We start from the raw sequence: 57,671 nt of genomic DNA, 5'->3' as shown, positions 1-57,671 counted from the left end.
GTCGCCTGGCATTACCATCTCTACGCCTTCAGGTAGAGTGATGTCGCCTGTTACGTCAGTTGTACGGAAGTAGAACTGTGGACGGTAACCTTTGAAGAAAGGAGTGTGACGGCCGCCTTCATCTTTAGAAAGAACGTACACTTCTGACTCAAACTTAGTGTGTGGGTTGATAGAACCTTTAGCAGCAAGTACTTGGCCACGTTCAACGTCATCACGCTTAGTACCACGTAGTAGTGCACCAACGTTCTCACCTGCACGACCTTCGTCAAGCAGCTTACGGAACATTTCAACACCAGTACAAGTAGTAAGAGTAGTCTCTTTGATACCAACGATTTCTACTTCGTCACCTACACGTAGGATACCGCGCTCGATACGACCAGTAACAACAGTACCACGACCTTGAATTGAGAATACATCTTCAATAGGAAGTAGGAACGGTTGGTCAACAGCACGCTCTGGAAGTGGAATGTAAGAATCTAGTGCTTCTGCAAGCTCAACGATTTTGTCTTCCCACTGCTTTTCGCCGTTTAGAGCGCCAAGTGCAGAACCTTGGATTACTGGTAGATCATCACCTGGGTAATCGTACTCAGAAAGAAGTTCACGAACTTCCATTTCTACTAACTCAAGTAGTTCTTCATCATCAACCATGTCACATTTGTTCATGAATACGATGATGTAAGGGATACCAACCTGACGACCAAGTAGGATGTGCTCACGAGTTTGAGGCATAGGGCCATCAGTCGCAGCAACAACTAGGATACCGCCGTCCATTTGAGCAGCACCAGTGATCATGTTTTTAACATAATCGGCGTGTCCAGGACAATCTACGTGTGCGTAGTGACGTTCAGGAGTATCGTACTCAACGTGAGAAGTAGCGATTGTGATACCGCGCTCACGCTCTTCAGGAGCATTATCGATAGATGCGAAATCTTTAGCTTCACCACCGTATACTTTTGAAAGAGTAGTACAGATAGCTGCAGTTAGAGTTGTTTTACCGTGGTCAACGTGGCCGATAGTACCAACGTTTACGTGCGGTTTCGTACGTTCAAATTTTTCTTTAGACACGAGCGTGTTCCTCTAGGTACGGTTTATAAAGTGGCTTTGTAGACCACGCAACCAAATAAATTGGATGTAAAGTATATATCAAAAGGAAATATTTGCTTGAGAGCTGGTGCTGATAGGCGGATTTGAACCGCCGACCTCACCCTTACCAAGGGTGCGCTCTACCAACTGAGCTATATCAGCACACGATAGGTTGGAGCGGGCAGCGGGAATCGAACCCGCATCATCAGCTTGGAAGGCTGAGGTAATAGCCATTATACGATGCCCGCAACACGTAACTCTTCGAGCTATTTCCTTAAGAAACTGGTGGTGGGAGATGGATTCGAACCATCGAAGGCAGTGCCGTCAGATTTACAGTCTGATCCCTTTGGCCACTCGGGAACCCCACCAAATTGTGCTTTCATAAAGAAAGTGGTGCCGACTACCGGAATCGAACTGGTGACCTACTGATTACAAGTCAGTTGCTCTACCTACTGAGCTAAGTCGGCACATAAGTGGAGCGCATTCTATTGGATGATTTCGAACCTTGCAATAAGAAAATGCAAAAAATCATCAGTTTTTACGTTTACATTGAGCCACGGCTAATTTTTCAGCAGATGCAAGGAAAATCACCACAGCTTTGCCGTCGCACAATTGAAATATTTATCCCTTCATGTATGTTGAGGCGATGAAGAAAAGGAAGGCTCAAATCAATGAATCCACACATAAATTTCAACCGACACGAATGGGCAGAGCTAAGAGCATCTGTACCTATGGTGTTATCTGATTCGGACATTGTAGAGCTACGTGGTATCAATGAAAAATTGGATACTCGCGAAGTAGAAGAAATATACCTTCCCCTATCTCGACTTCTAAACCTGCATGCAGGCTCCCAGCAACGTCGTCAGCGTGTCTTAGACACTTTCTTGAATAAAGAGGACGGTCACAGCCCTTTCATTGTAGGAATCGCTGGTAGCGTCGCTGTAGGCAAGAGTACAACGGCTCGTGTAATGCAAGCTTTGCTCTCTCGCTGGGGAGATCACCCTAAGGTTGCTCTGATCACTACGGACGGCTTTCTCTACCCTAACGAAGTGTTAGAAGAAAGAGGGATCATGCACCGCAAGGGCTTCCCTGAGTCTTACGATATTCAAAAGCTCGTTGATTTCGTTTCGGATGTTAAGGCCGGCAAAGAAAAGGTAGAAGCTCCAATTTATTCTCACCTTACCTACAACATCACTGATGAGGTAGAAGTGGTTGATAGGCCGGATATTTTAATCTTAGAAGGGCTGAACGTACTTCAATCTGGAATGGACTATCCGGAGCAGCCGCATCGCGTATTCGTTTCTGACTTCCTTGATTTTTCCATTTATGTGGACGCCGATAGCACCTTGATTCAGCAGTGGTATGTAGAGCGTTTTTTAAAGTTTCGTTCTGGGGCATTCAAAAAGCCCAACTCATATTTTGGTCACTACACTAAATTGAGCGAAGAACAGGCCGTCGCTAAAGCCTGTTCCATATGGGCAGATATTAACGGAAAAAATCTAGTGTCCAATATACTGCCAACAAAAATTAGAGCGAACCTTATCCTAAGGAAAGGAATTGATCATAAAGTTGACCAAATCCTACTAAGAAGCTGATCTAACGGATATTTCTCCACCGATAAACGATTCAATCTGGTTACCAGTATCGAGTAGTAAGGCACCTTGTTGATCGATGCCTTTGCATATGCCGGTAACTTCTCGGTTACCCATAATCAGTTTAATCGGTTGCTCCAAAAAGTTATCGTACTGGTTCCATTGCTCTAGAAATGGCTTCAGCCCCTGATGCTCATAGATGTTGATCGCATCATGCAATTTCCTTGTCATCGCAATCACAATCTCATTTCGAGAGATGCCCTGATCGCCTGATATCTCTTTTAGGCTCGTCCAAGGCTGTCCAATTCCTTGTACATGCTCTGGCATTGATACATTGAGCCCAATACCTATCACTAAATTAGCAGCATCACCCGCCTGCCCTGACAACTCAACCAATATGCCGGCAAGCTTCTTATTGTCAAAATACACGTCGTTTGGCCATTTAAGCTTAAGACCTTGTATGCCTAACTCTTCAAGGGCATCGACAAGAGCGAGACCAATGACCAAGCTTATCCCCATAGCCGCAGGAAGACCCGCTTCAAGGCGCCAATACATCGAGTAGTAAATATTTGAACCAAACGGAGAGACCCACTCGCGTCCACGACGCCCCCGCCCTTGGGTTTGATATTCGGCGACGCAGACACTGCCAGATTGAAGCTCTTTTTGCCCCAACATATGTTGATTTGTCGAATCAATAACAGGAATGACTTCTATAGGTAGTCCTAGCTCTTTAACCAGCAACTGGTCATCTAATAGATCCAGAGGTTGCTCTAGCCTATATCCCTTTCCCTTGACACTATAGATATCAATACCAAGCTCTTGAATGGATTTAATGTGTCTCGCAATAGCCGCTCTAGAGACGCCAAAATGCTCGCCCAATTGCTCGCCTGAACAAAAATCGCCTTTGCTAAGCTCCTGAATTAATTTAAGTTTGAAGCTAAAGTCTTTCATTGTCTTTACCTTCAAAAATAGCGTCGAGGTTGGTTTCTTGCGTTCGCCCCATGAAACGGACTTCATGCTCCAAGGCAATTTGATACTTCTGCCATACTGTTTGCTTCACATGCCAAGCGACAGACAACACATCATCAGCCGTCGCATCATTGAAATTAACGATGACCAAGGCCTGCTGATCGTGAACTCGAGCACCTCCATGGGAGTACCCCTTGAGGTTGGCGTTATCTATAAGCCAACCGGCGGCAACCTTAATGCCATCTCCCGCAGGGTAACCAACGATGCTTGGATAGTGCAGTTTTAGCTCATCAAATTGAGTACTAGAGATAACTGGATTTTTGAAGAAACTGCCTGCATTACCCATGACTCTTGGGTCTGGAAGTTTTGACTGGCGAACCTGACAAACTGCATCAAAGATCTTTTGCGCGGTTGGTTCACCTTCAATTAACTGTTGCAGTGCGCCATAGGCAGTTCTAGGGCTCCAGTTTTTTGATAACTTAAAACCAACCTTAGTAATCAGTGCCTTACCAGATAACTGTTGTTTAAATATGGAGTCGCGATAGCCAAACTGGCATTGCTCCGAAGCCAGTCTTTTCACTGTGAATGACTGCAAGTCTAAATACTCTACAAAGTCACATACGTCTTTCAGTTCTAAGCCATAAGCTCCGATATTTTGGATAGGCGCCGTACCTGCACAGCCTGGAATCAAGGCCAAGTTTTCCAAGCCCGGCATTCCCTTTTCGACGGTCCATTGAACAAGCTCAGGCCAATCTTCTCCGGCCGCAACCTCAAGATAATAGAAGCTTTCATCTTCCGTAACGTGTTTACCCTTCAATCGATTCAGTACTGCTACTCCGGCAAAGTAATCAGTAAAGAGCATGTTACTCCCCGTGCCTAAAGGGAGCTTAGGCAGATCTTTCCAATCCGGATTACGATAGATCTCAATAAGATCGTTTACTGAACGTGCTTCTACAAGAAAGTCGCAGTCTGTTTGAATTGAAAATGTATGGTAGGGAGAGAGTTCCGCTTGAGGGGTAATATGCATCATAGAATTAATTGTTCCATTCCCTTGTCGGGATTCCAAAGGGTAGTATTTTCAACTTTCCCTTATAATACTGGAACAAACTCAATTCCGCAGTTAATTAATGAACAGTCTGATTATCAAAGATCTGGAGCCATTGCGTTTGCCGCTCCTAAAGAAGTTATACAAGTCTCACTACCCTTCTACCAAGATAAAGGCAGGAGAGAAGATCATTGTCGCCGAGCAAAACTCAAAAATTGTAGGTGTTGTACGGTACCGTGAGGTTGATAAATGGCAGTTGCTAACCGGTATGCTGGTTGTTCCAGAAGTGCGGAATCAAGGCATTGCCTCACAGCTTTTGCGCTTTAGCCAGAAAGACATTCTGCATGACCAGGTTTTCTGTTTTGCTTATGAACACCTAGAGGAACTGTACAGCGCTCACGGATTTACAACTATTCGAGTTGAACAGCTCCCTTCTGCCTTAGCCAAGCTATATTTGCGCTACACTCAGACGGGAAAGCCACTAATTATCATGAAATATCACAGTTAACTAATTTCAAGATAATTGTTTACCAATTCATCTAGGCACTAAAGCTGCAAATTTGGTAAAATAACAGGCTAAATCAGCCCTTTACAGGACTCAATATTCATAATGGTTTTAGCTAAGAATGTCATCGATGGACTAGAAGCAGTTCCCGTTGATCCAAAAGACTTTAGAACACTTTATTCGGCTAAAGAGTTCAAAGCTCAGCTATTAGAGCTTATCAAAACAGCCAAGAAGCGTATCTACATTGCCGCCTTGTATCTTGAGGACGACGAAGCAGGACGAGAGGTCTTTGGTGAGATCTACAAGGCAAAACAAGCTAATCCAGGATTAGATGTTCAGATCTGTGTAGATTGGCATAGAGCTCAACGCGGGCTGATAGGTGCTGAGTCATCTGATGGCAATGCTGCAATGTACACGAAGATGGCTGAATCTCACAAACACACAGTCCCCGTTTATGGTGTACCTGTTCGTGGTAAAGAAGTGTTCGGTGTACTGCACCTTAAAGGCTTTATCTTTGATGATACAGTTCTTTATAGTGGCGCAAGTATTAACAATATCTATCTGCACCAGCAAGAAAAGTATCGCTTTGATCGATACCACTTAATCAATAGCCCAGCAATTGCCGATGCTATGGCTAATTACATTATGGACGCACTCATTAAAAACCCTGCAGTGAACACACTGACAGAAAAAGAGCGTCCAGCAACCAAGTCATTGAAAGGTGCAATTCGTCAATTGCGAGCAAGTCTTGCAGTCACCAACTACCGCTTTGATTGTGCAGATGTTACCGAAGACAAAATCGCGATTACCCCGATTGTTGGTGTAGGTAAGCGTAGAAATCTTCTAAACATGGCGATCGTTCAATTACTACGTGATGCCAAAGATGAAATTACCATATGTACGCCTTACTTTAACTTCCCTAAAAGTGTCGCTAAGGAGCTAAAGAAAGCCCTTCGACGCGGCGTTAAAGTAACGGTTGTAGTGGGTGACAAAACTGCCAACGACTTCTTCATAGATCCCGAAGAAGAGTTTAAAACCGTTGGTGGATTACCTTATCTGTATGAGATGAATCTACGCCGTTTCTTGAAAGCGAATGAGGCGAATATTGCGTGTCGCAAGTTGGACATCCTTCTTTGGAAGCACGATGCCAATAGTTACCACTTGAAGGGGTTATGGGTCGATAAGCAAAACATGCTGCTCACCGGCAACAACCTAAACCCTAGAGCATGGAAACTGGACTTGGAAAACGCCTTATTGATCAGAGATCCACAAGGTTATTTAAAGTCGCAATTTGAGCAAGAGTTTGAAAATATCATCGAGAATACTCAGCGTATTGGAAGCTACAAACATATTGAAAAGATTGAACATTATCCTGAAGCCGTGCAGAAACTACTGCGTAAAATAACGCGCGTACAGGCTGATAGAGTCCTCAAGCAGTTGCTTTAGTACTGATGTGGCAGATATGTAGAATAAGAGGCTCCTATGGAAACATAGGGGCCTTTTTATTTGGTTCTAGGTTCTAGGTTCTAGGTTCTAGGTTCTAGGTTCTAGGTTCTAGGTTCTAGGTTCTAGGTTCTAGGTTCTAGGTTCTAGGTTCTAGGTTCTAGGTTCTAGGTTCTAGGTTCTAGCAGGTAGGAATAACGTACAGATATTTTTAAGCTAGTAAAAACAAAAAGGCCTTAGCATTTCTGCTAAGGCCTTCTATATGGCAGGGGTGGAGAGATTCGAACTCCCAACACGCGGATTTGGAATCCGCTGCTCTGCCAATTGGAGCTACACCCCTAAAATTTTTCGGTTTCTTAAATCTGAAAAAACCTCGCATAAAGCGAGGTCTTCAGAATAAGTGGCGGAGTGGACGGGACTCGAACCCGCGACCCCCGGCGTGACAGGCCGGTATTCTAACCAACTGAACTACCACTCCGCACCAATTTGTTATTGTCTTGAAGTCTTACTCGCGTTGCTTCAATACAATCTAATTTAAAGCCTGGCGATGTCCTACTCTCACATGGGGAAACCCCACACTACCATCGGCGCTATTATGTTTCACTTCTGAGTTCGGCATGGAATCAGGTGGGTCCACAATGCTATGGTCGCCAAGCAAATTTTAAAATTCGGAAAGCTATATTTAAAAGTTTGTATCACACATTCAAAGTTCTACTTTGAGTCCACAAAACCCCTTGGGTGTTGTATGGTTAAGCCTCACGGGCAATTAGTACAGGTTAGCTCAATGCCTCGCAGCACTTACACACCCTGCCTATCAACGTTCTAGTCTCGAACAACCCTTTAGGACACTTAAAGTGCCAGGGAAGACTCATCTCAGGGCTCGCTTCCCGCTTAGATGCTTTCAGCGGTTATCGATTCCGAACTTAGCTACCGGGCAATGCCATTGGCATGACAACCCGAACACCAGAGGTTCGTCCACTCCGGTCCTCTCGTACTAGGAGCAGCCCCCTTCAATCTTCCAACGCCCACGGCAGATAGGGACCGAACTGTCTCACGACGTTCTAAACCCAGCTCGCGTACCACTTTAAATGGCGAACAGCCATACCCTTGGGACCGACTTCAGCCCCAGGATGTGATGAGCCGACATCGAGGTGCCAAACACCGCCGTCGATATGAACTCTTGGGCGGTATCAGCCTGTTATCCCCGGAGTACCTTTTATCCGTTGAGCGATGGCCCTTCCATTCAGAACCACCGGATCACTATGACCTGCTTTCGCACCTGCTCGAATTGTCATTCTCGCAGTCAAGCGGGCTTATGCCATTGCACTAACCACACGATGTCCAACCGTGTTTAGCCCACCTTCGTGCTCCTCCGTTACTCTTTGGGAGGAGACCGCCCCAGTCAAACTACCCACCAGGCACTGTCCTCATCCCCGATAAGGGGACTAAGTTAGAACATCAACACTACAAGGGTGGTATTTCAAGGACGGCTCCAACGATACTGGCGTACCGTCTTCAAAGCCTCCCACCTATCCTACACATGTAGGGTCAATGTTCAGTGCCAAGCTGTAGTAAAGGTTCACGGGGTCTTTCCGTCTAGCCGCGGGTACACTGCATCTTCACAGCGATTTCAATTTCACTGAGTCTCGGGTGGAGACAGCGTGGCCATCATTACGCCATTCGTGCAGGTCGGAACTTACCCGACAAGGAATTTCGCTACCTTAGGACCGTTATAGTTACGGCCGCCGTTTACCGGGGCTTCGATCAAGAGCTTCGACCGAAGTCTAACCCCATCAATTAACCTTCCGGCACCGGGCAGGCGTCACACCGTATACGTCATCTTACGATTTTGCACAGTGCTGTGTTTTTAATAAACAGTTGCAGCCACCTGGTATCTGCGACTCCTAGTAGCTCCATCCGCAAGGGACTTCACCGCCAAGAGCGTACCTTCTCCCGAAGTTACGGTACCATTTTGCCTAGTTCCTTCACCCGAGTTCTCTCAAGCGCCTTGGTATTCTCTACCCGACCACCTGTGTCGGTTTGGGGTACGATTTCTTATAATCTGAAGCTTAGAGGCTTTTCCTGGAAGCATGGCATCAATGACTTCACTGCACGTAGCAGCTCGACATCGTATCTCAGCGTTAAGAAAGTCCGGATTTACCTAAACTTTCCGCCTACATACTTGAACCTGGACAACCATCGCCAGGCCCACCTAGCCTTCTCCGTCCCCCCATCGCAATTATAAGAAGTACGGGAATATTAACCCGTTTCCCATCGACTACGCCTTTCGGCCTCGCCTTAGGGGTCGACTTACCCTGCCCCGATTAACGTTGGACAGGAACCCTTGGTCTTCCGGCGAGGGGGTTTTTCACCCCCTTTATCGTTACTCATGTCAGCATTCGCACTTCTGATACGTCCAGCAGCCCTTACAGACCACCTTCAACCGCTTACAGAACGCTCCCCTACCCCGCATACAAAAGTATGCAGCCGCAGCTTCGGTGTATAGCTTAGCCCCGTTACATCTTCCGCGCAGGCCGACTCGACCAGTGAGCTATTACGCTTTCTTTAAATGATGGCTGCTTCTAAGCCAACATCCTGGCTGTCTGAGCCTTCCCACATCGTTTCCCACTTAGCTATACTTTGGGACCTTAGCTGGCGGTCTGGGTTGTTTCCCTCTCCACGACGGACGTTAGCACCCGCCGTGTGTCTCCCGGATAGTACTCAATGGTATTCGGAGTTTGCAAAGGGTTGGTAAGTCGGGATGACCCCCTAGCCTTAACAGTGCTCTACCCCCATTGGTATTCGTCCGAGGCGCTACCTAAATAGCTTTCGGGGAGAACCAGCTATCTCCAGGTTTGATTGGCCTTTCACCCCTAGCCACAAGTCATCCGCTAATTTTTCAACATTAGTCGGTTCGGTCCTCCAGTTGATGTTACTCAACCTTCAACCTGCCCATGGCTAGATCACCTGGTTTCGGGTCTAATTCTAGCAACTCGACGCCCAGTTAAGACTCGGTTTCCCTACGGCTCCCCTATACGGTTAACCTTGCTACTAAAATTAAGTCGCTGACCCATTATACAAAAGGTACGCAGTCACGCTTCGAGGCGCTCCTACTGCTTGTACGTACACGGTTTCAGGTTCTATTTCACTCCCCTCACAGGGGTTCTTTTCGCCTTTCCCTCACGGTACTGGTTCACTATCGGTCAGTCAGTAGTATTTAGCCTTGGAGGATGGTCCCCCCATGTTCAAACAGGATATCACGTGTCCCGCCTTACTCGTTTTCACTTAAAATGCGTTGTCGGTTACGGGGCTATCACCCTATACTGCGAGACTTTCCAGACTCTTCACCTGACGCATTAAAAGCTTAAGGGCTAATCCAATTTCGCTCGCCGCTACTTTCGGAATCTCGGTTGATTTCTCTTCCTTCGGGTACTTAGATGTTTCAGTTCCCCGAGTTTGCCTCATTAACCTATGTATTCAGTTAATGATACGTGCTTATGCACGTGGGTTTCCCCATTCAGAAATCCCAGACTCAAATGGTTATTACTACCTAATCTGGGCTTATCGCAAGTTATTACGTCTTTCATCGCCTCTGACTGCCAAGGCATCCACCGTGTACGCTTAGTCACTTAACCATACAACCCCAAAGGGTCTTGCTTAACGCAATGCAGTTGCTACGCTGCAGTATGACGTTTCCAAGGTGCGTTATCTCTTTATTATGAGCGAGATAACATTCGATTTTGCCGGACTCAAATTTGAATGCATCCTGGCAAGGATACATTCCCAAGAACACTTGAATGTGTGTTGGTACCTAAATCATAAAGACTTAGGATTTGAGAACTTTTAAATTTGATAAATAATGAAATCACATTATTTATCGTCAGCTTTCCAAATTGTTAAAGAGCATGAATTTCTAAGCAATAAAGCTTTCGAAACCATTTTTAAAGACACTTAATTCTTAATTTAATAAGAAGTGCACTTAAAGATGGTGGAGCTATGCGGGATCGAACCGCAGACCTCCTGCGTGCAAGGCAGGCGCTCTCCCAGCTGAGCTATAGCCCCATCTTGGTGTTTTTTCTTAGACTAGGCAGATTAAAAGGCCGTGTACATCAGTACACAACGAAGAATCTAACGCAGTATAAGGAAAAATTGGTGGGTCTGAGTGGACTTGAACCACCGACCTCCCGCTTATCAGGCGAGCGCTCTAACCAGCTGAGCTACAGACCCAATTTTTCACAAAACAGCACAAGTGCCATTTCGCAAAATACTCTCTTCACTTTCTAAACCATATCAATCTGTGTGGACACTCATCGTGAGTAATCATCGTATAAGGAGGTGATCCAGCCCCAGGTTCCCCTAGGGCTACCTTGTTACGACTTCACCCCAGTCATGAACCACAAAGTGGTGAGCGTCCTCCTCGAAAGGTTAAACTACCCACTTCTTTTGCAGCCCACTCCCATGGTGTGACGGGCGGTGTGTACAAGGCCCGGGAACGTATTCACCGTGACATTCTGATTCACGATTACTAGCGATTCCGACTTCATGGAGTCGAGTTGCAGACTCCAATCCGGACTACGACGCACTTTTTGGGATTCGCTCACCATCGCTGGTTGGCTGCCCTCTGTATGCGCCATTGTAGCACGTGTGTAGCCCTACTCGTAAGGGCCATGATGACTTGACGTCGTCCCCACCTTCCTCCGGTTTATCACCGGCAGTCTCCCTGGAGTTCCCACCATTACGTGCTGGCAAACAAGGATAAGGGTTGCGCTCGTTGCGGGACTTAACCCAACATTTCACAACACGAGCTGACGACAGCCATGCAGCACCTGTCTCAGAGTTCCCGAAGGCACCAAAGCATCTCTGCTAAGTTCTCTGGATGTCAAGAGTAGGTAAGGTTCTTCGCGTTGCATCGAATTAAACCACATGCTCCACCGCTTGTGCGGGCCCCCGTCAATTCATTTGAGTTTTAATCTTGCGACCGTACTCCCCAGGCGGTCTACTTAACGCGTTAGCTCCGAAAGCCACGGCTCAAGGCCACAACCTCCAAGTAGACATCGTTTACGGCGTGGACTACCAGGGTATCTAATCCTGTTTGCTCCCCACGCTTTCGCATCTGAGTGTCAGTATCTGTCCAGGGGGCCGCCTTCGCCACTGGTATTCCTTCAGATCTCTACGCATTTCACCGCTACACCTGAAATTCTACCCCCCTCTACAGTACTCTAGCCTGCCAGTTTCAAATGCGGTTCCGAGGTTGAGCCCCGGGCTTTCACATCTGACTTAACAAACCACCTGCATGCGCTTTACGCCCAGTAATTCCGATTAACGCTCGCACCCTCCGTATTACCGCGGCTGCTGGCACGGAGTTAGCCGGTGCTTCTTCTGTCGCTAACGTCAAACACTAAAGCTATTAACTCTAATGCCTTCCTCACGACTGAAAGTACTTTACAACCCGAAGGCCTTCTTCATACACGCGGCATGGCTGCATCAGGCTTGCGCCCATTGTGCAATATTCCCCACTGCTGCCTCCCGTAGGAGTCTGGACCGTGTCTCAGTTCCAGTGTGGCTGATCATCCTCTCAGACCAGCTAGGGATCGTCGCCTTGGTGAGCCATTACCTCACCAACTAGCTAATCCCACCTGGGCATATCCTGAAGCGAGAGGCCCGAAGGTCCCCCTCTTTGGTCCGTAGACGTTATGCGGTATTAGCCATCGTTTCCAATGGTTATCCCCCACATCAGGGCAATTTCCCAGGCATTACTCACCCGTCCGCCGCTCGACGCCCAACAAATCACCCGAAGGGTCAATGTTGTCGTTTCCGCTCGACTTGCATGTGTTAGGCCTGCCGCCAGCGTTCAATCTGAGCCATGATCAAACTCTTCAATTAAAGTTTTGTTGAAGCTTTCGCTTCGGCTCAATGAATACTGACTTCAAAACTGTTCCTTACTCGAAAGTAAGAAGTAATTTTAAAGCTATTATCGTTCCAACAGAACGATAATGAATTGACTGTGCCAATGACTAAAAGTCATCGTTTTGGTCACTCAGTTCATTGATAAATCTTTTCGATTATCATCAACGAGTGCCCACACAGATTGATAGGTTTAAATTGTTAAAGAGCGCTGCTTTGAATGCCTTAGCACTTAAGCAGGACGCGTATAATACGCGACTGACTGTTAAAGTCAACATAAAACTCTAAATAAATTAGAACTTTATGGTGACTCGCTTCATTAGAAGCAAGTCTAAAATCAAAGCCTGGCGATGTCCTACTCTCACATGGGGAAACCCCACACTACCATCGGCGCTATTATGTTTCACTTCTGAGTTCGGCATGGAATCAGGTGGGTCCACAATGCTATGGTCGCCAAGCAAATTTTAAAATTCGGAAAGCTATATTTAAAAGTTTGTATCACACATTCAAAGTTCTACTTTGAGTCCACAAAACCCCTTGGGTGTTGTATGGTTAAGCCTCACGGGCAATTAGTACAGGTTAGCTCAATGCCTCGCAGCACTTACACACCCTGCCTATCAACGTTCTAGTCTCGAACAACCCTTTAGGACACTTAAAGTGCCAGGGAAGACTCATCTCAGGGCTCGCTTCCCGCTTAGATGCTTTCAGCGGTTATCGATTCCGAACTTAGCTACCGGGCAATGCCATTGGCATGACAACCCGAACACCAGAGGTTCGTCCACTCCGGTCCTCTCGTACTAGGAGCAGCCCCCTTCAATCTTCCAACGCCCACGGCAGATAGGGACCGAACTGTCTCACGACGTTCTAAACCCAGCTCGCGTACCACTTTAAATGGCGAACAGCCATACCCTTGGGACCGACTTCAGCCCCAGGATGTGATGAGCCGACATCGAGGTGCCAAACACCGCCGTCGATATGAACTCTTGGGCGGTATCAGCCTGTTATCCCCGGAGTACCTTTTATCCGTTGAGCGATGGCCCTTCCATTCAGAACCACCGGATCACTATGACCTGCTTTCGCACCTGCTCGAATTGTCATTCTCGCAGTCAAGCGGGCTTATGCCATTGCACTAACCACACGATGTCCAACCGTGTTTAGCCCACCTTCGTGCTCCTCCGTTACTCTTTGGGAGGAGACCGCCCCAGTCAAACTACCCACCAGGCACTGTCCTCATCCCCGATAAGGGGACTAAGTTAGAACATCAACACTACAAGGGTGGTATTTCAAGGACGGCTCCAACGATACTGGCGTACCGTCTTCAAAGCCTCCCACCTATCCTACACATGTAGGGTCAATGTTCAGTGCCAAGCTGTAGTAAAGGTTCACGGGGTCTTTCCGTCTAGCCGCGGGTACACTGCATCTTCACAGCGATTTCAATTTCACTGAGTCTCGGGTGGAGACAGCGTGGCCATCATTACGCCATTCGTGCAGGTCGGAACTTACCCGACAAGGAATTTCGCTACCTTAGGACCGTTATAGTTACGGCCGCCGTTTACCGGGGCTTCGATCAAGAGCTTCGACCGAAGTCTAACCCCATCAATTAACCTTCCGGCACCGGGCAGGCGTCACACCGTATACGTCATCTTACGATTTTGCACAGTGCTGTGTTTTTAATAAACAGTTGCAGCCACCTGGTATCTGCGACTCCTAGTAGCTCCATCCGCAAGGGACTTCACCGCCAAGAGCGTACCTTCTCCCGAAGTTACGGTACCATTTTGCCTAGTTCCTTCACCCGAGTTCTCTCAAGCGCCTTGGTATTCTCTACCCGACCACCTGTGTCGGTTTGGGGTACGATTTCTTATAATCTGAAGCTTAGAGGCTTTTCCTGGAAGCATGGCATCAATGACTTCACTGCACGTAGCAGCTCGACATCGTATCTCAGCGTTAAGAAAGTCCGGATTTACCTAAACTTTCCGCCTACATACTTGAACCTGGACAACCATCGCCAGGCCCACCTAGCCTTCTCCGTCCCCCCATCGCAATTATAAGAAGTACGGGAATATTAACCCGTTTCCCATCGACTACGCCTTTCGGCCTCGCCTTAGGGGTCGACTTACCCTGCCCCGATTAACGTTGGACAGGAACCCTTGGTCTTCCGGCGAGGGGGTTTTTCACCCCCTTTATCGTTACTCATGTCAGCATTCGCACTTCTGATACGTCCAGCAGCCCTTACAGACCACCTTCAACCGCTTACAGAACGCTCCCCTACCCCGCATACAAAAGTATGCAGCCGCAGCTTCGGTGTATAGCTTAGCCCCGTTACATCTTCCGCGCAGGCCGACTCGACCAGTGAGCTATTACGCTTTCTTTAAATGATGGCTGCTTCTAAGCCAACATCCTGGCTGTCTGAGCCTTCCCACATCGTTTCCCACTTAGCTATACTTTGGGACCTTAGCTGGCGGTCTGGGTTGTTTCCCTCTCCACGACGGACGTTAGCACCCGCCGTGTGTCTCCCGGATAGTACTCAATGGTATTCGGAGTTTGCAAAGGGTTGGTAAGTCGGGATGACCCCCTAGCCTTAACAGTGCTCTACCCCCATTGGTATTCGTCCGAGGCGCTACCTAAATAGCTTTCGGGGAGAACCAGCTATCTCCAGGTTTGATTGGCCTTTCACCCCTAGCCACAAGTCATCCGCTAATTTTTCAACATTAGTCGGTTCGGTCCTCCAGTTGATGTTACTCAACCTTCAACCTGCCCATGGCTAGATCACCTGGTTTCGGGTCTAATTCTAGCAACTCGACGCCCAGTTAAGACTCGGTTTCCCTACGGCTCCCCTATACGGTTAACCTTGCTACTAAAATTAAGTCGCTGACCCATTATACAAAAGGTACGCAGTCACGCTTCGAGGCGCTCCTACTGCTTGTACGTACACGGTTTCAGGTTCTATTTCACTCCCCTCACAGGGGTTCTTTTCGCCTTTCCCTCACGGTACTGGTTCACTATCGGTCAGTCAGTAGTATTTAGCCTTGGAGGATGGTCCCCCCATGTTCAAACAGGATATCACGTGTCCCGCCTTACTCGTTTTCACTTAAAATGCGTTGTCGGTTACGGGGCTATCACCCTATACTGCGAGACTTTCCAGACTCTTCACCTGACGCATTAAAAGCTTAAGGGCTAATCCAATTTCGCTCGCCGCTACTTTCGGAATCTCGGTTGATTTCTCTTCCTTCGGGTACTTAGATGTTTCAGTTCCCCGAGTTTGCCTCATTAACCTATGTATTCAGTTAATGATACGTGCTTATGCACGTGGGTTTCCCCATTCAGAAATCCCAGACTCAAATGGTTATTACTACCTAATCTGGGCTTATCGCAAGTTATTACGTCTTTCATCGCCTCTGACTGCCAAGGCATCCACCGTGTACGCTTAGTCACTTAACCATACAACCCCAAAGGGTCTTGCTTACGCAATGCAGTTGCTACGCTGCAGTATGACGTTTCCAAGGTGCGTTATCTCTTTATTATGAGCGAGATAACATTCGATTTTGCCGGACTCAAATTTGAATGCATCCTGGCAAGGATACATTCCCAAGAACACTTGAATGTGTGTTGGTACCTAAATCAATAAAGACTTAGGATTTGAGAACTTTTAAATTTGAACAACAATGAAATCACATTGTTGTTCGTCAGCTTTCCAAATTGTTAAAGAGCATGTTTATTTCCTAAAAAGGAAAAAACCATTTTTAAAGACACTTATTTTCTTAAGAAGAAAATGCGTTTAAAGATGGTATCCCGTAGGGGAGTCGAACCCCTGTTACCGCCGTGAAAGGGCGGTGTCCTAGGCCTCTAGACGAACGGGACATAGGCATCTCTTAACTTTTTAAACCATATCAATCTGTGTGGACACTCATCGTGAGTAATCATCGTATAAGGAGGTGATCCAGCCCCAGGTTCCCCTAGGGCTACCTTGTTACGACTTCACCCCAGTCATGAACCACAAAGTGGTGAGCGTCCTCCCGAAGGTTAAACTACCCACTTCTTTTGCAGCCCACTCCCATGGTGTGACGGGCGGTGTGTACAAGGCCCGGGAACGTATTCACCGTGACATTCTGATTCACGATTACTAGCGATTCCGACTTCATGGAGTCGAGTTGCAGACTCCAATCCGGACTACGACGCACTTTTTGGGATTCGCTCACCATCGCTGGTTGGCTGCCCTCTGTATGCGCCATTGTAGCACGTGTGTAGCCCTACTCGTAAGGGCCATGATGACTTGACGTCGTCCCCACCTTCCTCCGGTTTATCACCGGCAGTCTCCCTGGAGTTCCCACCATTACGTGCTGGCAAACAAGGATAAGGGTTGCGCTCGTTGCGGGACTTAACCCAACATTTCACAACACGAGCTGACGACAGCCATGCAGCACCTGTCTCAGAGTTCCCGAAGGCACCAAAGCATCTCTGCTAAGTTCTCTGGATGTCAAGAGTAGGTAAGGTTCTTCGCGTTGCATCGAATTAAACCACATGCTCCACCGCTTGTGCGGGCCCCCGTCAATTCATTTGAGTTTTAATCTTGCGACCGTACTCCCCAGGCGGTCTACTTAACGCGTTAGCTCCGAAAGCCACGGCTCAAGGCCACAACCTCCAAGTAGACATCGTTTACGGCGTGGACTACCAGGGTATCTAATCCTGTTTGCTCCCCACGCTTTCGCATCTGAGTGTCAGTATCTGTCCAGGGGGCCGCCTTCGCCACTGGTATTCCTTCAGATCTCTACGCATTTCACCGCTACACCTGAAATTCTACCCCCCTCTACAGTACTCTAGCCTGCCAGTTTCAAATGCGGTTCCGAGGTTGAGCCCCGGGCTTTCACATCTGACTTAACAAACCACCTGCATGCGCTTTACGCCCAGTAATTCCGATTAACGCTCGCACCCTCCGTATTACCGCGGCTGCTGGCACGGAGTTAGCCGGTGCTTCTTCTGTCGCTAACGTCAAACACTAAAGCTATTAACTCTAATGCCTTCCTCACGACTGAAAGTACTTTACAACCCGAAGGCCTTCTTCATACACGCGGCATGGCTGCATCAGGCTTGCGCCCATTGTGCAATATTCCCCACTGCTGCCTCCCGTAGGAGTCTGGACCGTGTCTCAGTTCCAGTGTGGCTGATCATCCTCTCAGACCAGCTAGGGATCGTCGCCTTGGTGAGCCATTACCTCACCAACTAGCTAATCCCACCTGGGCATATCCTGAAGCGAGAGGCCCGAAGGTCCCCCTCTTTGGTCCGTAGACGTTATGCGGTATTAGCCATCGTTTCCAATGGTTATCCCCCACATCAGGGCAATTTCCCAGGCATTACTCACCCGTCCGCCGCTCGACGCCCAACAAATCACCCGAAGGGTCAATGTTGTCGTTTCCGCTCGACTTGCATGTGTTAGGCCTGCCGCCAGCGTTCAATCTGAGCCATGATCAAACTCTTCAATTAAAGTTTTGTTGAAGCTTTCGCTTCGGCTCAATGAATACTGACTTCAAAACTACTTATGTAATTCTAAAGCTATTATCATTCCAACAGAATGATAATGAATTGACTGTGCCAAATAACCGAAGTTATTCGTTTTGGTCACTCAGTTCATTGATAAATCTTTTCGATTATCATCAACGAGTGCCCACACAGATTGATAGGTCTAAATTGTTAAAGAGCGTTGCTTTTCGATGATTCCTTTGTGAGGAGCCTCTCAAGCGGACGGCCATTCTAGCGATTTGAACCTCAGTGTCAAACACTTTTTGAATTTAATTTTCTAAGAGAAGTTAAACTCAATTGGGTTCGGCTAGGTAGCCTACTGAACTACTGCGAAGCGTTTCCGCTGTTGCCGTGTCAGTGGGGCGCATTATAGAGATGCTCGTCACATTGGCAAGGGCTTTTTTAAAGTTTTATTTCAAGTGTTCACAAAACCATCAAAAACGGTTTTTGCGACATATTAGACGTGATCAGAGGATAAAATTGGAAAAATTATTGTGGCGTGCGTAATATCTATGTGTCTGTTTTGTTAATGAATTTCACATCCATCAATTCACCAATATATAGTGATAAGCGAATTATGAACTCAAACAAGTCTCTATTGATTGTCATCATCCTTGCAGTAGCTGGTTTTGCACTTGTGTCTCTGTTGTCTATACCGTCTGGTATTGCTTTCTGTTTAGGCGTTGTATCAACTGCTTTAATCTTATGGCAGAAACCTGCTAGTACTGCTTCAAGCTCTAAACCTTCTTATTCATCTTCCTCTTCATCCACACCCGCTTTGAGCGATGAGAATACGACCTTATATGTAGGCAACCTTTCCTACAAAGCGAGTGAGTCTCATGTCAAAGAGTTATTTGAAGAATACGGCACTGTTTATAGCGTGCGTCTAATGAAAGATAAGCGAACGGGTAAGCGTCGTGGCTTTGGGTTTGTCGAAGTAGAGAACGACGATGCTGATGCTATGATCACATCTCTTAATGAGCATGAGTATATGCAAAGAACGATTAAGGTCCGTGTCGCCAATGAACCTAAGCACCCTACAGCGGCTGAATCTTAATCTCGGAAAAACCTAACTCAGTAAAAGAAGATTGTAGCGCGGATCTGGAATACGGCTCCGCGCTGCAATACACATCGTAGCTCAGTTCATTGCTGGAACGAGTCACTGAGACCTCATTAAGTAAGAACTCGACCCTCCTTGATATCGCATCACCTGAATCCACTAGCGTCACTTCATTACCCAAGACCTGACAAATCTCACTTCTTAATAGTGGGAAATGGGTACACCCTAATACAGCAACATCAATATTCCCCTTCAAAGGCTGTAGAACCTGCTTTAGCACAGTAAGGTCAACATCAATCCCTCTGAGCTTTTGTTCGGCCATATCCACCAGCTCAGTAGTCCCTATCATTTTGACGTCTTTGTCTTTAGCAAAGTCTTTTATTAAATCATGGGTGTATTCTCTAGTTACCGTAGCTGGAGTAGCAATAAGACCAACACCCAGATTGGCTCTTTGCGAAGCAGGCTTAATAGCGGGGACAACACCGACGATGGGAATAGAGAACTTCTCTCTCAATCTAGGAAGGACCACTGTACTTGCGGTATTACACGCAATCACGACTAAAGAGATGCTTTGAGTCTCAATGAAGTGCTGCACGTAGTGCTCCACTCGATCAACTAACTCTTCTTGTGCCAACTCCCCATAAGGGTATGCCTGGTTATCAAATGCATAGGTAACACTCACCCACGGAAGCCTTGCCTTTATGTCTTTAAATACAGAAATGCCACCCACTCCGGAGTCAAACATTAAGATTCTTGTTTCAGGCATTGGCGCTCTTTGTCAGGTTTGGATTATTAATTGGAGGCTACTCTATCAAAATACACGACATAGTTAAGTCATCTAATATTATAACGAAGTAAAAATTACAGCACTGTTTTATGCGCAGACAACTATTATTGAATCAAATATCTAGTGCACACAATCTATACTCCGGCGGCTGATGAGTATAGAATCTGCGCCTCTTGTTTCAAGTCAGGAAAAGTGAATGGCCAACCCAAATGTAAACTCTGAGTCTTATCAGGTGCAGTTAGACGATAAAACCGCACGTCTGCAAGAGATGTTTAGCGAATATACGATGCCATCATTAGAGGTTTTCACTTCTGATGAACAGCATTACCGAATGCGAGCAGAGTTCCGCGTTTGGCACGAAGGTGAAGACCTGTACTACGTGATGTTTAATCAAGAGACACGCGAAAAATACCGTGTTGACCAATTTCCTGTTGCAAGCCGCTTGATCAATGACTTGATGCCACTTCTGGTTGAAGCAGTAAAAGAGCACGACGTACTTCGTCATAAGCTTTTCCAAGTAGATTTCCTTTCTACACTTAGCGGTGAAATCCTAATTTCACTTCTTTACCACAAGCAACTTAATGATGAGTGGCAAGAAAGAGCGAAGGCACTTAAGCAACGCCTCAATGATGAAGGGTTTAATCTAAACCTTATCGGTAGAGCAAGGAAGATGAAGGTTGTCCTTGATAGAGACTACGTTATTGAGAAGCTAAATGTGTTTGGTAAAACGTACACTTATCAGCAAGTCGAGAATAGCTTCACCCAGCCTAACGGTCGCGTTGCAGAAAAAATGCTGGAATGGGCGGTAGATTGCACCAAGGAATCTAAGGGTGACTTGTTAGAGCTCTATTGTGGTAATGGCAACTTCTCGCTGGCATTAGCTCAAAACTTTAATCGCGTATTGGCAACAGAGCTGGCTAAGCCCTCTGTAGATTCAGCGCAATACAACATCAAGGCGAATGAAATCGACAATGTGCAGATTATACGTATGTCTGCCGAAGATTTTACCGACGCAATGGAAGGCAAGCGTGAGTTCCGTCGCCTTAAGCAGGCCAATGTTGACCTAAGCAGTTACGACTGTAATACCATCTTTGTTGATCCACCGCGTTCAGGTATGGATGAAGGCACGTGTCGCATGGTTCAAGGATACGAGCGTATTCTGTACATTTCTTGTAACCCAGATACGCTTAAAGATAATCTCGAGATTCTATCGGAAACGCACAACATTACTCGTTATGCGCTATTTGACCAGTTCCCATATACTCACCATATGGAAATGGGAATAATGCTTGAGCGTAAAGCCTAACCAATAAAAAAGAGCGGATATCCGCTCTTTTTTTATCTTCCTAGGTAACCTAGCTTTCTTCCTACCCACACGAGTAGTAGCAAGGTAAAGATAATTGAAAAGAAGTTTGAGCCCGCCTCTGGATACTGCGCCTTTAGAAATGCGCCATGACCAAAGAAACCAATAAAGAAGCTACCTAACCCTAGTAATGGGAAGTCCTCATCGACCGGCTTATTTAAGTAGTTTTGATAAATCACTTGGACGGCAAGCACCAAGCAGATTAACGGGAAAATTGAAAAGGAATAACCTGGTACTGATAGAGAAGACAGCAAGGCACTGCCACTCATACCGCAAACCAGTGCTAACAAAAGTGACTTTTTATCCGAAGCCAATGCTTCTTTCTTATCTGTCATAAAATCCTCTTAATCATTCTTGTTTTGAAATTGATTCATAGCGTGGCCACCCAAAGAGATCATTCGTACTTGATCAACCAATCTTTGTCTGTGAGCCGCACGTTGGTTGGGTTCGATATCTAGAAACTCCGCACCAGAGCTAAATACAAGAGTAACAATTGCATCGGCCTGCAGTGACGCTATCTTTCGTGGTAATTGCTGTGCATTGAGGTAGTCGGCTAATTCAGCACTGAAAAACTGAATCTCTCGGGCTACCGCAGCACGAAACTCTTCCGATGTACCTGATCGTTCACGTAGCAAGAGTCTAAAGATATCAGGGTTAGTCTCAATAAATTCAACAAATGTCTCTATTGAAGTTTGTATTACACTTCGGTCTGGTTGAATCCTTTCGCGGGCTCTGCGCATCAGCTGTCGTAGCAGCAAGCCCGCTTCATCCACCATGACAATACCGAGCTGGTCCATATCATCAAAGTGTCGATAAAAAGACGTTGGTGCAATACCCGCCTCTCTAGCTACTTCCCGAAGGCTCATGCTAGAAAAGCTTCGGCCAGCAGATAACTGTCCAAACGCTGAGTCGATAATCGCTCTTCTGGTTTTTTGTTTTTGCTCTGCCCTAACGCCCATATTCCATTCATACTCTTTTTGACCTGCCCCAATAAAACATAACTGCTTCTCTATTTGCAAACTCTCCCGCCCCACAAAGTGATCTTTATTGTGAGACTGACCACTTAGTCACCACGAACTGATTTACCAATGGCAACAAAGGTTTAAAATGCCATTAACAAAACAAGGAGGTTTCAGTGAGTTCTTCATCGCATTTTGATGTAATCGTAATCGGTAGTGGCCCTGGAGGCGAAGGTGCTGCTATGGGATTAACCAAAGCTGGCTTCAATGTTGCTATTATTGAGAAAGAGAAAAGTGTCGGAGGCGGATGTACTCATTGGGGTACGATTCCATCCAAAGCACTAAGGCATGCCGTTAGCCGCTTCATTGAATTCAATAACAACCCACTCTTTTGTAAAAACAACCGCAGCTTAGATGCCAGTTTTGATGACATCTTAGATCATGCCAAAACCGTCATCGACAAACAGACCACGCTAAGGCAAGGATTCTACGACAGAAACCAATGCACACTGATCTTTGGCGAGGCTAAGTTCTCCGATGCTCATAGTGTAAGAGTCACTGGTGAAGATGGACGTGTTAAGCAATATACCGCTGACCGATTCGTGATTGCGACGGGTTCACGCCCTTATCATCCAACCAACGTAGACTTTAACCACCAGCGTATCTATGACAGTGACTCAATATTGTCTCTACATCATCAACCAAGACACATCATCATTTATGGTGCTGGGGTTATCGGATGTGAATACGCCTCTATATTCCGCGGTCTAGGCGTCAAGACAGACCTTATCAACACTCGCGATCAACTGCTCTCCTTCCTAGATAAAGAGATCTCTGATGCACTCTCTTATCATTTTGGTAGTAATGGTGTAGTGATTCGCAACGGTGAGTCATTCGCAGAAATAGAAGGCACAGATGATGGTGTTATCGTCCACCTAGAATCGGGTAAGAAAATGCGAGCTGATTGCTTGCTGTATGCGAATGGTCGAACAGGTAATACAGACACTCTCAACTTAGATGTCACAGGCTTATCTGCCGATTCACGCGGTCAGTTGAAGATCAATAGTAACTACCAAACCGATGTTGAGCATATCTACGCGGTTGGTGATGTGATTGGATACCCAAGCTTAGCCAGTGCTGCCTATGACCAAGGTCGCTTTGTCGCGAAAGCGATTGCCGAGGGTGAGGCGACTCAACGACTGATTGAGGATATCCCTACAGGTATTTACACCATTCCAGAGATCAGCTCTGTCGGAAAAACGGAGCAAGAACTTACCGCCGCAAAAGTGCCGTATGAGGTAGGGCGAGCTTCCTTTAAGCACCTCGCACGCGCTCAGATTTCAGGTAAAGACATAGGCAGTTTGAAAATCCTCTTCCATAGAGAAACCAAAGAGATATTAGGTATCCACTGCTTTGGTGAAAGGGCCGCTGAGATTATTCATATCGGTCAAGCCATCATGGAGCAACCTGGGCCTGCAAATAGCATCGACTATTTTGTGAACACCACCTTCAACTACCCCACTATGGCGGAAGCCTACCGAGTTGCGGCTCTGAATGGGTTGAATCGTTTATTCTAATAACGGTTAAGCATGGGCAGTTTCTAGGAACTGCCCTTTTTTCCACAAGCGAACAAATACCCAAGCCAATGTAGCGCCGCGCATCGCCATAAAGCCCAGCATGGCAATCCACAGGCTGTGATTCTCAAGATGGGCAAAGCCAAAATAAAGTGCGAAGAACACTAGCGCTGCAACAAACATGCTATTTCGCATTTCCTTACCGCGCGTTGCACCAATGAATATGCCATCAAACAGATAACACCACATGGACACAATAGGCATAATGGCTAACCATGCTAAGTACTCATCGGCCGTCTCCCTGACGCTATCGATATCGCTAATCAAGCCAACAATGATATGGCCACCAGCACCAAACAATAAGGCAAACCCACAGCAGATGATCAGTCCCCAGAAGAAGGTACCTAGAATCGAAAGAGACAATTCCTTCTTACTTTTCGCCCCTATGGCTTTCCCTACCATCGCCTCTATGGCATAAGCAAAGCCGTCCATTGCATAAGAGACCATTAAGACCAAACTCATCAACACTGCATTCGCGGCCACAACATCGTCACCAAAGTTTGCGCCTTGAAATGTCATAAATGCCAGCACAGCTTGCAGGCATAAGGAGCGTAAGAATATATCTCGGTTTAAACGAACAAAGCGTGATAAGCCGGTGAACAATTTATTTATACCCAGAGAGAGTATCTGCTTAGAGCTCAAGGATACGGCACTACCCCAAATCTTATGGCAAAAGTAAATACCCACTAACGCACCCGTGTAGTCAGCAATAACAGAAGCAGAAGCGGCGCCCGCGACACCATAGTCAAGAACCACCACAAACAGGACATCCAATGCGATATTTGTAACATTGGTAATAATGACCATCCACATGGGTGCTTTTGCGTTTTGATTTCCTAACAGCCATCCAAGTAACACAAAGTTGACCATTGCGGCCGGAGCACTCCAAGCCCTGATGGTGAAATACTCATTCGCGTAGAACTGAACTTGTTCACTGGCATCACTGAAGCTTAAGGCTAGGTTGATAATCCCTCGGTGTAAGACCAAAAAGATCAGTGCAAAGGCCAGCGCCATAAAAATGCCTTGCAGTAGCACCAGAGCCAACTTTCGTGGGTTCTCTGCCCCCTTTGCCTGTGCTGATAAGCCAGTTGTCGACATACGTAGAAAACCAAACAGCCAAAACACCATGCTGATCATTGTGCTTCCTAAGGCAACACCCCCCAGATACCAAGAATGATCCAAGTGACCGACCACGGCGGCATCGACTAACCCCAATAGAGGTACAGTGATATTAGACAAAACCATAGGTATCGCTAAGGCGAGTATTCTCTTGTGCAGACTGAGATCCATCAGCGAGCGAACAACGGGGTTTTGCATGACCATCCTTGAGATATTTGAGGCAAAAAAAAGCAGCGCTTCTATAAAGAGCGCTGCATATAGTGAATCATAAATTTTGGGATATTGGTATTACATCCAAGTGCTATTACGAATGATCCCTACCGCTATGCCTTCGATGGCAAGATGCTGTTGTGTTAGGTCGACCTTGATTGGAGAAAGCTCTGCATTCTCTGGGTGCAGCAAAACGGTAGATCCTTTGCGCTCTAACCTTTTTACGGTTACATCTTCATCGACACGAGCCACAACCACTTGTCCGTCTCTAACATCTTGAGTCTTATGAACCGCCAGAAGGTCGCCATCCATAATGCCGATATCTTTCATACTTTCGCCGTGTACGCGAAGCAGGAAGTCAGCTTTAGGTTTAAACATCTGTGGATCAACCTGATAATGCGACTCTATGTGCTCTTGCGCCAAGATTGGCTCACCCGCTGCAACATTACCAATTAACGGCAAGCCATCATCGTTAGCACTGTCTTGTAGAAGTATTCGGATACCGCGCGATGCGCCAGGGATGATCTCAATGACCTGCTTTTTCGCTAGAGCTTTGAGGTGCTCTTCGGCAGCATTCGCTGAACGAAACCCCAGTTCGCGCGCAATTTCGGCTCTTGTTGGTGGCATGCCAGTATCTTCGATTTTCGTCTTGATAAGATCGAATACCTGCTGCTGTCTTTGGGTTAAGGGTCTCATACATCACCTGTTCTTTTATACAGTTCACTGTGAGTATATACAGCATGGTTAAATAATCAACCAGTTACCCCTAATAAGCTGAAATTTAAGTTAAAAGAACAAAACCTCAACCCAGATGTACAGTACTAGGCCTAAAGCCACAAACACGGCGGCTGAACCAATGTCTTTGGCTCGACCTGCCAATTCATGAATCTCTGAACCGATTCGATCGACGACTGCCTCAACAGCTGAATTCATTAGCTCAGCGATCAACACGATGAATAGCGACAGTATCATCAGCATTCTTTCTGTTTGGCTGACATCGAGAATACATGCAATAGGGATAAGAAAGAGGGCTAAGAAAACTTCCTGACGAAACGCGGCCTCATGTTTAAAAGCGGCTTTAAGCCCCTGAATAGAATAACCCGTTGCCTTAATAACGCGTTTGAATCCTGTATTACCTTTCATTGATCACCTATTCTTTTTATCTTGCTGTGCTTTTTCATTTATTGACCTAACATTAAAACAATTCTGGTTAAAAGGTTCGACCAGTTCTGCTATTCTTGCGACGCTTATTTTACCACCTAGTCTTGAAGAGTCTTGGGCACCAAATATAAATTGGGACAATCATAAATATGTCTTCTGGTCATACACTGACACAAACAGCTTTACGCTTTCCTTTGAAAGTATTGGTTAAGGGTAATGTCGTACCCCCTTCTCCTATTAGTGATCTCAACATAGATATAGAGAAACCTATTGTCTATGTGTTGCCGTTCGAATCTAATGTCGACCTTCTTTCTGTTCGTCGTCGAGCCATTCAACTTGGTTTACCTGATCCGCTACAACCTCTTGAGGTTGGTGGCAAAAGCTTTAGACGCTATGTATTTATCTCTACAGGCAAACTCGACCGAGACAACGATACTCTTGACTCACTAGGATCTCAAAGCCTGTTTACGCAACTTCTTAAATTGCACCGTGAACAATCCGATCTTGACGTGCAACTGATCCCAACCACCGTTATGTGGGGGCGAAAGCCAGGTAAAGAGGGACGAGATAAGCCTTATCTAGAAAACCTCTCCCCTTGGAATAAGATGCAAGCGGTGCTCTTTTCTGGACGCGATTGTATGATTCGCTTTAGCCCGCTAGTGTCAATGCGTTACATGGCAGACTCTCGTGGCTCTGATGAAACCATAGCTCAGAAACTGGCTCGCGTAGCACGTATTCACTTCTCTAGACAAAAATTAGCAGCATCAGGACCAAGCCTACCTAGTAGAGATGTCCTGTTTGAGCGACTGATCAAATCTGAGGCTATTAATAAAGCCATTGCCGATGAGGCCGCAGCTAAGAATATTAGTGTTGAAAAAGCAGAGCAACATGCCCTGAAGATAATGGATGAGATTGCGGCTAAGTTCTCTTACTCACTGATCAAGCAAGGTAACTTTGTTCTAACTTGGCTGTGGAACAGACTCTATCAAGGTATCAATGTAAGCAACGCTTCGACAGTGCGTAAGCTGGCGCAAGATGGACATGAGATTGTTTATGTTCCGTGCCACAGAAGCCACATGGATTACTTACTACTTTCCTACATTCTTTATCATGAAGGGATGGTACCGCCACATATCGCAGCCGGAGTAAATCTGAACTTCTTCCCTGCAGGCCCTATCTTTAGACGAGGCGGCGCTTTCTTCATCCGCCGCAGCTTTAAGGGCAATAAGTTGTACTCCACCATTTTCCGAGAGTACCTTGCTGAGTTGTTTACCAAGGGATATTCCGTTGAGTATTTCAGTGAGGGTGGTCGCTCTCGCACAGGTCGTTTACTACAAGCCAAAACGGGCATGTTAGCAATGACGGTGCAGGCGATGCTCAGAGGATTGAACCGTCCAGTCACCTTAGTCCCAGTGTATATTGGCTATGAGCATGTCATGGAGGTTTCCACTTACGCTAAGGAACTTCGTGGTAAACGCAAAGAAAAAGAAAACGCCGGGCAAGTACTGCGCACAATTAGAAAGCTGCGTAACTTTGGTCAAGGCTACGTAAACTTTGGTGAGCCTATCCCGCTGAACCAGTACCTGAATGAAAATGTGCCAGAATGGCGCGAAGACATCGGCGCTGCAGAAGGCACTAAGCCAATGTGGATGACTCCTACAGTCAATGCTATCGCTGAAAAGATGATGACGCATATCAATGATGCCGCTGCGGCTAACGCGCTGACGCTAACGGCGACAGCATTATTAGCTTCAAGACAAAGAGCGCTAACTAAGGAAAGCTTAATCAATCAGATTAATTGCTACCTTAGTATTTTACGCAATGTGCCATACACCAGTTTTGCCACCACTCCGGATAGCAGTGCTGAAGAGCTAGTAGCGCACGCTACCTCACTGGATAAGTTTGTGGTCGATTCTGACAGCATGGGTGAGATCATATCCTTAGACCGTCATCAATCTGTTCTGATGACCTACTATCGTAATAACATCATTCATATGCTCGCTCTACCTTCACTGCTAGCACAGCTAATTATCCAATTGCCTGACTGTACTATCACGAGATTGAAGCGCAATATCGCTGTTTTGTATCCGTTCTTACAAAAAGAGCTGTTCCTTTCATACGATAGTGAGCAACTGGAAGACAAGGTTGAACAAATAGTGCAGGAGTTTCTCTCTCAACAGTTGATTGAGGTTGAGGGTGATATGGTTAATCTTAATCAGACCAATATCCATACCCTGCAGTTACTGTCTCGCACTATCTCTGAAACACTGCAGCGCTATAGCATTGCTCTTAATCTACTGGCGGCTCAACCAGAGCTAGCTCAAGCAGAATTAGAAATGAGGTGTCAGGATATTGCACAGCGCCTGGGTCGTTTACACGGTATCAATGCTCCTGAGTTCTTTGATAAAGGGGTATTCGCGGCGTTATTCAGCACCCTAAAAGAACAAAGTTACTTGAATGCAGAGGGTGAGTGCGATATCGAGCGCACTGAGAAGTTGGCACAAGGCCTACTGGAAATCCTCTCTCCTGAGGTGAAACTCACCATCAAAGAAGGTATCGCTCAAGCGGTATAAAGACAAAAAAAATCCCGGATTTAATCCGGGATTTTTTTATAAGTAAGTAACAAACAGCCCTATCGTAATGACCATCCCAACATAGTTATTGTTGAGAAACGCTTGAAAGCATAGCGCGCGATCCCTAGTTTTTATCAACCACTGTTGATATACAAACAATCCAGCAGCCACTAACACTCCCCAATAAAAAGCAGGGCCAAGAGCCGCGTTCTCACCAACAATCAAAAGCAAGATGATGGTGATAGCTTGCAAGATCCCTACGATTAATTTGTCGAATCGTCCAAATAGTATTGCAGTAGATTTGATGCCTATCTTCAGATCATCATCTCTATCCACCATAGCGTATTGGGTATCGTAGGCGATAGTCCAAAGCATATTGATAACAAACAGCAACCAAGCCAAAGGCGCTATGTGGCCAGATTCTGCCGCCCATGCCATTGGAATTGCCCAGCTAAAGGCCATTCCCAACACCAATTGAGGCAAGTGAGTAAAGCGCTTCATAAAGGGATAAAGGGCCGCTAGCGCAACACCCACAAACGACAGCTGAATAGTCAGTGTGTTCATGGTCAGTACTAGTGCAAAAGAGATAAGACTCAGAACACCAAATAAGGCTAATGCCTCTTTTGCAGACACCAACCCGCTAGGGATAGGTCGAAACTGAGTACGCTCAACATGACCATCTAACTCTCTATCAGCAAAGTCATTGATCACGCACCCTGCGGAACGCATCAAGAATACGCCTAAACAGAATACGATCAATACTGACCACTGCGGTCTACCCTCGGAGGCCATTACCAAAGCCCACAAGGTTGGCCATAAAAGCAATAGGCTACCGATAGGTCGATCCATTCTCATCAACAGGTAGTAGGCTCTTATTTTAGAGACCATTAATCGGATTCCTTGTCTGAATATACTGGGGACTTAGGCAAGAACAGCTCTGCAACTAGCATGGGAGTTCCGTTCATCCATAGCCTAGAGCGTCTTGCGAGTAGGGGCTGACCTTCTACATCGATAATGCCAACCTGCAATCCATCACGATAGGCACCTTCAGAACTAAATACTGTGACCCCTAGTGGCAACTCTCCTTGGTTCTCAAAATCATGAGAATGAGATTGCAATGAGCTCTGAGGTATTAGGGTGCGACCATATACCCAATCGTGACGATCTCCTCGAAGAATCACTTCTCGTAGTAGACACACTTCTTTGTTTAGTACTTGTGCTTCTTGAGTTGAGAGCTCTTCAGGTTGTACCTTGTTGCTCGTAAACAGCTCCACACTCAAATCCGAGCAAGAGAGAGACAATCTGTGAGAAAGAGAGTCTTCTTCTAACAACCAGTGTTTAGCGTTGTTATCTGGGAACTGAAAGTCGCTAGGGCTCTGCCAATTGATGTTTAGCAAGGCCTGCTGAAATGTCCTTATAGGGCTAGTCATACTTACTTCGTAACTCTTTACCAACCAATGGCAACTGTATAAATAAAATATTGGAGCAATTGTACCAATCGCGGTGCCAATAAGGTAACTCAGATCATCAATTAAGTGTTCTGAGTTCGGTTTACGCTATCAAGCCAGCCCAATAAACACCCGGCAACCAATCCCGCAAGGTGTGCGGCATTCGCAATCGCCATAAACGGTTGCACAAAGCCAAGTACCAACCAGATCAACATGAAGGCGAGGATAGGCTTAGGTATATCTAGGCCAAACTGCGGAGCTCTTACCGATAGTACCCATATATATCCAACCAAGGCATACACGACACCACTTAGGCCTCCAAAGTTGGCACCCTCGATCCAATACTGCGCACATCCAGACAAGAGAGCGGAAACCAAGAAAATCTTCGTGAGACGACCTCGACCCAGTCTTTGTTCAATATCCCCACCCAATTGCCACCACCAAAGTAAATTAAAGGTGATGTGCAGAACGGAGAAGTGCAATACAGCATGGGTAACATAGCGCCAAACTTGCCACTGTTGATCGGCCATCGCCGGAAAGTGCAATAAGGAGAACACCTGCTGCTGCATTCCGAGTAGACGCAAACCATAAATCACAATACAGACAAGCATAACCAACAGCGTCATTGGCCCCGCTTTTGCCTTTATCATCTGCATGAAACTTGGCGTTGAATAGCTAAACTGTTGAGTGCGCGTCTCAGCCATATCCCAAGAAGCCGCCTGGTACTTCTTATCATTAGGGTTCTTGAGAAACAGCTCGAGCTCTTGCTGAACCATAGACAGCTTTGCGTCATCATGTAGCCAGAGTACAAACTGGCCATCACCTTCCGGCATCTGCGAAACAGTGGTCCGCTGTGATGCCATGTAATCAATAAAGGCTTGCGCTATTCGTGGGTTATTCAGTTGTATAAGGCGAATCATTCATGAGCCTCTATTGGCAGTTGCTGTCGCTGCCAAGCCTCAAATCCTCCATCTATGCTAAATACTTGCTCAAAGCCCTGGTTCAGTAAGTATTGAGCCGCTCCAACACTGCTAATTCCGTGGTAACACAACACTAGAATCGGGTCTTCAAATTCCACTGAGTCCATGAACTCGGCGATAGTCTGATTGGTAAGGTGGTAGGCATCTACAGGGTGTGCCACTGTAAAGGCTTGGATGTCACGAATATCCACCAATCTCGCTTGTTGCGTGGTTTGCATTTGGTGTGCTTGATTCACACTGATTCGTTGTACTTCTTCCATTATTTACTTGTCCTCAAAAAAATCCTATCCCAAGCCTCTGAATAATTTCATACCCAGGTTTGGGATAACAGTGATCAAATTGCCACCAGCTGTGGGTAAATCTGTGGATTACGTTGATAAAGTGTTTTGATTAATAATGATCCACAATATCTAGTATTGATCCTTAATAATGTGTTGATTTCAAATTATCTATCCCCACTCGATTTATCGATGATAACCCTTGCTTTGACTGAGTTAAAGACATGCTATCGAAATTTATCCCACAGAGTTATCCACAGATTAGGCTTATCATGAAACACTAAAACCGATCCCAATAAAAAAGGCCAAGATCTCTCGATCTTGGCCTTCATAACTCTTAGTTTATATTAGAGGTCGCCGACCGCTAATTTAAGCTTCTTCATCGCATTCTTTTCTAGCTGACGAATACGCTCAGCAGAAACACTGTAGGTATCGGCAAGGTCTTGTAGCGTTTGCTTCTGATCATCTAACCAGCGTGCGCGCACAATGTGTTGGCTACGCTCATCCAAAGTCGCTAGAGCATTGGCTAAGCGTGCATTGGTATGGTTTTCCCAGTTGTCTGCTTCGACATTATCAGCGATATCAGAGTCTTTATCTTCAAGATAAAGCGCTGGCGCTACTGGGTTGAAGTTCGCACTGTCATCGTCATCAGCCGAAAACTCGAAAGTTGCGTCTTGAGCGGCTAAGCGAGATTCCATTTCACGAACCTCAGTTGGTGATACACCTAGCTCTCTTGCTACCGTCTCAACTTCACCGTTGTTAAACCAACCTAGGCGCTTCTTGTTTTTACGCAGGTTGAAAAACAGTTTACGTTGAGCCTTAGTCGTCGCAATCTTAACGATACGCCAGTTACGCAGTACGTACTCATGAATCTCAGCTTTGATCCAATGAACAGCAAATGAAACAAGGCGAACACCCACTTCTGGGTTAAATCGTTTCACCGCTTTCATTAATCCGATATTACCTTCCTGAACTAAGTCAGCTAGAGGAAGACCATAACCAGAGTAACCACGAGCTACATGAACAACAAAACGCAAATGAGACAAAATCAGCTCTTTCGCAGCCTCAATCTCACCTTTGTAATGCAAACGCTCGGCAAGGTCTTTCTCTTTCTCTGCGGTTAGCATTGGGTAACCGTTTGCAGATCTGATGTAGCTATCTAAGCTATCTTGAGATACAACTGCCATTGAAAACGTTTTACTAGCCATTCAATCCCTCATTCATCGAACTTTACAACCTATTCGCTATTAAATTAGCGACTGCTAAAAAAACAGCGGACTGGACATTATGCACAGAAATTCATCGAGAGCAACCCCTCGACTGTGAGCTGAGGCATACCCTCACCCACTTCCCACCTACTGAGACAAGTAAATTCTACACAGGTTCAATTTCAGAAAGATGACGGCGTGCTGAGGCTTGAGCGGCAAATAAACCAAGAAAGCTACCAATTAACAATAAGATAATCGACTCATCAAAACTCAACGGGCTCAAAATGAAACTGCTGTCATATAACGATGCGACCGATTGAACCGTACTTCCCAAGAAAAGTGACAGCGCTAAAGTAATTAACCATGCAAACAAAGAACCCAATAAACCGAACCACATCCCGGTGTAAAGGTAAGGACGAAGAATGAAGCTGTTGGTTGCCCCAAGAAACTTCATGACTTGAATCTCTTCTTTTCGTGCTAGCACATTAAAGCGCATGGTATTGCCAATAATAAGCACTACAGCCACCAGCATCATACAGGCAAGTGCTAAAGCAAGTGCGCTACTCAGCGCCTTAATCGCGTCAAAGCGTTGTAACCAGTCTTGATCCACTCGAACATCAGTAAAGACTTCAACAGCATTGGCAAGGTCGAGGATATGTTGCTGCGTGGTATCAGAGGCTTGCGCTGGATGAATCACCAATAGTGCTGGCAGTGCATAATCATCGAGCAAGCTAATAGCATCATTAAACCCAGAGTGCGAGCTTAGGTCCTGCAATCCTTGCTGTGAAGAAATGTACTCGACACTCGCGATTGCTTGGTCGCCTTCAAGCTGATCCTTGATCAGCATAATGCGCGCCTCTGGTGTGCCTTCTTGTAAGTAAGCACTTACAGCAGCAGGCTGGCTTACTTGTTCAGCGGCATCCAGAATGTTTTTCGCCACCACATAAAGGCTAGATGGCAACGCGAGTACTATCGCAATCACCGCTAAGGTGAACAAATTGCCCAAAGGCCTTTGAGCAATATCGTGCAGTGAACCTTTTGCTACTAGGTAGTGAGAGCGAAAATACCCAATTTTTTGTACTGAACTCTTATTGGCCATAACCCTCTGCCTCGCTCAAAAATCCTTGGTTCAACTCAAAACGGCGATATTGCTTTCGTGTTTCCATCATGCCGACATCGTGGGTCGCGATAAGAATAGAAACGCCCGCGCGATTAAATTCTTCAAATAGCCTAAAGATACGATTAGAAAGCTCAGGGTCTAGGTTTCCGGTTGGCTCATCGGCAAGCAATAACGTCGGTCTATTGACGACAGCGCGAGCAATACCCACTCGCTGCTGCTCTCCACCTGATAATTGAGTCGGCAAACAGCGCGCTTTATCTAGCAAGCCGGTTTTGTCCAAGGCTGCATTTACGCGGCGTTTAATCTCGTTTTCTGCGATGGACTCGATACGCATAGGCAAAGCCACATTATCGAAGACACTTCTGTCCATCAAAAGACGGTGATCCTGAAAGACTATGCCGATATTACGTCTGAGTAGAGGGATTTCTTTATCGCCAATACGTGTAATGTCATGCCCATTGAAGGCTATCTTACCGTCAGTCGGTCGTTCCATGGCGCAAATCAACTTAAGCAGAGTACTTTTACCTGCCCCTGAGTGACCCCCTAAAAAAGCCAACTCGCCCTTTCTTAGATGGAAGTCCACCTTCTGCAATGCTTGATGGCCGCCGCGATAAGCCTTGCTAACCTGTTGAAAGTTAATCACTAAATCGTCCTTGCTGTGGGGTGTTAATCTTCTCTGCTAAACAATGCGTCAATGAACTCTTGAGTCTCAAATGAACGCAGATCATCAATACCCTCACCCACACCGATATAACGAATTGGGATCTTAAACTTATCGGCGATTGCGAAGATAACACCCCCTTTTGCTGTACCATCCAGTTTAGTTAATGTAATTCCGGTTACCGGTGCAACATCGCTGAATAGTTTCGCTTGGCTCATTGCGTTTTGACCCGTACCCGCATCTAACGTCAACATAATCTCATGTGGAGCGCTGCCATCAATCTTCTTCATTACGCGAACAATCTTACGAAGCTCTTCCATAAGGTTGCTCTTGTTCTGTAAGCGCCCAGCCGTATCTGCAATAACAACATCGTAGCCACGCGCTTTGGCCGCTTCGATGGCATCATAGATAACAGAAGCACTGTCCGCTCCCGTGTGTTGAGCGACAACAGGAACATCATTTCGCTGTCCCCATACTTGAAGTTGCTCGACCGCTGCCGCACGGAAGGTATCACCCGCCGCTAGCATCACTTTCTGTCCTTGAGACTGGAATTGCTTAGCAAGCTTACCAATGGTCGTCGTCTTACCAACACCATTCACACCCACCATCAGAATAACGTAAGGCGTTTTTTGCTCATCAATCTGCAACGGTTGCTCTACTTGTGCCAATATCTCGGCAAGCTCCAGCTTGAGTAAGTCATATAATGCCTCACCGTCTTTTAACTGCTGGCGAGAAGCTTTCTCTGTCAGGCTATCGATGATTTTCATGGTTGTTTCCATGCCAACATCGGCAATCAGAAGCTGCTCTTCCAACTCTTCAAATAAGTCATCATCAATCTCTTTGCCTTTGAATAGGCCAAAGAAACCCGCACCAATATTAGCTTTAGTACGTGCAAGACTGCGCTTTAGTCGAGCAAAAAAGCTTTCCGTTGGCTTCTCTTGAACCTCAGGCTGAATGGCCTCGGGTTGAAGTACCTCGGGTGCTTTCTCTTCTGGTTCTGGCTCGCTTTCTTCCTCAACGGGTTGTTCTTCAACAGGCACTAATTCTACGACTTCGCTCTCAGGCTGTTCAGTCGGCGTAGCTTGCTGCTCAGCAATGTCAGCCTCAGGCTGTTGCTGTTCATTAATGTCCGTTTCTTTTTGTTCCGGTTGAGTTTGTTCTTCTTCACCAAAACCAAGCCAAGACAATAAGCCGCGTTTTTTCTTATCCGTCATCGGAGACTATCCCAGTTACTTTATGATTCGTGCATATATACGGCGCCAATCGGCACGGTACGTTCAATTAGCGATGATTAATCTCGTATTTACGAGTACAATTTTAAAATAATCAATAGGGTATGATACCACTTATTCGATGGCCAAAAACAGCATGAGAAAACATCAACGCTCCTCTTCTTCACAAAATAACAAGGGTTCAGGCTCAATCCGCATCATCAGTGGCTTATGGCGCGGACGAAAACTCCCCGTTTATGATGCTGAAGGATTACGCCCCACCACAGATCGAGTGAAGGAAACCTTGTTCAATTGGATTGCCAATGACATCCCAAATGCTCGCTGTCTAGATCTGTTCGCAGGCTCTGGAGGACTAGGATTTGAAGCGGCCTCAAGACAGGCCGAAGAAGTCACCTTGATTGAGCTCAACAGCCAAGCTTTTCAACAGTTGCAACAAAACGCACAGACCGTTAAAGCGACAAACATCAACCTATTGAACCAAAATTCACTAAACTTCTTGAAACAGGAAGGACAGGCATACGATATTGTATTTATTGACCCGCCGTTTCGACAAGGTTTACTAGCAGACACAATAGAGCTGTTGGAAAACAATCACTGGCTGAACGATCAGGCACTGATTTACATTGAGACTGAAAAAGAATTAGAGATGCCTGCCCTGCCAGAAAGCTGGCAATTACATCGTGAAAAAGTGGCAGGACAAGTTAGATTTCAACTATTTATAAGAGAGCAATAATGAAATATCTTTTGATGCTAGCGAAGGCTGCAATCGCCTTTGTTTGGTTTGTTTTGATTTTTAATATTTTTCACCCGTTTCCAGGTAAGGCCGCCATCGCACTCTACATCATGGCCGCTTTCCTACTCATGATGCACGGACTTCAGTCAGCCATCTTCCTTGGAGCATTTGGAGACAAGGTAAAGCTCTCTTCCTGGGAGAAGTGGTCCATACTGATCTTTGGTATCTTCGCGTTGTTAGATATTCGACGCAAACACATGATGGATTAATCAGATTAATCACCAAGCGCACTATTGAGTGCGCTTTTTTATGCCCGAATGAAAAGCTTCGAGTATGGCTTCAAAAAGAAAACCGTAAGGATGGATTCGATGCGACTGGGCTTCCAGCCCCCGACCTAGTGTACTTTCCTCATCCAAACTATAAATTCCAGATGCAAAAAAGCCCCACTCTTTCGAGTGAGGCCTTATGTAGTAGTCGGTGAAGAGGGATTCGATGCGACTGGGCTTCCAGCCCCCGACCTAATGTACTTTTCTCGTCCAAACTATAAATCCCAGATGCAAAAAGGCCTCACTCTTTCGAGTGAGGCCTTATGTAGTGGTCGGTGAAGAGGGATTCGAACCCCCGACCCTCTGGTCCCAAACCAGATGCGCTACCAAGCTGCGCTATTCACCGACTTATGTTTCGTTCTGATTAAATCAAAACAGGGAACCGAGGTTACCTTAATCAATGGGGTGGCTAACGAGATTCGAACTCGCGACCACCGGAATCACAATCCAGGGCTCTACCAACTGAGCTATAGCCACCACTGATCTTTTATTGCCATCGCATATTTGCCATGACCAATTGTAGTGGTCGGTGAAGAGGGATTCGAACCCCCGACCCTCTGGTCCCAAACCAGATGCGCTACCAAGCTGCGCTATTCACCGACAAATTTTAGAGAACTTCGTTTTTACCAGAGGGTTACCTCTAGTCCCGCTATTCTCAAAGGCAGGATGCACTATCAAACCGTGCTATTCACCGACTTATATTTCGTTCTGATTAAATCAAAACAGGAAACCGAAGTTACCGAAATAATGGGGTGGCTAACGAGATTCGAACTCGCGACCACCGGAATCACAATCCAGGGCTCTACCAACTGAGCTATAGCCACCACTATTTTTTGCCAATACGCTGTTTCTGAGAACAAGCTTCCGGATGGTACGCCCGAAAGGATTCGAACCTTCGACCTTTGGCTCCGGAGGCCAACGCTCTATCCAGCTGAGCTACGGGCGCATGCCCTATCGGCGGAGTGGAATAATACGGATATCACACTTTGCCGTCTAGTACTTTTTCAGATTTTTTTTGTGTTTGCGCTTTTTTTCAACGAAAACGATCACTTACTGTAAGTTTCGAGATGTGATTTAACCCTCGCCCCAGTAAAGATATAGTTTAATGCAACAATCATAAGATATATAATCACTCAACATTTACAACACCTTAACAGTTAGTTGTTCCATTTTGTGCGAACTACGTACAAATGTTCATCTGGTTGGCGCTTACTCAGGAATTAAAAGAGAGTTAATGGATATGTCTCGTAAACTTATTACCCTATTTACAGCCGCGCTTGTATTCTCCGGAGCTAGCTTCGCCTCTTCGAGCCAAGAAGATTATGACGCGATTGCCGAGCGAATTAAGCCAGTGGGCGATGTTTATCTTGCTGGAGCAGAACCAGAGCAAGAAGTTGCCTCAGGCCCTCGAGACGGCGCAACAATCTATGGAACATTCTGCGTAGCCTGTCATGGCACGGGTGTGAGCGGAGCTCCTAAAATCAACGATGCTGCTGATTGGAGCGCGCGTATTGCCCAAGGTAAAGAAACAATGGCAGATCACGCAATCAATGGATTTAACGCAATGCCAGCACGTGGTGCGTGTATGGATTGTAGCGATGATGAAATCATTGCCGCTATCGACCATATGATTGCCGACCTTTAAGGGTTTACCGACACAAACAAAAAAGATGGCCTAGGCCATCTTTTTTGTTTCTTAGCTAAGATCTTGGACAAGCTCTTGAGCATCTATTTTTTAAACATCGCCCTTAGATTGGCAATATGGGCCTGCCCCTTCTCCATACGCTCTTCCTTGGTTTGCTCTTTCTTCTTCACTTCCCACTCTAAATCATCGAATGGAAGCTCATCTAAAAAGCGGCTTTGCGTTGGCTTGATAAGTTCACCATACTGACGACGCTCTTTACATACCGTAAAGCTCAATTCTTTCTGTGCACGAGTAATGCCTACATACATTAAGCGGCGCTCTTCTTCGACGTTATCTTCATCTATGCTGGTTTGGTGCGGCAAGATCCCCTCTTCAGCACCCATCAAATAAACATAAGGGAACTCTAGGCCTTTTGATGCATGCAGTGTCATCAATTGAACCTGATCGGCCTCAGCGTCATCTTCACCACGCTCCATCATGTCACGCAAGGTTAAACGCTGAACCACTTCCTTAAGGGTCTTCTCTTCTTTGTCGTAGTTGTCCCCTTCGAGATCAGCCACTATCCAAGTATAAAGGTCAGACACGTTCTTCATTCGCATTTCTGCGGCTTTCGGGCTCGCGGAAGTTTCGTAAAGCCAGTCTTCATACTTAATATCACGCACTAGACTGCGAACGGCTTCAACAGTATTGCCGCGCTCTGCGTTGTCACCGACCCTCACTAGCCACTCGGTAAAGCGGCGTAGGCTTTCTAAGCCCTTACCTGCAAGCGTCTGTTCTAATCCAAGCTCAAACGATGCCTCAAACAAGCTCTTGCCACGCATGTTGGCATAGCTGCCTAGCTTTTCGAGAGTAACCGGGCCTATCTCTCTGCGCGGTGTATTCACGATACGCAAAAATGCATTATCGTCATCAGGGTTCACAAGCACCCTTAGGTAAGCCATTACATCTTTGATCTCAGCTCTAGAGAAGAACGAGGTTCCCCCAGAAATGCGATAAGGGACTCGGTTCTGCATCAGTGACTTTTCAATCAGACGCGATTGATGGTTGCCGCGATAAAGGATGGCGTAATCTTTGTAATGGGTTCGGTTAACAAACTTATGCGCAATTATCTCACCGGTAATTCTCTCTGCCTCATGGTCTTCATTCTTGGCCATGAGTACCTTGAGCTTTTCACCATCAGGTATCTCTGAGAAGAGTTTCTTCTCATACACGTGTGGGTTGTTTGCGATTAAGATGTTAGCCGAGCGCAATATTCGACTAGTAGAGCGGTAGTTCTGCTCCAGTTTAATAAGCTTTAAGCTTGGGTAGTCTTCACCAAGCAACACCAAGTTCTGTGGCTTAGCACCGCGCCAAGAATAAATAGACTGATCATCATCGCCCACCACCGTCAGTCGACCACGCTCGCCAACCAACAACTTAACCAGTTCATACTGGCTGGTGTTGGTATCTTGGTACTCATCCACCAAAAGGTATCGAATGCGTGCCCGCCAGCGCTCTCGCACTTCCTCGTTTTGCTTTAATAGCAATACGGGCATAAGAATCAAATCATCAAAATCTAGGGCGTTATAAGCCACCATCTGGCGCTGATACATCTCAAAGCAATCGGCAAATAACGTATGTTGTTCACCCTGCGCCGAGGCTCTTGCTTGAGCCGGCGTCAGCATGTCGTTCTTCCAGTTAGAAATGGTACTGACTAGCTGGCGAAGTAAATCTTTGTCACCGTCTAACAAATCTTCCGTAAGCTCTTTGAGCATCGAAAGCTGGTCTTGGTCATCAAAAAGAGAAAAACCCGCCTTTAGACCTAGTGCTTTGTATTCTCGGCGAATGATGTTGAGGCCTAGGGTGTGGAATGTAGATACCATCAAACCTTTTGATTCATTCTTACCTAAAGTTTGCCCGACACGCTCTTTCATCTCTCGTGCCGCTTTGTTGGTAAAGGTTACCGCTGCGATATTGCGAGCCTTATAACCACACTGCTGAACTAGATAGGCAATCTTATTGGTAATTACGCGAGTTTTACCTGAGCCTGCACCGGCCAATACCAGACAAGGCCCTGACACAAATTTTACCGCTTGGTCTTGCTGTGGATTCAGTCTCATAACGCCACCGAGATACAAAAAAGGGCTCTAATCATACTGTTCACCTTGCTCATTTCCAATCGAATTTTCCTTTTCCAAATGCTTACCTATGCTTACAAACAGTTGCATTTTAATAATTGTCCAATAAAATGAATGAACGTTCATTCATTTGGGTAGGGAATGTTATATCCATGACATCTAAAACCAAGCGCGAAGACATCTTAGAAGCTGCTGTGACTATTTTAGGTCGTGATGGCTTCAATGGCCTTTCGATACAAAAACTCGCGAAAGAAGCCAAGATGGCTGCAGGCACTGTTTATCTCTACTTCAAAGACAAGGATAGCGTGATTGCAGAGGTAAGACTCTGGCTAACAAGACAGGTTGCGGAAATCATTCAGAAGGATGTGCTCTCTAATCAATCTCTCTATGAAAGGTACGAAACTATGTGCCACAACGTATGGAGTATTGGGGGATCTCAACTAGGGTTATTACAAACTCAAATTCAGTATGAATCGTTACCTTCGCCTTTAAGCAAAGAGATTCGAAACCTAGAGAAAAAATTGTTTGATCGGCTGCTCAGTGTCTTTGAAGAAGGCAGACAGTCCGGAAAACTTAAGAATTTACCCGATTCGGTTTTATATAGCCTAAGTTTGGAAAGCTGCGTTGCATTGACCCGCAAGCATTTTCAAGAAATAGACCCTATCGACAGCGAAACTTATCAACTGGCCATCCAAGCAAGCTGGGATGCCATTACAACTAAATAACTGGAGAACCGTTCCATGAAAAAGTGGACACTAATTATGCTTATTATTGCTATCGCCCTGTTCGGTAGCGTGATTGGCTTCAATATCTTCAAGCAGCAGAAGATAGCAGAATACATGGCGAACCGCCCAGAGCCAGAGTACCCAGTTACCGTAATGACGGCCTCTGCTGAAGAGTGGACGCCAAGTATCGACGCAATTGGATTCATTGAACCACTGCAGGGTGTAACACTAACTGCAGAGGCAAGTGGCATTGTGACTAAGATTAACTTTGTTTCTGGCCAGCAGGTTTCTAAGGGTGCCTCTTTGGTGCAGCTAGATTCCGATGTTGAAAAAGCGAATCTACAAAGCGCTGAGGCTCGATACCCAGCCTCAGTAGCAAAATATAAGCGTTACAAAGGCTTGATTAAGAAAGGGGCGATCTCGCAAGCCGATTTTGATGATGCCGAAGCCTCTTATCTATCATTGAAAGCCGATATTGCTGGCCTAAAAGCCACCATCGATCGTCGCGACGTGAATGCACCCTTTGCAGGTGTGATTGGTATTCGTGGCGTCAACCTTGGTGAATACATGCAAGCGGGTAGCCGAATCGCGCGCCTAGAAGACATCAGTGTTATGCGTATGCGCTTTACCGTTTCGCAAAACGATATCTCACGTATCAACATTGGTCAGGCGATCCGTATCAAAGTCGACTCTTATCCTGGTAGCACTTTTGACGGCACCATTTCAGCGATAGAGCCCGCGATTAATTATCAAAGTGGTTTACTGCAAGTACAGGCTGAAATTCCAAATACTCAAGGTGAACTAAGATCAGGTATGTTTGCTCGTGCACAAATTGTGTTGCCAAAACTTCAAGATCAAGTCGTGCTACCTCAAGTGGCGATTACTTACACCCTATACGGTGATAGCGTATTCGTTCTCGATGAAGAAACTCATCGTGTGGCACAACGTGTCATCAAAGCTGGCGAGCGCGACCAAAACAACGTGCGAATCCTAGATGGCGTTAAGCCTGGTGAAGTGATCGTGACCTCAGGTCAGGTACGCCTGAGCAACGAGTCCAAGGTGAAGATTGTGGAAAGTGATGCCACCACCCCACCGACTGAACTTCCGATGCTGTAAGGGATAGACAATGCGATTTACAGACATTTTTATAAAGCGCCCAATACTTGCCGTCTCTATCAGCTTTTTGATAGCTCTGCTAGGTATGCAAGCTATCTTCAAGATGCAGGTGCGTGAATACCCTGAAATGACCAATACTGTAGTTACGGTATCAACCAGTTACTACGGTGCTAGTGCGGATCTGATCCAGGGCTTTATTACTCAGCCACTAGAGCAAGCCATTGCTCAGGCTGACAATATCGATTTCATGACGTCTCAATCGGTACTGGGTAGCTCAACCATTACTGTCACCATGAAGTTAAATACAGACCCGAATGCGGCGTTATCGGACATACTCGCTAAAACCAACTCGGTTCGTTCTCAGCTTCCTAAGGAGTCCGAGGATCCTACTGTAACCATGTCGACAGGTTCGACAACCGCGGTTATGTATATAGGCTTCACTAGTGATGAATTGGCTTCAAGTCAGATCACTGACTATCTTGAACGCGTTATTAATCCACAGCTATTTACCGTTAATGGCGTATCCAAGATCGACCTCTACGGTGGTATGAAATACGCACTGCGTGTATGGCTAGACCCTGAAAAAATGGCAGGTTTACAACTCACCGCAACTGACGTGATGGGTGTATTAGATGCCAATAACTTCCAGTCGGCAACCGGTCAGGCAACAGGCGCTTTAGTTCTTTATAATGGTAGTGCCAACACTCAAGTGGCTAACGTTGAAGAGCTAAAAAATCTTGTTGTTAAACAAGATGGCGGTCAGGTCGTTCGCCTTAGCGATATTGCTAAGGTAACCCGTGAGAAGAGTCACGATATCTATCGTGCAAGTGCCAATGGTCAAGAGGCCGTTGTAGCTGCAATCAACGGTGCGCCAAGTGCTAACCCAATCAACATCGCAGCTGATGTTCTGGAGCTTTTGCCACAACTAGAAAAGAACCTGCCAACCAATATCAAGATGCAGGTAATGTATGACTCCACAGTTGCGATCAATGAGTCAATTCAAGAGGTAGCAAAAACCATTATTGAGGCGGCTCTCATCGTATTGGTTGTTATCACCTTATTCTTGGGCTCTTACCGTGCGGTACTGATCCCAATCGTAACCATCCCGCTATCACTGATTGGTGTAGCCATGTTCATGCAAGCACTAGGGTTTTCCTGGAACTTGATGACCTTGCTCGCCATGGTATTGGCTATCGGCTTGGTGGTGGATGATGCCATCGTTGTTCTGGAGAACGTCGACCGGCATATTAAGCTGGGAGAAACACCGTTTAGGGCCGCGATTATTGGTACGCGAGAGATCGCGGTTCCGGTTATTGCAATGACACTGACACTGGGTGCGGTTTACGCTCCTATTGCCTTGATGGGTGGTATTACTGGCTCGTTATTCAAGGAATTTGCGCTCACCCTTGCGGGAGCGGTATTTGTATCCGGGATCATAGCGTTAACACTCAGCCCTATGATGTGTGCAACCTTCCTTAAGCAGAACGAGGAACCAAATCGCTTTGAGCAATTTGTTCATAAGAAATTAGATGCCCTTAGTGAGTCTTATGCATCTGCACTCGGTTCAGTAATGCAACACCGAGGCGTTGTGATTGCCTTTGCATTGATTGTATTCGGCAGCTTGCCGTTACTGTTCAAGTTTATTCCAAGTGAATTGGCACCGTCGGAAGATAAAGGTGTTGTCATGATGATGGGCACTGGTCCATCAAATGCGAACCTAGATTATCTGCAAAACACCATGAACCATGTGAATGAGCTTCTGAACGAACAACCTGAGGTCGCATACGCACAGATCTTTACAGGTGTACCTAACTCCAATCAGGCATTTGGTATTGCGTCTTTGAAACCATGGAGCCAACGTGAAGCTAGCCAATCAGAGATCACTAACCGCGTTTCTGGCTTAATCGCAGAAGTACCCGGTATGGCAATCACTGCGTTCCAAATGCCAGAGCTTCCGGGTGCAGGCTCAGGTCTTCCGATTCAGTTTGTTATCACTACACCAAACAGCTTTGAGAGTTTGTTCCAGATAGCAACCAACACACTTGCTGAAGTAAATGCAAACCCACAATTTGTTTATTCTGATCTCGACCTGAACTACGATTCAGCCACTATGAAGATCACCATAGATAAAGATAAAGCGGGTGCTTATGGCATTACCATGCAAGATATCGGTATAACCCTAAGTACCATGATGGCTGATGGCTACGTCAACCGTATCGATTTATATGGCCGTTCGTATGAGGTTATCCCACAGGTGGAGCGTAAGTTCCGAATGAATCCTGAGTCGATGAACAACTATTATGTACGTTCATCTACGGGCGATTCAGTACCATTAGGCAGCTTAATATCCATCGATGTGATACCTCAGCCTAGGTCTCTACCTCACTTTAACCAGTTGAATTCAGCAACTGTGGGTGTGGTTCCAGCTCCTGGTGTGGCTATGGGTGATGCCATCGCATGGTTTGAAACGACTGCAGCGGAAAAACTACCGAGTGGATACAACCATGACTATATGGGTGAATCTCGTCAGTTTGTGACCGAAGGAAGTGCGTTATACACCACCTTCTTGCTAGCAATCGCGATCATCTTCTTGGTACTGGCAATACAGTTTGAGTCATTACGTGACCCACTGGTGATCATGGTATCCGTACCACTCGCCATCAGTGGCGCTTTGGTGGCGTTGGCTTGGGGTCTATCAACGATGAACATCTATTCCCAGGTCGGATTGATCACGCTGGTTGGTCTAATTACCAAACACGGCATTTTGATCTGTGAGGTGGCAAAAGAAGAGCAATTGCATCATCAACGCAATCGTGTAGATGCAGTAATGGCTGCAGCTAAAGTACGTCTGAGACCAATTCTAATGACCACTGCGGCGATGATTGCAGGTTTGATACCTCTAATGTATGCAACAGGTGCAGGTGCTGCACAGCGCTTTAGTATAGGCATCGTAATTGTTGCCGGTCTTGCTATTGGTACCGTGTTTACCTTGTTTGTACTACCGGTTATCTACAGCTTCCTTGCTTCCGAGCATAAACCGCTACCTGAATTTGATGAAAGCGAAGTCGTTGAATCAAACTAATCTAGGGTAATGAACGTACAAGGGCTCAGAGATGAGCCCTTTTTTATATCAAAAACAAATATCTGTCTCGATATTGTTTGCGACAAAAGACGCTGAATTGCTTAGAATATAACAAACGATTTTGGAGAAACGCCCCTATGTTCGACCCTAAAAAACTAGAGCAGATTGCAAAGCAAATTCATGAATCTATGCCTCAGCCAGTAAAAGACCTAGGCACTGACGTTGATCAAAAAGTCCGTCAAGTCATTCAATCCCAGCTGAACAAGCTAGATGTGATCAGTCGAGAAGAGTTCGAGGTGCAAACTCAAGTATTACTGCGCACTCGTCAAAAGCTAAACGAGATGGAAAAGAAGATGGCCGATCTAGAAGAGAAGCTTTCTACTAAAGGCGAATAGCCACCTCACGTACAAACAAAAAGGCTTGGTATTTTCATACCAAGCCTTTTTTAGTTTAAGAGTACCGCCGAACTCGTCGGCGGACTTTTAACTAGCGATTAGCCACCAACAGCAATGCGCTTCATGTCAGTCATGTAGCCACGTAGTTCTTCACCTACGTACTCAACTGGGTGGTTGCGAATTGCTTCGTTCACTTCGATTAGGCGTTGGTTATCAGCAAAGTTTGACGCTTCACCTAGGCCTTTACCGATAACATCAGTTGCTACTGAAGGCATGAACTTCTCACGTAGAAGCGGTGTTGCTACGTTTGCGAATAGGTAGTTACCGTACTCAGCGGTATCAGAGATAACAACGTTCATCTCGTATAGACGCTTACGTGCAACAGTGTTCGCGATTAGCGGAAGCTCGTGCAGTGATTCGTAGTAAGCAGACTCGTCGATAATGCCAGAAGCTGTCATTGCTTCAAACGCAAGCTCAACACCAGCACGAACCATAGCGATCATTAGGATGCCGTTGTCGAAGTACTCTTGCTCAGAGATCTCTACATCAGACTCAGGGTAGTTTTCGAAATCAGTTTCGCCTGTCTCTTCACGCCATTTGAATAGGTTAACGTCGTCGTTTGACCAGTCAGCCATCATAGTGCGAGAGAATTCGCCTTGGATGATGTCATCCATGTGCTTATTGTAAAGCGGGCGCATAAGATCTTTAAGCTCTTCAGAAAGATCAAAAGCGCGGATCTTAGCAGGGTTTGATAGGCGGTCCATCATATGAGTGATACCACCGAACTTCAGTGCTTCAGTGATAGTTTCCCAACCGTACTGAAGAAGCTTGCCTGCGTAACCAGCATCGATGCCGTCAGCAATCATCTTCTCGTAACATACGATAGAACCCGCTTGTAGCATGCCACAAAGGATAGTTTGCTCACCCATTAGGTCAGACTTAACCTCAGCAACAAAAGAAGACTCTAGACAGCCCGCACGGTGACCACCAGTACCTGCAGCCCAAGCTTTAGCGATATCCCAGCCTTCGCCTTTAGGGTCGTTTTCTGGGTGAACAGCGATCAGTGTTGGAACGCCGAAGCCACGCTTGTACTCTTCACGAACTTCAGTACCTGGGCACTTAGGTGCAACCATAACTACTGTAAGGTCTTCACGAATCTGCATGCCTTCTTCAACAACGTTAAAGCCGTGAGAATAACCCAATGCAGCGCCTTGCTTCATTAGTGGCATCACTGTCTCTACAACATTGCTGTGTTGCTTATCTGGAGTCAGGTTAACAACTAGGTCAGCTTGAGGAATAAGAGTCTCGTAACTACCTACTTCAAAGCCATTCTCTTTTGCGTTTTTGAAAGATTGGCGTTGCTCATCAATAGCAGCTTGGCGTAATGCATAAGATACATCTAGGCCAGAATCGCGCATGTTTAAGCCTTGGTTTAGGCCTTGAGCACCACAACCTACGATAACCACTTTCTTACCTTTTAGGTAATCAGCTTCTGTAGCAAATTCAGAACGGTCCATAAAACGGCAACGACCCAATTGGTCCAATTGCTCACGTAGGTTTAGCGTGTTGAAATAGTTAGCCATGACGGGCTCTCCTTAAAAATTCTTTCCATAGTTCGGCTTTATTTGCCGATTGAGTTCATACTAATTCAGGTTGAAAGTTGCTTAAAGTGATATATTCACAACTAATCATTGCAAATTATGCAACAAGAAGATTACTCAAATGAACATCAAAAGCCTACAGATTTTTCTACATCTTTCTGAAAGTAAGAACTTCAGCAAGACTGCGTCCGCAATGCACATGAGCCCATCGGCATTAAGCCGTCAAATAAAGCGCTTAGAACAAGAAGCGGAACAGATTCTATTCATTAGAGACAATAGAAGTGTTGAGTTAACCACCGCAGGCAAAGAGTTGCTCCCTGTTGCTCACAACATTGTCAATCAATGGCAAACCTTTACCCTGAACTTTTCAGATCATAAGGATGTATTAAAGGGTGAGATACGACTATTTTGCTCGGTAACAGCAAGCTACAGCCACTTGCCTCGCTTACTGTCAGAGTTTCGATTATTGCATCCATTGATCGAGTATAAGCTCAGTACCGGTGACCCTGCACAAGCAATAGAAAAGGTGTTAAATGATGAAGCGGATATCGCCATTTCTGCAGAAAGTGACCAATTACCTTCAAGGGTTGCCTTTGAAAACATCAGCGAGATTTCCTTATCGGTTATAGCCCCTAAGGGAGTAGCCAATATAGAAAGCATGCTTACAGAGCCTATTAACTGGAATGAAATTCCCTTTATTATCCCCTCGGAGGGCACCGCTCGAGATCGCTGTAATACTTGGTTTAAGCGAAGCAAGATTAAACCTAACATCTATGCGCAGGTGGCAGGGCATGAGGCGATCGTCAGTATGGTGGCATTAGGTTGTGGTATTGGAATTGCACCGGATGTGGTCATTAATAACAGCCCAGTAAAAGACCACATTCAAAAGCTGGATGTGGAGCCGGTTAAGCCATTTAAGCTAGGCGTATGTTGCAAGCGTTCGCAGCTCAATAATCCGCTGATCAAGGCGTTATGGAGTGTGGCTGAGGCTAATTATATTTCGAGTTAGATGAAGTTCTGGGTTCTGGGTTCTGGGTTCTGGGTTCTGGGTTCTGGGTTCTGGGTTCTGGGTTCTGGGTTCTGGGGAGATTTTACAAACGCTAGATATGAAAAAACTCGCTATAAAAGCGGGTTATTCAAAATTAAAGCCTGGCGATGTCCTATTCCCACATGGGCGGTGCGGCGATCCGCAAACACACGCTACTTTTCCAAGATTCAGATATGAAAAAACCCGCTATAAAAGCGGGTTATTCAAATTCAAAGCCTGGCGATGTCCTACTCCCACATGGGCGGTGCGGCGATCCGCAAACACACGCTACTTTTCCAAGATTCAGATATGAAAAAACCCGCTATAAAAGCGGGTTATTCAAATTCAAAGCCTGGCGATGTCCTACTCTCACATGGGGAAACCCCACACTACCATCGGCGCTATTATGTTTCACTTCTGAGTTCGGCATGGAATCAGGTGGGTCCACAATGCTATGGTCGCCAAGCAAATTTTGTGTGCAATCAGATTAAGAATCTAATAGCAAAATATGGTGCTAGTACCCAGAGTCGAACTGGGGACCTCACCCTTACCAAGGGTGCGCTCTACCAACTGAGCCATACCAGCAATTTGTCGTCTAGAGAGACGAAAAAACCCGCTTCAAAAGCGGGTTATTCAAAATTAAAGCCTGGCGATGTCCTACTCTCACATGGGGAAACCCCACACTACCATCGGCGCTATTATGTTTCACTTCTGAGTTCGGCATGGAATCAGGTGGGTCCACAATGCTATGGTCGCCAAGCAAATTTTAAAATTCGGAAAGCTATATTTAAAAGTTTGTATCACACATTCAAAGTTCTACTTTGAGTCCACAAAACCCCTTGGGTGTTGTATGGTTAAGCCTCACGGGCAATTAGTACAGGTTAGCTCAATGCCTCGCAGCACTTACACACCCTGCCTATCAACGTTCTAGTCTCGAACAACCCTTTAGGACACTTAAAGTGCCAGGGAAGACTCATCTCAGGGCTCGCTTCCCGCTTAGATGCTTTCAGCGGTTATCGATTCCGAACTTAGCTACCGGGCAATGCCATTGGCATGACAACCCGAACACCAGAGGTTCGTCCACTCCGGTCCTCTCGTACTAGGAGCAGCCCCCTTCAATCTTCCAACGCCCACGGCAGATAGGGACCGAACTGTCTCACGACGTTCTAAACCCAGCTCGCGTACCACTTTAAATGGCGAACAGCCATACCCTTGGGACCGACTTCAGCCCCAGGATGTGATGAGCCGACATCGAGGTGCCAAACACCGCCGTCGATATGAACTCTTGGGCGGTATCAGCCTGTTATCCCCGGAGTACCTTTTATCCGTTGAGCGATGGCCCTTCCATTCAGAACCACCGGATCACTATGACCTGCTTTCGCACCTGCTCGAATTGTCATTCTCGCAGTCAAGCGGGCTTATGCCATTGCACTAACCACACGATGTCCAACCGTGTTTAGCCCACCTTCGTGCTCCTCCGTTACTCTTTGGGAGGAGACCGCCCCAGTCAAACTACCCACCAGGCACTGTCCTCATCCCCGATAAGGGGACTAAGTTAGAACATCAACACTACAAGGGTGGTATTTCAAGGACGGCTCCAACGATACTGGCGTACCGTCTTCAAAGCCTCCCACCTATCCTACACATGTAGGGTCAATGTTCAGTGCCAAGCTGTAGTAAAGGTTCACGGGGTCTTTCCGTCTAGCCGCGGGTACACTGCATCTTCACAGCGATTTCAATTTCACTGAGTCTCGGGTGGAGACAGCGTGGCCATCATTACGCCATTCGTGCAGGTCGGAACTTACCCGACAAGGAATTTCGCTACCTTAGGACCGTTATAGTTACGGCCGCCGTTTACCGGGGCTTCGATCAAGAGCTTCGACCGAAGTCTAACCCCATCAATTAACCTTCCGGCACCGGGCAGGCGTCACACCGTATACGTCATCTTACGATTTTGCACAGTGCTGTGTTTTTAATAAACAGTTGCAGCCACCTGGTATCTGCGACTCCTAGTAGCTCCATCCGCAAGGGACTTCACCGCCAAGAGCGTACCTTCTCCCGAAGTTACGGTACCATTTTGCCTAGTTCCTTCACCCGAGTTCTCTCAAGCGCCTTGGTATTCTCTACCCGACCACCTGTGTCGGTTTGGGGTACGATTTCTTATAATCTGAAGCTTAGAGGCTTTTCCTGGAAGCATGGCATCAATGACTTCACTGCACGTAGCAGCTCGACATCGTATCTCAGCGTTAAGAAAGTCCGGATTTACCTAAACTTTCCGCCTACATACTTGAACCTGGACAACCATCGCCAGGCCCACCTAGCCTTCTCCGTCCCCCCATCGCAATTATAAGAAGTACGGGAATATTAACCCGTTTCCCATCGACTACGCCTTTCGGCCTCGCCTTAGGGGTCGACTTACCCTGCCCCGATTAACGTTGGACAGGAACCCTTGGTCTTCCGGCGAGGGGGTTTTTCACCCCCTTTATCGTTACTCATGTCAGCATTCGCACTTCTGATACGTCCAGCAGCCCTTACAGACCACCTTCAACCGCTTACAGAACGCTCCCCTACCCCGCATACAAAAGTATGCAGCCGCAGCTTCGGTGTATAGCTTAGCCCCGTTACATCTTCCGCGCAGGCCGACTCGACCAGTGAGCTATTACGCTTTCTTTAAATGATGGCTGCTTCTAAGCCAACATCCTGGCTGTCTGAGCCTTCCCACATCGTTTCCCACTTAGCTATACTTTGGGACCTTAGCTGGCGGTCTGGGTTGTTTCCCTCTCCACGACGGACGTTAGCACCCGCCGTGTGTCTCCCGGATAGTACTCAATGGTATTCGGAGTTTGCAAAGGGTTGGTAAGTCGGGATGACCCCCTAGCCTTAACAGTGCTCTACCCCCATTGGTATTCGTCCGAGGCGCTACCTAAATAGCTTTCGGGGAGAACCAGCTATCTCCAGGTTTGATTGGCCTTTCACCCCTAGCCACAAGTCATCCGCTAATTTTTCAACATTAGTCGGTTCGGTCCTCCAGTTGATGTTACTCAACCTTCAACCTGCCCATGGCTAGATCACCTGGTTTCGGGTCTAATTCTAGCAACTCGACGCCCAGTTAAGACTCGGTTTCCCTACGGCTCCCCTATACGGTTAACCTTGCTACTAAAATTAAGTCGCTGACCCATTATACAAAAGGTACGCAGTCACGCTTCGAGGCGCTCCTACTGCTTGTACGTACACGGTTTCAGGTTCTATTTCACTCCCCTCACAGGGGTTCTTTTCGCCTTTCCCTCACGGTACTGGTTCACTATCGGTCAGTCAGTAGTATTTAGCCTTGGAGGATGGTCCCCCCATGTTCAAACAGGATATCACGTGTCCCGCCTTACTCGTTTTCACTTAAAATGCGTTGTCGGTTACGGGGCTATCACCCTATACTGCGAGACTTTCCAGACTCTTCACCTGACGCATTAAAAGCTTAAGGGCTAATCCAATTTCGCTCGCCGCTACTTTCGGAATCTCGGTTGATTTCTCTTCCTTCGGGTACTTAGATGTTTCAGTTCCCCGAGTTTGCCTCATTAACCTATGTATTCAGTTAATGATACGTGCTTATGCACGTGGGTTTCCCCATTCAGAAATCCCAGACTCAAATGGTTATTACTACCTAATCTGGGCTTATCGCAAGTTATTACGTCTTTCATCGCCTCTGACTGCCAAGGCATCCACCGTGTACGCTTAGTCACTTAACCATACAACCCCAAAGGGTCTTGCTTACGCAATGCAGTTGCTACGCTGCAGTATGACGTTTCCAAGGTGCGTTATCTCTTTATTATGAGCGAGATAACATTCGATTTTGCCGGACTCAAATTTGAATGCATCCTGGCAAGGATACATTCCCAAGAACACTTGAATGTGTGTTGGTACCTAAATCAATAAAGACTTAGGATTTGAGAACTTTTAAATTTGATAAATAATGAAATCACATTATTTATCGTCAGCTTTCCAAATTGTTAAAGAGCATGAATTTCTAAGCAATAATGCTTATGAAACCATTTTTAAATATTCTCTATTCTTTCTAGAGAAAAGAACAAAAACACTTAAAGATGGTGGAGCTATGCGGGATCGAACCGCAGACCTCCTCGCTGCCAGCGAGGCGCTCTCCCAGCTGAGCTATAGCCCCATCTGGAAGTTTTTCCTGCTCTAACTTTTTAAACCATATCAATCTGTGTGGACACTCATCGTGAGTAATCATCGTATAAGGAGGTGATCCAGCCCCAGGTTCCCCTAGGGCTACCTTGTTACGACTTCACCCCAGTCATGAACCACAAAGTGGTGAGCGTCCTCCTCGAAAGGTTAAACTACCCACTTCTTTTGCAGCCCACTCCCATGGTGTGACGGGCGGTGTGTACAAGGCCCGGGAACGTATTCACCGTGACATTCTGATTCACGATTACTAGCGATTCCGACTTCATGGAGTCGAGTTGCAGACTCCAATCCGGACTACGACGCACTTTTTGGGATTCGCTCACCATCGCTGGTTGGCTGCCCTCTGTATGCGCCATTGTAGCACGTGTGTAGCCCTACTCGTAAGGGCCATGATGACTTGACGTCGTCCCCACCTTCCTCCGGTTTATCACCGGCAGTCTCCCTGGAGTTCCCACCATTACGTGCTGGCAAACAAGGATAAGGGTTGCGCTCGTTGCGGGACTTAACCCAACATTTCACAACACGAGCTGACGACAGCCATGCAGCACCTGTCTCAGAGTTCCCGAAGGCACCAAAGCATCTCTGCTAAGTTCTCTGGATGTCAAGAGTAGGTAAGGTTCTTCGCGTTGCATCGAATTAAACCACATGCTCCACCGCTTGTGCGGGCCCCCGTCAATTCATTTGAGTTTTAATCTTGCGACCGTACTCCCCAGGCGGTCTACTTAACGCGTTAGCTCCGAAAGCCACGGCTCAAGGCCACAACCTCCAAGTAGACATCGTTTACGGCGTGGACTACCAGGGTATCTAATCCTGTTTGCTCCCCACGCTTTCGCATCTGAGTGTCAGTATCTGTCCAGGGGGCCGCCTTCGCCACTGGTATTCCTTCAGATCTCTACGCATTTCACCGCTACACCTGAAATTCTACCCCCCTCTACAGTACTCTAGCCTGCCAGTTTCAAATGCGGTTCCGAGGTTGAGCCCCGGGCTTTCACATCTGACTTAACAAACCACCTGCATGCGCTTTACGCCCAGTAATTCCGATTAACGCTCGCACCCTCCGTATTACCGCGGCTGCTGGCACGGAGTTAGCCGGTGCTTCTTCTGTCGCTAACGTCAAACACTAAAGCTATTAACTCTAATGCCTTCCTCACGACTGAAAGTACTTTACAACCCGAAGGCCTTCTTCATACACGCGGCATGGCTGCATCAGGCTTGCGCCCATTGTGCAATATTCCCCACTGCTGCCTCCCGTAGGAGTCTGGACCGTGTCTCAGTTCCAGTGTGGCTGATCATCCTCTCAGACCAGCTAGGGATCGTCGCCTTGGTGAGCCATTACCTCACCAACTAGCTAATCCCACCTGGGCATATCCTGAAGCGAGAGGCCCGAAGGTCCCCCTCTTTGGTCCGTAGACGTTATGCGGTATTAGCCATCGTTTCCAATGGTTATCCCCCACATCAGGGCAATTTCCCAGGCATTACTCACCCGTCCGCCGCTCGACGCCCAACAAATCACCCGAAGGGTCAATGTTGTCGTTTCCGCTCGACTTGCATGTGTTAGGCCTGCCGCCAGCGTTCAATCTGAGCCATGATCAAACTCTTCAATTAAAGTTTTGTTGAAGCTTTCGCTTCGGCTCAATGAATACTGACTTCAAAACTGTTCCTTACTCGAAAGTAAGAAGTAATTTTAAAGCTATTATCGTTCCAACAGAACGATAATGAATTGACTGTGCCAATGACTAAAAGTCATCGTTTTGGTCACTCAGTTCATTGATAAATCTTTTCGATTATCATCAACGAGTGCCCACACAGATTGATAGGTCTAAATTGTTAAAGAGCGTTGCTTTTCGACGATTCCTTTTGTGAGGAGTCTCTCAAAGCGGACGGCCATTCTAGCGATTTGAACCTCAGTGTCAAACACTTTTTGAATTTAATTTTCTAAGAGAAGTTAAACTCAATTGGGTTCGGCTAGTTAGCCTACTGAAACACTGCGAAGCGTTTCCGCTGTTGCCGTGTCAGTGGGGCGCATTATAGAGATGCTCGTCACATTGGCAAGCCTTTTCTATAAGTTTTTTGCAGTTTCTTTTTTTACGCTCAACAAACAAACAACCCGCTTGAAAAGCGGGCTGTTTTGGTCGATTTAAAGCCGTTTCTGATAGTTTTAGATAAATGCGAACGCATCAGAATAAATTTGCTCGACCTTAGCTTTCTTATTAAAGATAAACTGCTCTCTTGCACTACCGGCCATTTCAAATCGACCTGCTATATAGATGTCATACTCAGAGAGGTCTGAAAAATCCTGCATCACGGCTTGAAGCACATTGCCGGTTTTTCCAGTCCAAATGCCTTCATCATCTTCTACTACAGGAACAAAATGGATATTTGCGTGCTGTTCTTCAATAGACGTCAGTTCATCAAACGCATACAGCTGTGATTTACTTCTTGCTCCCCAATACAAATAGATTGGGTTATTGATATTTTGGCTGATGCAGTGATCCAGAATAGAACGCACGTAGCTAAAGCCTGTTCCACCAGCGATAAGTAACATAGAGCGATCACTCTCTTTAAGAGCCGCATCACCATGAGGAGCATCAATAACAATGTCACTACCATTGCTCAGCGCTTCATGCATACGGTTAACGACCTCAAGAGCATAAGCATTTTCTTCAGCAGCACCAATATGAAGCTCTAGCTCTCCCTCATGTCGACAAGGGCTACTTGCGATTGAAAAAGGACGCTTGTCTTTCTCACCCATTACGACCATCAAATACTGCCCCGCTTCAAACTCAACAGGAGTTTCAGGGTGCAACAATACTCGGAATGTATTGCTGGCTAAGGGCTTAATTGATTTTACTTTGCAACGAATGGTCATATCTTCCTCTATATCCTTACTCATCAAAAGTAAGTACTAAATCTGTGTTTGCAAACGCTTGGCAAGCAAAGACCCAGCCTTGGGCTTGCTCTTTCTCTGTTAGCATAGGTTCTAACTGATACGCTACTGTACCAGTCTTTAATCGGCATAGACACATTCCGCATGCTCCAACTTGGCATCGGTTAGGGAATGCGATGTTCTGAGATAGAGCAGCGTCCAATATGGTTTGCTGTTCCTCTATCTCAAATATTACACCACTGGGCAAAAGCTCTACCTTGTATGTCATAAGATGTTGAGCTGTTCCCAGATCTTATCAATACGAGCAACCAGCTCTTTATCTTTATGGATAGGTCTACCCCACTCCCTCGTCGCCTCGCCTTGCAACTTGTTGGTGGCATCTATACCTAATTGAGAGTGTGGCCCATCAAAAAATTGACTATCACGAGCCGGATCCATACGGGTGGTAATAGCCCAAATCACATCATTCCAATCTCTAACATTAACGTCTTGATCGCAGACAATGACAAACTTCATCTGCGTATGTTGAGAGAACTCAGCTAACACTGCATCAATGACTTCGATCCCTTGGTTAGCTTGTTGCTTATCTATGGATAGAATGGCCATCCCGCCAAAGCCCGCTTCAGTAGGTAAATAACAATCCTTTATAAATGGAAATTGCTGTTTTAGTGCGTCAAATAGCTGCTCGGCTTTTTCCTGCTGCAGAGCAGGTAAAGGTGCAGACGAACCTTCTTTAGACATGGCTAATTCTGCTGGCCATTTTATGGTCGCGTCTAGCCCCATCTTCGAGCCAAGGCCTGCAACTGGTGAAGCAAAATCAAGAGAATCTATTGGAGTGTTCTCAATCATCACTATGTCGCGTTTCGGTTGCATGTGCTCTGTCATTGCCGCGATAACTTGATTCCAATCTCGAGCATCAACACTTTCATCGCATACTAGTACATACTTGGTGTACATGAACTGACGTAAGAAAGACCACACGCCCATCATCACGCGCTTGGCATGACCCGGGTATTGCTTCTTCATGGTCACTACCGCCATGCGATAAGAACAGCCCTCTGGAGGTAGGTAAAAATCCTCTATCTCTGGAAACTGCTTTTGTAGAATAGGGACAAAGACTTCATTCAGGGCAACACCTAATACCGCAGGTTCATCTGGCGGACGTCCCGTGTAGGTACTGTGATAAATAGGGCCTTTACGCATCGTAATGTGTGTAATGGTAAACACATTATGACTTTCTACTTCATTGTAGTAACCGGTGTGGTCACCATAAGGGCCTTCATCAGCAAATTCGCTAGGGTCGATATAACCTTCTAGCACAATCTCAGCACTGGCAGGAACATCTAGCTCGTTGCTGATTGACTTAACCACTTCGGTTTTGCTGCCCCTTAACAAGCCTGCGAAGGCATACTCGGAGAGCGAATCTGGTACTGGCGTTACCGCACCTAGAATGGTTGCAGGGTCAGCACCAAAGGCTACTGAAACAGGGAATGGTTTTCCAGGGTTGGCTTCTGACCAATCTCTAAGATCGAGAGCACCACCTCGATGGGCTAACCAACGCATGATGACTTTATTCTTGCTTAGTTTTTGCTGGCGATAGATACCAAGGTTTTGTCGTTTCTGATTAGGTCCGCGAGTAACCGTTAATCCCCACGTTAATAGTGGAGCGACATCCTCGGGCCAACAACTCATAACTGGGATCTTATCTAAGTCGACGTCATCACCCTGCCAGACGATATCTTGGCAAGGCGCTTTACGAAGGCGCTTTGCCGGCATATTGAGGACTTGTTTAAAAACAGGCAGTTTATCTAGAGCATCTTTAAAGCCCTTTGGTGGCTCAGGCTCTTTAAGATAAGCCAGTAACTTGCCTACCTCTCGCAGATCGCTGACTTGTTGACGACCCATACCAAGAGCCACTCGCTTGGAGGTGCCAAATAGATTGGTTAAAACAGGCACATCATAGCCAATAGGA

General features: G+C 46.3%; 37 protein-coding genes, 16 tRNA genes and 10 rRNA genes (2 of these 63 cut by a window edge). 15 read left to right on the top strand and 48 right to left on the bottom strand.

Features of this window, described 5'->3' with window-relative positions:
• From tuf to OCU35_RS00560, 5 genes are all read right to left on the bottom strand, one after another.
• Positions 1-1,065, bottom strand: the 5' portion of a protein-coding gene (gene tuf, locus OCU35_RS00580) for an elongation factor Tu (protein ID WP_065210307.1). The gene continues 120 nt to the left of window position 1, outside the view; only the first 1,065 of its 1,185 coding nucleotides appear in the window; it begins with the start codon at positions 1,063-1,065; its stop codon lies off the left edge, out of view.
• 104 nt (positions 1,066-1,169) lie between these two features.
• Positions 1,170-1,245: transfer RNA gene (locus tag OCU35_RS00575), tRNA-Thr, on the bottom strand.
• A gap of 11 nt (positions 1,246-1,256) precedes the next feature.
• A tRNA-Gly gene (locus OCU35_RS00570) sits at positions 1,257-1,331 on the bottom strand.
• 35 nt (positions 1,332-1,366) lie between these two features.
• A tRNA-Tyr gene (locus tag OCU35_RS00565) sits at positions 1,367-1,451 on the bottom strand.
• 23 nt (positions 1,452-1,474) lie between these two features.
• A tRNA-Thr gene (locus tag OCU35_RS00560) sits at positions 1,475-1,550 on the bottom strand.
• Between the two features lie 204 nt (positions 1,551-1,754).
• Between OCU35_RS00560 and coaA the strand changes: the two genes are divergently transcribed.
• Positions 1,755-2,678 (top strand): type I pantothenate kinase, encoded by a 924-nt coding sequence (coaA, locus tag OCU35_RS00555; protein ID WP_017032433.1) that lies wholly within the window; start codon positions 1,755-1,757, stop codon positions 2,676-2,678.
• On the opposite strand, the gene birA is transcribed toward coaA, so the two are convergent.
• A complete protein-coding gene (birA, locus tag OCU35_RS00550) occupies positions 2,667-3,626 on the bottom strand; it encodes a bifunctional biotin--[acetyl-CoA-carboxylase] ligase/biotin operon repressor BirA (RefSeq protein WP_017032434.1) in 960 nt (319 codons plus the stop codon). The genes coaA and birA overlap by 12 nt on opposite strands.
• Positions 3,613-4,674, bottom strand: coding sequence for a UDP-N-acetylmuramate dehydrogenase (murB, locus tag OCU35_RS00545; RefSeq protein ID WP_261825493.1), 1,062 nt, complete (start codon positions 4,672-4,674; stop codon positions 3,613-3,615). The genes birA and murB overlap by 14 nt, the downstream gene beginning before the upstream one ends.
• A gap of 97 nt (positions 4,675-4,771) precedes the next feature.
• Between murB and OCU35_RS00540 the strand changes: the two genes are divergently transcribed.
• Complete coding sequence (locus tag OCU35_RS00540) at positions 4,772-5,197, top strand: GNAT family N-acetyltransferase (RefSeq protein WP_261825492.1); 426 nt, start codon at positions 4,772-4,774, stop codon at positions 5,195-5,197.
• A gap of 102 nt (positions 5,198-5,299) precedes the next feature.
• Positions 5,300-6,640, top strand: a complete 1,341-nt coding sequence (gene pssA, locus OCU35_RS00535) for a CDP-diacylglycerol--serine O-phosphatidyltransferase (RefSeq protein WP_065210310.1) — start codon at positions 5,300-5,302, stop codon at positions 6,638-6,640.
• A gap of 260 nt (positions 6,641-6,900) precedes the next feature.
• On the opposite strand, the gene OCU35_RS00530 is transcribed toward pssA, so the two are convergent.
• The 11 genes from OCU35_RS00530 to OCU35_RS00480 form a co-directional block, all read right to left on the bottom strand.
• Positions 6,901-6,977, bottom strand: a tRNA-Trp gene (locus tag OCU35_RS00530).
• Positions 6,978-7,038: 61 nt separating this feature from the next.
• Positions 7,039-7,115 (bottom strand) — tRNA-Asp (locus OCU35_RS00525).
• Between the two features lie 61 nt (positions 7,116-7,176).
• Positions 7,177-7,292: ribosomal RNA gene (gene rrf / locus OCU35_RS00520) — 5S ribosomal RNA — on the bottom strand.
• A 90-nt stretch (positions 7,293-7,382) separates the two neighbouring features.
• Positions 7,383-10,272, bottom strand: a 23S ribosomal RNA gene (locus tag OCU35_RS00515).
• A gap of 351 nt (positions 10,273-10,623) precedes the next feature.
• Positions 10,624-10,699 (bottom strand) — tRNA-Ala (locus tag OCU35_RS00510).
• An 88-nt stretch (positions 10,700-10,787) separates the two neighbouring features.
• Positions 10,788-10,864: transfer RNA gene (locus tag OCU35_RS00505), tRNA-Ile, on the bottom strand.
• Between the two features lie 101 nt (positions 10,865-10,965).
• Positions 10,966-12,520 (bottom strand): 16S ribosomal RNA (locus tag OCU35_RS00500).
• Positions 12,521-12,883: 363 nt separating this feature from the next.
• A 5S ribosomal RNA gene (rrf, locus tag OCU35_RS00495) occupies positions 12,884-12,999 on the bottom strand.
• Between the two features lie 90 nt (positions 13,000-13,089).
• Positions 13,090-15,979: ribosomal RNA gene (locus OCU35_RS00490) — 23S ribosomal RNA — on the bottom strand.
• A gap of 344 nt (positions 15,980-16,323) precedes the next feature.
• Positions 16,324-16,399 (bottom strand) — tRNA-Glu (locus OCU35_RS00485).
• Between the two features lie 67 nt (positions 16,400-16,466).
• Positions 16,467-18,019: ribosomal RNA gene (locus OCU35_RS00480) — 16S ribosomal RNA — on the bottom strand.
• The 16S, 23S and 5S rRNA genes sit together here with 5 tRNA genes alongside, the layout of an rRNA operon.
• 613 nt (positions 18,020-18,632) lie before the next feature.
• On the opposite strand from OCU35_RS00480, the gene OCU35_RS00475 reads away from it, so the two are divergent.
• Positions 18,633-19,112, top strand: a complete 480-nt coding sequence (locus tag OCU35_RS00475; protein ID WP_017030151.1) for an RNA recognition motif domain-containing protein — start codon at positions 18,633-18,635, stop codon at positions 19,110-19,112.
• Here the strand turns inward: OCU35_RS00475 and murI are convergent.
• Entirely contained in the window at positions 19,093-19,881 is a 789-nt protein-coding gene (gene murI, locus OCU35_RS00470; RefSeq protein WP_102328578.1) for a glutamate racemase, read from the bottom strand. The two genes, OCU35_RS00475 and murI, sit on opposite strands and share 20 nt — an antisense overlap.
• Positions 19,882-20,098: 217 nt before the next feature.
• On the opposite strand from murI, the gene trmA reads away from it, so the two are divergent.
• A complete protein-coding gene (gene trmA / locus OCU35_RS00465; RefSeq protein WP_017030149.1) occupies positions 20,099-21,208 on the top strand; it encodes a tRNA (uridine(54)-C5)-methyltransferase TrmA in 1,110 nt (369 codons plus the stop codon).
• A 32-nt stretch (positions 21,209-21,240) separates the two neighbouring features.
• Here trmA and OCU35_RS00460 read toward each other — a convergent pair whose 3' ends face one another.
• Together OCU35_RS00460 and fabR are read right to left on the bottom strand one after the other, a co-directional pair.
• Positions 21,241-21,600 (bottom strand): YijD family membrane protein, encoded by a 360-nt coding sequence (locus OCU35_RS00460; protein WP_017030148.1) that lies wholly within the window; start codon positions 21,598-21,600, stop codon positions 21,241-21,243.
• A gap of 9 nt (positions 21,601-21,609) precedes the next feature.
• Positions 21,610-22,224: an HTH-type transcriptional repressor FabR gene (gene fabR, locus OCU35_RS00455; RefSeq protein ID WP_017030147.1), complete on the bottom strand. Its 615-nt coding sequence runs from the start codon at positions 22,222-22,224 to the stop codon at positions 21,610-21,612.
• Positions 22,225-22,400: 176 nt separating this feature from the next.
• Here fabR and sthA point away from each other — a divergent pair, with 176 nt between their 5' ends.
• Entirely contained in the window at positions 22,401-23,801 is a 1,401-nt protein-coding gene (sthA, locus tag OCU35_RS00450) for a Si-specific NAD(P)(+) transhydrogenase (RefSeq protein ID WP_017033045.1), read from the top strand.
• 6 nt (positions 23,802-23,807) lie between these two features.
• Here sthA and dinF read toward each other — a convergent pair whose 3' ends face one another.
• The 3 genes from dinF to OCU35_RS00435 all read right to left on the bottom strand — a co-directional run bounded on the left by dinF (position 23,808) and on the right by OCU35_RS00435 (position 26,330).
• Positions 23,808-25,175, bottom strand: coding sequence for an MATE family efflux transporter DinF (dinF, locus tag OCU35_RS00445; RefSeq protein ID WP_017030145.1), 1,368 nt, complete (start codon positions 25,173-25,175; stop codon positions 23,808-23,810).
• A gap of 90 nt (positions 25,176-25,265) precedes the next feature.
• Complete coding sequence (lexA, locus tag OCU35_RS00440; protein ID WP_026012790.1) at positions 25,266-25,883, bottom strand: transcriptional repressor LexA; 618 nt, start codon at positions 25,881-25,883, stop codon at positions 25,266-25,268.
• Positions 25,884-25,973: 90 nt separating this feature from the next.
• A complete protein-coding gene (locus OCU35_RS00435; RefSeq protein ID WP_017030144.1) occupies positions 25,974-26,330 on the bottom strand; it encodes a diacylglycerol kinase in 357 nt (118 codons plus the stop codon).
• A 167-nt stretch (positions 26,331-26,497) separates the two neighbouring features.
• On the opposite strand from OCU35_RS00435, the gene plsB reads away from it, so the two are divergent.
• The gene (gene plsB / locus OCU35_RS00430) at positions 26,498-28,921 is read left to right on the top strand and encodes a glycerol-3-phosphate 1-O-acyltransferase PlsB (protein ID WP_261825491.1); all 2,424 of its coding nucleotides are present in this window, start codon (positions 26,498-26,500) and stop codon (positions 28,919-28,921) included.
• A gap of 36 nt (positions 28,922-28,957) precedes the next feature.
• Here plsB and ubiA read toward each other — a convergent pair whose 3' ends face one another.
• The 8 genes from ubiA to ftsY all read right to left on the bottom strand — a co-directional run bounded on the left by ubiA (position 28,958) and on the right by ftsY (position 35,830).
• On the bottom strand, positions 28,958-29,809 hold the full coding sequence (gene ubiA, locus OCU35_RS00425) for a 4-hydroxybenzoate octaprenyltransferase (RefSeq protein ID WP_261825490.1): 852 nt from the start codon (positions 29,807-29,809) through the stop codon (positions 28,958-28,960).
• On the bottom strand, positions 29,809-30,351 hold the full coding sequence (locus tag OCU35_RS00420) for a chorismate lyase (protein WP_017030141.1): 543 nt from the start codon (positions 30,349-30,351) through the stop codon (positions 29,809-29,811). Before OCU35_RS00420 ends, ubiA begins: the two co-directional genes overlap by 1 nt.
• Positions 30,352-30,452: 101 nt before the next feature.
• Positions 30,453-31,289, bottom strand: coding sequence for a rhomboid family intramembrane serine protease GlpG (glpG, locus tag OCU35_RS00415; protein ID WP_065599758.1), 837 nt, complete (start codon positions 31,287-31,289; stop codon positions 30,453-30,455).
• Positions 31,286-31,609 carry a thiosulfate sulfurtransferase GlpE gene (glpE, locus tag OCU35_RS00410; RefSeq protein ID WP_017030139.1) on the bottom strand — a complete coding sequence of 108 codons (324 nt, stop codon included), beginning with the start codon at positions 31,607-31,609 and terminating at the stop codon, positions 31,286-31,288. The genes glpG and glpE overlap by 4 nt, the downstream gene beginning before the upstream one ends.
• Before the next feature lie 365 nt (positions 31,610-31,974).
• On the bottom strand, positions 31,975-32,835 hold the full coding sequence (gene rpoH / locus OCU35_RS00405; protein WP_017030138.1) for an RNA polymerase sigma factor RpoH: 861 nt from the start codon (positions 32,833-32,835) through the stop codon (positions 31,975-31,977).
• A 166-nt stretch (positions 32,836-33,001) separates the two neighbouring features.
• A complete protein-coding gene (ftsX, locus tag OCU35_RS00400; protein ID WP_017030137.1) occupies positions 33,002-33,934 on the bottom strand; it encodes a permease-like cell division protein FtsX in 933 nt (310 codons plus the stop codon).
• The gene (gene ftsE, locus OCU35_RS00395) at positions 33,924-34,598 is read right to left on the bottom strand and encodes a cell division ATP-binding protein FtsE (RefSeq protein ID WP_017030136.1); all 675 of its coding nucleotides are present in this window, start codon (positions 34,596-34,598) and stop codon (positions 33,924-33,926) included. The genes ftsX and ftsE overlap by 11 nt, the downstream gene beginning before the upstream one ends.
• A 23-nt stretch (positions 34,599-34,621) precedes the next feature.
• Positions 34,622-35,830 carry a signal recognition particle-docking protein FtsY gene (gene ftsY, locus OCU35_RS00390; RefSeq protein ID WP_261825489.1) on the bottom strand — a complete coding sequence of 403 codons (1,209 nt, stop codon included), beginning with the start codon at positions 35,828-35,830 and terminating at the stop codon, positions 34,622-34,624.
• A gap of 154 nt (positions 35,831-35,984) precedes the next feature.
• Here ftsY and rsmD point away from each other — a divergent pair, with 154 nt between their 5' ends.
• Positions 35,985-36,581 (top strand): 16S rRNA (guanine(966)-N(2))-methyltransferase RsmD, encoded by a 597-nt coding sequence (rsmD, locus tag OCU35_RS00385; protein ID WP_026012758.1) that lies wholly within the window; start codon positions 35,985-35,987, stop codon positions 36,579-36,581.
• A complete protein-coding gene (locus OCU35_RS00380; RefSeq protein WP_017030133.1) occupies positions 36,581-36,850 on the top strand; it encodes a DUF1145 domain-containing protein in 270 nt (89 codons plus the stop codon). Before rsmD ends, OCU35_RS00380 begins: the two co-directional genes overlap by 1 nt.
• Before the next feature lie 326 nt (positions 36,851-37,176).
• Here the strand turns inward: OCU35_RS00380 and OCU35_RS00375 are convergent.
• The 5 genes from OCU35_RS00375 to OCU35_RS00355 form a co-directional block, all read right to left on the bottom strand.
• A tRNA-Pro gene (locus tag OCU35_RS00375) sits at positions 37,177-37,253 on the bottom strand.
• 55 nt (positions 37,254-37,308) lie between these two features.
• Positions 37,309-37,384, bottom strand: a tRNA-His gene (locus OCU35_RS00370).
• Positions 37,385-37,430: 46 nt separating this feature from the next.
• Positions 37,431-37,507: transfer RNA gene (locus OCU35_RS00365), tRNA-Pro, on the bottom strand.
• Between the two features lie 148 nt (positions 37,508-37,655).
• Positions 37,656-37,731 (bottom strand) — tRNA-His (locus tag OCU35_RS00360).
• A 45-nt stretch (positions 37,732-37,776) separates the two neighbouring features.
• Positions 37,777-37,853: transfer RNA gene (locus tag OCU35_RS00355), tRNA-Arg, on the bottom strand.
• 288 nt (positions 37,854-38,141) lie between these two features.
• On the opposite strand from OCU35_RS00355, the gene OCU35_RS00350 reads away from it, so the two are divergent.
• On the top strand, positions 38,142-38,552 hold the full coding sequence (locus tag OCU35_RS00350; RefSeq protein ID WP_102427437.1) for a c-type cytochrome: 411 nt from the start codon (positions 38,142-38,144) through the stop codon (positions 38,550-38,552).
• Positions 38,553-38,635: 83 nt separating this feature from the next.
• Here the strand turns inward: OCU35_RS00350 and rep are convergent, their stop codons facing one another.
• Positions 38,636-40,651 (bottom strand): DNA helicase Rep, encoded by a 2,016-nt coding sequence (gene rep, locus OCU35_RS00345; RefSeq protein ID WP_017029534.1) that lies wholly within the window; start codon positions 40,649-40,651, stop codon positions 38,636-38,638.
• Between the two features lie 170 nt (positions 40,652-40,821).
• Here rep and OCU35_RS00340 point away from each other — a divergent pair, with 170 nt between their 5' ends.
• The 4 genes from OCU35_RS00340 (at position 40,822) to ubiK (ending at position 45,987) form a co-directional block, all read left to right on the top strand.
• Positions 40,822-41,394 (top strand): TetR/AcrR family transcriptional regulator, encoded by a 573-nt coding sequence (locus OCU35_RS00340; protein ID WP_017029533.1) that lies wholly within the window; start codon positions 40,822-40,824, stop codon positions 41,392-41,394.
• A 15-nt stretch (positions 41,395-41,409) separates the two neighbouring features.
• The gene (locus tag OCU35_RS00335; protein WP_017243183.1) at positions 41,410-42,510 is read left to right on the top strand and encodes an efflux RND transporter periplasmic adaptor subunit; all 1,101 of its coding nucleotides are present in this window, start codon (positions 41,410-41,412) and stop codon (positions 42,508-42,510) included.
• A gap of 10 nt (positions 42,511-42,520) precedes the next feature.
• The gene (locus OCU35_RS00330) at positions 42,521-45,592 is read left to right on the top strand and encodes a multidrug efflux RND transporter permease subunit (RefSeq protein ID WP_017032958.1); all 3,072 of its coding nucleotides are present in this window, start codon (positions 42,521-42,523) and stop codon (positions 45,590-45,592) included.
• A gap of 137 nt (positions 45,593-45,729) precedes the next feature.
• A complete protein-coding gene (gene ubiK / locus OCU35_RS00325; RefSeq protein WP_017029529.1) occupies positions 45,730-45,987 on the top strand; it encodes a ubiquinone biosynthesis accessory factor UbiK in 258 nt (85 codons plus the stop codon).
• A gap of 98 nt (positions 45,988-46,085) precedes the next feature.
• Here the strand turns inward: ubiK and ilvC are convergent, their stop codons facing one another.
• Entirely contained in the window at positions 46,086-47,570 is a 1,485-nt protein-coding gene (gene ilvC / locus OCU35_RS00320; protein WP_017029528.1) for a ketol-acid reductoisomerase, read from the bottom strand.
• A gap of 139 nt (positions 47,571-47,709) precedes the next feature.
• On the opposite strand from ilvC, the gene ilvY reads away from it, so the two are divergent.
• The gene (gene ilvY / locus OCU35_RS00315; RefSeq protein WP_017029527.1) at positions 47,710-48,597 is read left to right on the top strand and encodes an HTH-type transcriptional activator IlvY; all 888 of its coding nucleotides are present in this window, start codon (positions 47,710-47,712) and stop codon (positions 48,595-48,597) included.
• A gap of 368 nt (positions 48,598-48,965) precedes the next feature.
• On the opposite strand, the gene rrf (OCU35_RS00310) is transcribed toward ilvY, so the two are convergent.
• The 9 genes from rrf (OCU35_RS00310) to ubiD all read right to left on the bottom strand — a co-directional run.
• Positions 48,966-49,081: ribosomal RNA gene (gene rrf, locus OCU35_RS00310) — 5S ribosomal RNA — on the bottom strand.
• Positions 49,082-49,124: 43 nt separating this feature from the next.
• Positions 49,125-49,200, bottom strand: a tRNA-Thr gene (locus OCU35_RS00305).
• 59 nt (positions 49,201-49,259) lie between these two features.
• Positions 49,260-49,375: ribosomal RNA gene (rrf, locus tag OCU35_RS00300) — 5S ribosomal RNA — on the bottom strand.
• 90 nt (positions 49,376-49,465) lie between these two features.
• Positions 49,466-52,355: ribosomal RNA gene (locus OCU35_RS00295) — 23S ribosomal RNA — on the bottom strand.
• Between the two features lie 355 nt (positions 52,356-52,710).
• A tRNA-Ala gene (locus OCU35_RS00290) sits at positions 52,711-52,786 on the bottom strand.
• A 76-nt stretch (positions 52,787-52,862) separates the two neighbouring features.
• Positions 52,863-54,417, bottom strand: a 16S ribosomal RNA gene (locus tag OCU35_RS00285).
• A 553-nt stretch (positions 54,418-54,970) separates the two neighbouring features.
• On the bottom strand, positions 54,971-55,681 hold the full coding sequence (fre, locus tag OCU35_RS00280; protein WP_017027069.1) for an NAD(P)H-flavin reductase: 711 nt from the start codon (positions 55,679-55,681) through the stop codon (positions 54,971-54,973).
• 16 nt (positions 55,682-55,697) lie between these two features.
• Positions 55,698-55,967, bottom strand: coding sequence for a 2Fe-2S iron-sulfur cluster-binding protein (locus OCU35_RS00275; protein ID WP_017027070.1), 270 nt, complete (start codon positions 55,965-55,967; stop codon positions 55,698-55,700).
• Positions 55,964-57,671 carry the 3' portion of a 4-hydroxy-3-polyprenylbenzoate decarboxylase gene (gene ubiD / locus OCU35_RS00270; protein WP_261825488.1) on the bottom strand. It continues 152 nt past the right edge of the window, so only the last 1,708 of its 1,860 coding nucleotides appear in the window; its start codon lies beyond the right edge, outside the window — the gene reads right to left on this strand; it ends in the stop codon at positions 55,964-55,966. Before ubiD ends, OCU35_RS00275 begins: the two co-directional genes overlap by 4 nt.

The organism is Vibrio breoganii (genome assembly GCF_024346795.1).
Lineage (GTDB): Bacteria > Pseudomonadota > Gammaproteobacteria > Enterobacterales > Vibrionaceae > Vibrio > Vibrio breoganii.
Note: the sequence above shows the minus strand (reverse complement) of the source record. Positions and strands in the feature narration are given on the sequence as shown.

Excerpts from the sequence above, each read along its gene's own strand:
- OCU35_RS00475 (WP_017030151.1), top strand. The coding sequence starts at position 18,633 with ATGAACTCAAACAAGTCTCTATTGATTGTCATCATCCTTGCAGTAGCT.
- rpoH (WP_017030138.1), bottom strand. The coding sequence starts at position 32,835 with ATGGCTAGTAAAACGTTTTCAATGGCAGTTGTATCTCAAGATAGCTTA.
- ubiK (WP_017029529.1), top strand. The coding sequence starts at position 45,730 with ATGTTCGACCCTAAAAAACTAGAGCAGATTGCAAAGCAAATTCATGAA.
- coaA (WP_017032433.1), top strand. The coding sequence starts at position 1,755 with ATGAATCCACACATAAATTTCAACCGACACGAATGGGCAGAGCTAAGA.
- birA (WP_017032434.1), bottom strand. The coding sequence starts at position 3,626 with ATGAAAGACTTTAGCTTCAAACTTAAATTAATTCAGGAGCTTAGCAAA.
- glpG (WP_065599758.1), bottom strand. The coding sequence starts at position 31,289 with ATGATTCGCCTTATACAACTGAATAACCCACGAATAGCGCAAGCCTTT.
- OCU35_RS00420 (WP_017030141.1), bottom strand. The coding sequence starts at position 30,351 with ATGACTAGCCCTATAAGGACATTTCAGCAGGCCTTGCTAAACATCAAT.
- OCU35_RS00340 (WP_017029533.1), top strand. The coding sequence starts at position 40,822 with ATGACATCTAAAACCAAGCGCGAAGACATCTTAGAAGCTGCTGTGACT.
- dinF (WP_017030145.1), bottom strand. The coding sequence starts at position 25,175 with ATGCAAAACCCCGTTGTTCGCTCGCTGATGGATCTCAGTCTGCACAAG.
- fre (WP_017027069.1), bottom strand. The coding sequence starts at position 55,681 with ATGACCATTCGTTGCAAAGTAAAATCAATTAAGCCCTTAGCCAGCAAT.
- rep (WP_017029534.1), bottom strand. The coding sequence starts at position 40,651 with ATGAGACTGAATCCACAGCAAGACCAAGCGGTAAAATTTGTGTCAGGG.
- lexA (WP_026012790.1), bottom strand. The coding sequence starts at position 25,883 with ATGAGACCCTTAACCCAAAGACAGCAGCAGGTATTCGATCTTATCAAG.
- ftsY (WP_261825489.1), bottom strand. The coding sequence starts at position 35,830 with ATGACGGATAAGAAAAAACGCGGCTTATTGTCTTGGCTTGGTTTTGGT.
- OCU35_RS00435 (WP_017030144.1), bottom strand. The coding sequence starts at position 26,330 with ATGAAAGGTAATACAGGATTCAAACGCGTTATTAAGGCAACGGGTTAT.
- OCU35_RS00335 (WP_017243183.1), top strand. The coding sequence starts at position 41,410 with ATGAAAAAGTGGACACTAATTATGCTTATTATTGCTATCGCCCTGTTC.
- murB (WP_261825493.1), bottom strand. The coding sequence starts at position 4,674 with ATGATGCATATTACCCCTCAAGCGGAACTCTCTCCCTACCATACATTT.
- OCU35_RS00380 (WP_017030133.1), top strand. The coding sequence starts at position 36,581 with ATGAAATATCTTTTGATGCTAGCGAAGGCTGCAATCGCCTTTGTTTGG.
- OCU35_RS00540 (WP_261825492.1), top strand. The coding sequence starts at position 4,772 with ATGAACAGTCTGATTATCAAAGATCTGGAGCCATTGCGTTTGCCGCTC.
- murI (WP_102328578.1), bottom strand. The coding sequence starts at position 19,881 with ATGCCTGAAACAAGAATCTTAATGTTTGACTCCGGAGTGGGTGGCATT.
- ftsX (WP_017030137.1), bottom strand. The coding sequence starts at position 33,934 with ATGGCCAATAAGAGTTCAGTACAAAAAATTGGGTATTTTCGCTCTCAC.
- pssA (WP_065210310.1), top strand. The coding sequence starts at position 5,300 with ATGGTTTTAGCTAAGAATGTCATCGATGGACTAGAAGCAGTTCCCGTT.
- plsB (WP_261825491.1), top strand. The coding sequence starts at position 26,498 with ATGTCTTCTGGTCATACACTGACACAAACAGCTTTACGCTTTCCTTTG.
- ilvC (WP_017029528.1), bottom strand. The coding sequence starts at position 47,570 with ATGGCTAACTATTTCAACACGCTAAACCTACGTGAGCAATTGGACCAA.
- ilvY (WP_017029527.1), top strand. The coding sequence starts at position 47,710 with ATGAACATCAAAAGCCTACAGATTTTTCTACATCTTTCTGAAAGTAAG.
- OCU35_RS00330 (WP_017032958.1), top strand. The coding sequence starts at position 42,521 with ATGCGATTTACAGACATTTTTATAAAGCGCCCAATACTTGCCGTCTCT.
- glpE (WP_017030139.1), bottom strand. The coding sequence starts at position 31,609 with ATGGAAGAAGTACAACGAATCAGTGTGAATCAAGCACACCAAATGCAA.
- rsmD (WP_026012758.1), top strand. The coding sequence starts at position 35,985 with ATGAGAAAACATCAACGCTCCTCTTCTTCACAAAATAACAAGGGTTCA.
- ubiA (WP_261825490.1), bottom strand. The coding sequence starts at position 29,809 with ATGGTCTCTAAAATAAGAGCCTACTACCTGTTGATGAGAATGGATCGA.
- fabR (WP_017030147.1), bottom strand. The coding sequence starts at position 22,224 with ATGGGCGTTAGGGCAGAGCAAAAACAAAAAACCAGAAGAGCGATTATC.
- OCU35_RS00350 (WP_102427437.1), top strand. The coding sequence starts at position 38,142 with ATGGATATGTCTCGTAAACTTATTACCCTATTTACAGCCGCGCTTGTA.
- OCU35_RS00275 (WP_017027070.1), bottom strand. The coding sequence starts at position 55,967 with ATGACATACAAGGTAGAGCTTTTGCCCAGTGGTGTAATATTTGAGATA.
- OCU35_RS00460 (WP_017030148.1), bottom strand. The coding sequence starts at position 21,600 with ATGACAGATAAGAAAGAAGCATTGGCTTCGGATAAAAAGTCACTTTTG.
- trmA (WP_017030149.1), top strand. The coding sequence starts at position 20,099 with ATGGCCAACCCAAATGTAAACTCTGAGTCTTATCAGGTGCAGTTAGAC.